Annotated in this window: 40 protein-coding genes; 16 read left to right on the top strand and 24 right to left on the bottom strand. The window is 41.7% G+C overall.

What is annotated here, in order from left to right:
- Window positions 1-332: 332 nt before the first annotated feature.
- From HMPREF9304_RS00630 to HMPREF9304_RS00620, 3 genes are all read left to right on the top strand, one after another.
- Window positions 333-1,868: a GH3 auxin-responsive promoter family protein gene (locus HMPREF9304_RS00630; RefSeq protein ID WP_036925708.1), complete on the top strand. Its 1,536-nt coding sequence runs from the start codon at window positions 333-335 to the stop codon at window positions 1,866-1,868.
- A gap of 22 nt (window positions 1,869-1,890) precedes the next feature.
- Window positions 1,891-3,936, top strand: coding sequence for an Ig-like domain-containing protein (locus HMPREF9304_RS00625; protein WP_036925726.1), 2,046 nt, complete (start codon window positions 1,891-1,893; stop codon window positions 3,934-3,936).
- An 80-nt stretch (window positions 3,937-4,016) separates the two neighbouring features.
- A complete protein-coding gene (locus tag HMPREF9304_RS00620; RefSeq protein WP_036925724.1) occupies window positions 4,017-4,808 on the top strand; it encodes a DUF3108 domain-containing protein in 792 nt (263 codons plus the stop codon).
- Window positions 4,809-4,941: 133 nt separating this feature from the next.
- Here HMPREF9304_RS00620 and HMPREF9304_RS00615 read toward each other — a convergent pair whose 3' ends face one another.
- A complete protein-coding gene (locus HMPREF9304_RS00615; protein WP_036925707.1) occupies window positions 4,942-5,406 on the bottom strand; it encodes a MaoC family dehydratase in 465 nt (154 codons plus the stop codon).
- 274 nt (window positions 5,407-5,680) lie between these two features.
- Here HMPREF9304_RS00615 and HMPREF9304_RS00610 point away from each other — a divergent pair, with 274 nt between their 5' ends.
- Together HMPREF9304_RS00610 and HMPREF9304_RS00605 are read left to right on the top strand one after the other, a co-directional pair.
- Window positions 5,681-7,513 carry an ABC transporter ATP-binding protein gene (locus tag HMPREF9304_RS00610; protein WP_036925706.1) on the top strand — a complete coding sequence of 611 codons (1,833 nt, stop codon included), beginning with the start codon at window positions 5,681-5,683 and terminating at the stop codon, window positions 7,511-7,513.
- A 30-nt stretch (window positions 7,514-7,543) separates the two neighbouring features.
- The gene (locus HMPREF9304_RS00605) at window positions 7,544-9,538 is read left to right on the top strand and encodes an LTA synthase family protein (RefSeq protein WP_036925704.1); all 1,995 of its coding nucleotides are present in this window, start codon (window positions 7,544-7,546) and stop codon (window positions 9,536-9,538) included.
- Window positions 9,539-10,062: 524 nt separating this feature from the next.
- Here HMPREF9304_RS00605 and HMPREF9304_RS00600 read toward each other — a convergent pair.
- On the bottom strand, window positions 10,063-11,211 hold the full coding sequence (locus tag HMPREF9304_RS00600; RefSeq protein WP_036925702.1) for a glycosyltransferase family 4 protein: 1,149 nt from the start codon (window positions 11,209-11,211) through the stop codon (window positions 10,063-10,065).
- A 114-nt stretch (window positions 11,212-11,325) separates the two neighbouring features.
- Between HMPREF9304_RS00600 and HMPREF9304_RS00595 the strand changes: the two genes are divergently transcribed.
- From HMPREF9304_RS00595 to HMPREF9304_RS00580, 4 genes are read left to right on the top strand one after another with little or no spacing between them, the layout of a single operon-like run.
- A complete protein-coding gene (locus HMPREF9304_RS00595; protein WP_036925721.1) occupies window positions 11,326-12,297 on the top strand; it encodes a lysophospholipid acyltransferase family protein in 972 nt (323 codons plus the stop codon).
- Window positions 12,294-13,088 carry an alpha-1,2-fucosyltransferase gene (locus HMPREF9304_RS00590; protein ID WP_036925700.1) on the top strand — a complete coding sequence of 265 codons (795 nt, stop codon included), beginning with the start codon at window positions 12,294-12,296 and terminating at the stop codon, window positions 13,086-13,088. The genes HMPREF9304_RS00595 and HMPREF9304_RS00590 overlap by 4 nt, the downstream gene beginning before the upstream one ends.
- A 45-nt stretch (window positions 13,089-13,133) precedes the next feature.
- On the top strand, window positions 13,134-13,940 hold the full coding sequence (locus tag HMPREF9304_RS00585; RefSeq protein WP_036925698.1) for a glycosyltransferase family 2 protein: 807 nt from the start codon (window positions 13,134-13,136) through the stop codon (window positions 13,938-13,940).
- Window positions 13,941-13,944: 4 nt separating this feature from the next.
- Complete coding sequence (locus HMPREF9304_RS00580; protein ID WP_036925718.1) at window positions 13,945-15,114, top strand: glycosyltransferase; 1,170 nt, start codon at window positions 13,945-13,947, stop codon at window positions 15,112-15,114.
- Window positions 15,115-15,125: 11 nt separating this feature from the next.
- Here the strand turns inward: HMPREF9304_RS00580 and HMPREF9304_RS00575 are convergent, their stop codons facing one another.
- Together HMPREF9304_RS00575 and HMPREF9304_RS00570 are read right to left on the bottom strand one after the other, a co-directional pair.
- Window positions 15,126-15,905 carry a glycosyltransferase family 2 protein gene (locus HMPREF9304_RS00575; protein WP_036925697.1) on the bottom strand — a complete coding sequence of 260 codons (780 nt, stop codon included), beginning with the start codon at window positions 15,903-15,905 and terminating at the stop codon, window positions 15,126-15,128.
- A 4-nt stretch (window positions 15,906-15,909) separates the two neighbouring features.
- Complete coding sequence (locus HMPREF9304_RS00570; RefSeq protein ID WP_036925695.1) at window positions 15,910-17,616, bottom strand: phosphoethanolamine transferase; 1,707 nt, start codon at window positions 17,614-17,616, stop codon at window positions 15,910-15,912.
- Between the two features lie 112 nt (window positions 17,617-17,728).
- On the opposite strand from HMPREF9304_RS00570, the gene HMPREF9304_RS00565 reads away from it, so the two are divergent.
- Entirely contained in the window at window positions 17,729-18,934 is a 1,206-nt protein-coding gene (locus tag HMPREF9304_RS00565; protein ID WP_036925693.1) for a glycosyltransferase family 87 protein, read from the top strand.
- Here the strand turns inward: HMPREF9304_RS00565 and HMPREF9304_RS00560 are convergent.
- The 4 genes from HMPREF9304_RS00560 to HMPREF9304_RS00545 form a co-directional block, all read right to left on the bottom strand.
- Entirely contained in the window at window positions 18,879-19,304 is a 426-nt protein-coding gene (locus HMPREF9304_RS00560) for a GtrA family protein (RefSeq protein ID WP_036925691.1), read from the bottom strand. The genes HMPREF9304_RS00565 and HMPREF9304_RS00560 overlap by 56 nt on opposite strands.
- Window positions 19,294-20,250 carry a glycosyltransferase family 2 protein gene (locus HMPREF9304_RS00555; RefSeq protein ID WP_036925689.1) on the bottom strand — a complete coding sequence of 319 codons (957 nt, stop codon included), beginning with the start codon at window positions 20,248-20,250 and terminating at the stop codon, window positions 19,294-19,296. The genes HMPREF9304_RS00560 and HMPREF9304_RS00555 overlap by 11 nt, the downstream gene beginning before the upstream one ends.
- Window positions 20,247-21,032, bottom strand: coding sequence for a polysaccharide deacetylase family protein (locus HMPREF9304_RS00550; RefSeq protein ID WP_036925687.1), 786 nt, complete (start codon window positions 21,030-21,032; stop codon window positions 20,247-20,249). Before HMPREF9304_RS00550 ends, HMPREF9304_RS00555 begins: the two co-directional genes overlap by 4 nt.
- A 78-nt stretch (window positions 21,033-21,110) precedes the next feature.
- Window positions 21,111-23,102: a helix-hairpin-helix domain-containing protein gene (locus tag HMPREF9304_RS00545; protein WP_036925684.1), complete on the bottom strand. Its 1,992-nt coding sequence runs from the start codon at window positions 23,100-23,102 to the stop codon at window positions 21,111-21,113.
- Window positions 23,103-23,250: 148 nt separating this feature from the next.
- On the opposite strand from HMPREF9304_RS00545, the gene HMPREF9304_RS00540 reads away from it, so the two are divergent.
- Window positions 23,251-23,868, top strand: a complete 618-nt coding sequence (locus tag HMPREF9304_RS00540; RefSeq protein WP_197061619.1) for a DUF4294 domain-containing protein — start codon at window positions 23,251-23,253, stop codon at window positions 23,866-23,868.
- A gap of 725 nt (window positions 23,869-24,593) precedes the next feature.
- Window positions 24,594-25,184: a hypothetical protein gene (locus HMPREF9304_RS00535; protein WP_036925679.1), complete on the top strand. Its 591-nt coding sequence runs from the start codon at window positions 24,594-24,596 to the stop codon at window positions 25,182-25,184.
- Between the two features lie 308 nt (window positions 25,185-25,492).
- Here HMPREF9304_RS00535 and HMPREF9304_RS13745 read toward each other — a convergent pair whose 3' ends face one another.
- The 11 genes from HMPREF9304_RS13745 to bamJ (HMPREF9304_RS00475) all read right to left on the bottom strand — a co-directional run bounded on the left by HMPREF9304_RS13745 (window position 25,493) and on the right by bamJ (HMPREF9304_RS00475) (window position 42,689).
- A complete protein-coding gene (locus HMPREF9304_RS13745) occupies window positions 25,493-28,822 on the bottom strand; it encodes a C10 family peptidase (protein WP_052045803.1) in 3,330 nt (1,109 codons plus the stop codon).
- 76 nt (window positions 28,823-28,898) lie between these two features.
- A complete protein-coding gene (locus HMPREF9304_RS00525; protein WP_036925677.1) occupies window positions 28,899-30,647 on the bottom strand; it encodes a thiol-activated cytolysin family protein in 1,749 nt (582 codons plus the stop codon).
- A 31-nt stretch (window positions 30,648-30,678) separates the two neighbouring features.
- A complete protein-coding gene (locus HMPREF9304_RS00520) occupies window positions 30,679-31,158 on the bottom strand; it encodes a T9SS type A sorting domain-containing protein (RefSeq protein ID WP_036925675.1) in 480 nt (159 codons plus the stop codon).
- Between the two features lie 353 nt (window positions 31,159-31,511).
- On the bottom strand, window positions 31,512-33,245 hold the full coding sequence (locus HMPREF9304_RS00510) for a RagB/SusD family nutrient uptake outer membrane protein (protein ID WP_036925669.1): 1,734 nt from the start codon (window positions 33,243-33,245) through the stop codon (window positions 31,512-31,514).
- Window positions 33,246-33,260: 15 nt separating this feature from the next.
- Window positions 33,261-36,317 (bottom strand): SusC/RagA family TonB-linked outer membrane protein, encoded by a 3,057-nt coding sequence (locus HMPREF9304_RS00505; protein WP_036925668.1) that lies wholly within the window; start codon window positions 36,315-36,317, stop codon window positions 33,261-33,263.
- A 280-nt stretch (window positions 36,318-36,597) separates the two neighbouring features.
- Complete coding sequence (locus HMPREF9304_RS00500; RefSeq protein ID WP_036925666.1) at window positions 36,598-37,626, bottom strand: M28 family peptidase; 1,029 nt, start codon at window positions 37,624-37,626, stop codon at window positions 36,598-36,600.
- A 42-nt stretch (window positions 37,627-37,668) separates the two neighbouring features.
- Window positions 37,669-39,426 (bottom strand): gamma-glutamyl-gamma-aminobutyrate hydrolase family protein, encoded by a 1,758-nt coding sequence (locus HMPREF9304_RS00495; RefSeq protein ID WP_036925664.1) that lies wholly within the window; start codon window positions 39,424-39,426, stop codon window positions 37,669-37,671.
- Window positions 39,423-39,902 (bottom strand): Lrp/AsnC family transcriptional regulator, encoded by a 480-nt coding sequence (locus HMPREF9304_RS00490; protein WP_036925662.1) that lies wholly within the window; start codon window positions 39,900-39,902, stop codon window positions 39,423-39,425. The genes HMPREF9304_RS00495 and HMPREF9304_RS00490 overlap by 4 nt, the downstream gene beginning before the upstream one ends.
- A 261-nt stretch (window positions 39,903-40,163) precedes the next feature.
- A complete protein-coding gene (bamJ, locus tag HMPREF9304_RS00485; protein WP_036925658.1) occupies window positions 40,164-41,075 on the bottom strand; it encodes a BamJ family beta-barrel-assembly machinery protein in 912 nt (303 codons plus the stop codon).
- 121 nt (window positions 41,076-41,196) lie between these two features.
- Window positions 41,197-42,069, bottom strand: coding sequence for a BamJ family beta-barrel-assembly machinery protein (gene bamJ / locus HMPREF9304_RS00480; RefSeq protein ID WP_036925655.1), 873 nt, complete (start codon window positions 42,067-42,069; stop codon window positions 41,197-41,199).
- Between the two features lie 14 nt (window positions 42,070-42,083).
- Window positions 42,084-42,689 carry a BamJ family beta-barrel-assembly machinery protein gene (bamJ, locus tag HMPREF9304_RS00475; RefSeq protein ID WP_036925652.1) on the bottom strand — a complete coding sequence of 202 codons (606 nt, stop codon included), beginning with the start codon at window positions 42,687-42,689 and terminating at the stop codon, window positions 42,084-42,086.
- Between the two features lie 231 nt (window positions 42,690-42,920).
- On the opposite strand from bamJ (HMPREF9304_RS00475), the gene HMPREF9304_RS00470 reads away from it, so the two are divergent.
- Window positions 42,921-43,616, top strand: coding sequence for an SIR2 family NAD-dependent protein deacylase (locus tag HMPREF9304_RS00470; RefSeq protein WP_036925649.1), 696 nt, complete (start codon window positions 42,921-42,923; stop codon window positions 43,614-43,616).
- A 272-nt stretch (window positions 43,617-43,888) separates the two neighbouring features.
- Window positions 43,889-44,242, top strand: coding sequence for a DUF1893 domain-containing protein (locus HMPREF9304_RS00465; protein WP_036925646.1), 354 nt, complete (start codon window positions 43,889-43,891; stop codon window positions 44,240-44,242).
- 65 nt (window positions 44,243-44,307) lie between these two features.
- Here the strand turns inward: HMPREF9304_RS00465 and HMPREF9304_RS00460 are convergent, their stop codons facing one another.
- The gene (locus HMPREF9304_RS00460) at window positions 44,308-46,023 is read right to left on the bottom strand and encodes a Na/Pi cotransporter family protein (protein WP_036925643.1); all 1,716 of its coding nucleotides are present in this window, start codon (window positions 46,021-46,023) and stop codon (window positions 44,308-44,310) included.
- Between the two features lie 95 nt (window positions 46,024-46,118).
- Here HMPREF9304_RS00460 and HMPREF9304_RS00455 point away from each other — a divergent pair, with 95 nt between their 5' ends.
- Window positions 46,119-47,780, top strand: coding sequence for a nucleoside kinase (locus HMPREF9304_RS00455; protein WP_036925711.1), 1,662 nt, complete (start codon window positions 46,119-46,121; stop codon window positions 47,778-47,780).
- 148 nt (window positions 47,781-47,928) lie between these two features.
- On the opposite strand, the gene HMPREF9304_RS00450 is transcribed toward HMPREF9304_RS00455, so the two are convergent.
- Window positions 47,929-49,413, bottom strand: a complete 1,485-nt coding sequence (locus tag HMPREF9304_RS00450; protein ID WP_036925639.1) for an alkaline phosphatase family protein — start codon at window positions 49,411-49,413, stop codon at window positions 47,929-47,931.
- Window positions 49,414-49,597: 184 nt separating this feature from the next.
- Between HMPREF9304_RS00450 and HMPREF9304_RS00445 the strand changes: the two genes are divergently transcribed.
- Window positions 49,598-50,287 carry a hypothetical protein gene (locus tag HMPREF9304_RS00445; protein WP_036925635.1) on the top strand — a complete coding sequence of 230 codons (690 nt, stop codon included), beginning with the start codon at window positions 49,598-49,600 and terminating at the stop codon, window positions 50,285-50,287.
- Window positions 50,288-50,666: 379 nt separating this feature from the next.
- Here HMPREF9304_RS00445 and HMPREF9304_RS00440 read toward each other — a convergent pair whose 3' ends face one another.
- The 3 genes from HMPREF9304_RS00440 to ahpC all read right to left on the bottom strand — a co-directional run bounded on the left by HMPREF9304_RS00440 (window position 50,667) and on the right by ahpC (window position 53,589).
- A complete protein-coding gene (locus HMPREF9304_RS00440) occupies window positions 50,667-51,140 on the bottom strand; it encodes a Dps family protein (protein ID WP_036925631.1) in 474 nt (157 codons plus the stop codon).
- Between the two features lie 165 nt (window positions 51,141-51,305).
- Window positions 51,306-52,865 (bottom strand): alkyl hydroperoxide reductase subunit F, encoded by a 1,560-nt coding sequence (gene ahpF, locus HMPREF9304_RS00435; RefSeq protein WP_036925628.1) that lies wholly within the window; start codon window positions 52,863-52,865, stop codon window positions 51,306-51,308.
- A gap of 157 nt (window positions 52,866-53,022) precedes the next feature.
- Window positions 53,023-53,589 (bottom strand): alkyl hydroperoxide reductase subunit C, encoded by a 567-nt coding sequence (ahpC, locus tag HMPREF9304_RS00430; protein WP_008125072.1) that lies wholly within the window; start codon window positions 53,587-53,589, stop codon window positions 53,023-53,025.
- Window positions 53,590-54,024 lie beyond the last annotated feature (435 nt).

The raw sequence follows: 54,024 nt of genomic DNA, 5'->3' as shown, positions 1-54,024 counted from the left end.
TTTTCTATTTTGAAGATTTTAGATGGCCGTTTTTTGGTAAAATAACAGGACAAAAACATCGCATTTCTTTATCTAAAAATGATAAAATTGAAGCGTCATGGTTGTTACAAGAAGAGAAGCAAAAGAAGCGCATGAGGTAAGCCGTGCCATGCGTTTCATTCCTAAAGGCTGTTGTTGAAACAAAACGAAAAGATGGTTTTTCGCCGTCAACCACCTATTTATAATAGGGAGAACCCCGTGTGCCATGTGTCTTAAAATACGTGAATTGTGCGTTTGTTACAAAAGATTAGGTTATTTTTGCATATTAAACTGATAAACTGCACGATAATAAAATGGGGCTAACAAGTATAGCAAGCCAATTCTTTCTGTCGCGTCAAAAAGAGATTGAACGATGCGCCAGACACACTGAATCAATGCAACAGCAGGTACTGATGAACCTGTTGGAGCAGGCTAAAGATACAGAGTATGGGCGTAGCCATCTCTTTGGAAGTATAAGGTCGTATGAGGAATATGTAAAAAATGTGCCTGTTTGTACTTATGAAGAACTGAAAAGTGACATTGACCGCATGCGACATGGGGAAGAGAATGTGTTGTGGCCCGGTCAAGTGAAGTGGTTTGCCAAATCGTCAGGTACTACTAATGATAAGAGCAAGTTCATACCCGTGTCCAACGAGGCACTTCATCACATCCATTATCAAGGAGGAAAAGACACAGTAGCGCTCTATCTTCTCAATCGTCCTGATAGTCGGCTCTTTGACGGAAAAGCCTTAATATTAGGAGGAAGCCACTCTCCAAATTATAATGTACACAACTCTTTAGTAGGAGACCTTAGTGCAATCCTAATAGAAAATATCAATCCTCTTGTCAATGTGATGCGTGTGCCGAAGAAGTCTACGGCACTTTTGCAAGATTTTGAAGTAAAACGAGACCGTATTGCAAAGGAAACATTACATAAAAATGTAACGAATATCTCAGGAGTTCCCTCTTGGATGCTGTCTGTGTTGGTGAGAGTGATGGAATTAAGTGGCAAGACGCATTTGGAAGAAGTGTGGCCTCACCTTGAAGTTTTCTTCCATGGAGGCATCCCTTTCACACCTTATCGCCCGCAGTATGAGCAGCTCATCACCTCTCCGCAGATGTGTTACATGGAAACCTATAATGCCAGCGAAGGATTCTTTGGCATACAAAGCGACTTAGATGATTCTTCCATGCTCTTAATGACGGACTATGATGTGTTCTATGAATTCATTCCGATGGATGAATTTGGGGTAAAGGAAGACCCCACAGTCGTACCATTGGAGGGCGTTGAGCTGGATAAAAACTACGCCATGCTCATCTCTACATCTTCTGGATTGTGGCGTTATATGATTGGTGATACTGTGAAGTTTACCTCAAAAAATCCCTATAAATTCATTATTACTGGTCGTACAAAGTACTTCATCAATGCCTTTGGTGAGGAATTGATTATGGACAATGCAGAAAAAGGGTTGGCTTATGCGTGCGAGCAGACGGGTGCAGAGATTTCAGAATACACCGCAGCACCCGTATATATGGACAGTAATGCCAAATGTAGACACCAATGGTTGATTGAGTTTGTCAAAGAACCAAAGAGTTTACAACAATTTGCGTCTATCTTAGACAAGCGTTTGCAGGAATTAAATAGTGACTACGAAGCCAAACGTTTTCACAATGTCACACTGCAACATTTGGATATCATCGTGGCACGCACCAATTTGTTTAATGATTGGCTGAAAATGAAAGGGAAAATGGGTGGACAGCACAAGGTTCCACGTTTGTCTAATAGTAGAAAGATTATTGAGGAATTGCTCGAACTCAATACCTCTGAACAAAATCTTGTTAAGGGATAATTCTCATTTATACTGAATGAAAATGCGTCATTTGTACTTTTTCAATTACCTAAAGTCACTTCATTGCAATGCAGGCAAGGTGCTCTCGCTTAGCGCAGCATGGTATGTTCTCCTTTTGTGGCTTTTCTCTTCCATGATGATGTCTTGTGCTCGCATGGGAAGTCCCGATGGAGGATGGTACGACGAGACTCCTCCAAAAGTGGTCAGTACGTCACCTAAGGAGGGTTCTGTACATGTCACGGATAAGAAAATATACATACAGTTTGACGAATTTATTAAGATTGACAATCCAACAGAGAAGGTTGTCATCTCTCCTCCACAGATAGAATCGCCCGAAATCAAGTCGCAAGGAAAGCGAATCGTGGTGGAACTGAAAGATTCTTTGAAGCCAGACCTCACTTATACGGTCGACTTTAGCGATGCAATTTCGGATAACAACGAGGGTAACCCATTGGGAAATTATACTTATAGTTTTTCAACAGGTTCAAAGATTGATACCATGGAGGTAAGTGGTTATGTATTGGAAGCCGAAAATTTAGAGCCTATTAAGGGAATCTTGGTAGGTCTTTATGCCGATCATAGCGACTCTATCTTCCGACATAAGCCCATGTTGCGCGTGTCTCGAACCGATAGTCGTGGCAAATTCACCATTCGTGGCATTGCTCCCGGCACTTATCGTATTTACGCTTTGCAGGATGTAGATGGAAATTACTTCTATAATCAGAAAAGTGAGAAATTGGCTTTCACGCATGACCTGATTACTCCAAGCTCTAAACCTGATATTCGACAAGATACGATTTGGGCAGATTCGCTCCATATCAAGAATATTCTGCAAGTGAATTATACACATTTCTTGCCAGATGATATTACGTTGAGGGCTTTCACCGAGATACAGACAAATCGCTATCTCATTAAGACGGAGCGTAAAGAGCCAAACTTCTTTTCGCTGTTTTTTAGTTATGGTAGTGACCAACTCCCGCAAATAAAAGGTCTTAACTTTAATGATAAGGATGCTTTCATCATGGAGTCGACCCCTCGAGGCGACACCTTGACGTATTGGTTACGTGATACAACACTCATCCATCAAGACACATTAGAGGTTCAGTTAAGCTATCAAGCCACCGATTCTCTGGGACATCTGCTTCAACAAGTGGATACTGTTTCGTTATTGTCTAAGATTCCGTATGCAAAGCGATTAAAATTGGAACAGAAAAAGATAGATGAGTGGACAAAAAAACAAGAGAAAGCTAAAAAAAGAGGCGAGCCTTACGACTCTATTATGCCAAAAGAAAACTTGGATGTACAAGTTACCGCTGGCTCGGCAATGACGGCTGATAAGAATGTAAGCTTTCATTTTGAAACTCCTTTGGCAAAGATTGACACGTCCAAGATACATCTTTATGCCAAACATGACACGCTTTGGTACGTCTCTCCGTATGAATTTGAACAACACCGAGATACTACCGTGAAGGCTCTCAATAAGGCTTATTTGGAACATACGCGCGACTATGTCTTGCGAGGTGAGTGGCGTCCAGGGATAGAGTATAGTCTTGAACTTGATAGTGCCGCTTTTATTGATATCTATGGAGTGGCATCAACGAAGAAGAAACAAGGCTTTTCTGTTCAATCGAATAATGAGTTAAGCACCATTCTATTAACCATTGCGGGCGCAAAGCAGGCGCCCATGGTGGTTCAGTTGCTTGATACATCGGATAAACCAGTGAAGCAGGCGCCTGTAGTCAATGGTGAAGCACAATTCTTTTATGTAAAACCGGGCGATTATTATGCGCGTTTGTTTGTTGATACGAATGGAAATGGTCGCTGGGACACGGGGAATTATGATGAGAATAGGCAGCCCGAAGAAGTTTATTATTATCCAAAGAAGATTACATGTCGTGCAAAATGGGACTTTAATGAAACTTGGAATCTCGCCCAGACGCCTCTGTATCAGCAAAAGCCTGCACAAATCACCAAACAAAAAGGCGAGCAGCAACGCAAAATTCAGAATAGAAATGCCAAGCGTGCCCTCGACTTAGGTAAAAAATATGTACCTGGTATGTTGAAATAACATCACGAAGTGTTATTCTGATGAAGAATCACGACGTTGCAAATCTATCGCAGAGGTACAAAAATAAGGAACAAACAAATATGAAATTATTGAAAAAAATCACATTATTATTACTATTATTGGTCTCATCAGTCGCTGTACAAGCACAGTGTGATATGAAGAACACGGCTTTTACTTCTGGTGAACTTCTTACCTACAATCTTTATTTTAATTGGAAATTCGTATGGGTGAAGGTGGGAAATGCTTCCATGTCCGTGGTACGTTCCAATTATAAAGGACAACCAAGTTATCGCGCTTCATTAATTACCAGAGGGAATCGTAAGGCGGATCATCTCTTTGTATTGCGTGATACGTTACAAGCTTATACCTCGCTTAACTTGGCACCGCAGTACTATCGCAAAGCTGCACAAGAAGGTTCACGTTATTATATAGATGAAGTTTTTTATACTTATCCCAATAAGAAAGTCTATGTCAAGCAACATCAGATAACCAGTAGTGGTGAGCATCTATGGAGACAGGGCTACAAGAACGAATGCGTGTTCGATATGTTGAATATCTTTTTACGTGCAAGGTCGTTCGATGTGTCCAAGTGGAGGAAAGGCTACGCTTATCGCTTTACGATGGTTGACGGTGAAAAGTCGATGCCTGCGATGTTAAAATATCATGGGAAAACAAACGTCAAAGCGGATGATGGGAAAAAATATCGTTGTTTACAATTGTCATATATGGAAAAAGAAGACAATTCGTATAAGAAGATTGTCGACTTTTTCGTTACCGATGACACCAATCATATCCCCGTACGGTTAGACATGTTCTTGCGCTTTGGCTCGGCAAAGGCTTTCTTGGTGGGGAAGAGAGGCGTAAAAAACTAACTGCGAAATACGAGAGATGAACATTCAGGTCAAAAGACAAGCTTCCTTCTTTGGCCTTTTTCGTCGTTCATCCTCTCTTTATTTGCAGTGATTTTATTGGTAGCTTTTGCCGAAAAGTTCCTTTTTTATTTGCTTATATAAAGTAATATAAAAAGGTGGCAATTCCTTCTATGGCAGGTTTTCGCTGTCCTTCGATTTCTATTTTGAAGTTGATTTCTGTTTTGCAAATGCCACGTAGGTTGCTAATGGCGTGCAACTTGGCGGTCATCCTTACACGACTACCAGTAAGAACAGGCTGTCCAAAGCGCATTTTATCCATACCATAGTTGACCAACATCTTGATGTTGTTCACCTCAATGATTTGTTCCCAAAGGTGTGGCAATAGAGACAAGGTAAGATAACCGTGCGCAATGGTGCTCTTATAGGGGCTTTCTACTTGTGCACGCGCTTCGTCTACGTGAATCCATTGATGGTCTAAAGTGGCGTCTGCAAATAGATTGATGCGGTCTTGCGTTACTTCTAACCATTCGGATGCACCTAAGTCTTTGCCTAAGTAATTGGCAAAATCTTCGTAAGAATTGATGATTACTTTTTCCATATACTGCTCATTTGTTGTGAATACGTCGCTATGAAACGAACCGTTATATGCGGATTGTTCCCTTTAGCATCGTATTTGATGGTTTCATGATACAAAGGTAGCAAAAGCAATTTAATTAGACAAATCACACAAACAATGGTTGTTGGCACGCATCCATAAACTGCTTGTTAACCAAAAATATAACGTTAAAGTTGTCATTTTTCAATAAATGGCTTACCTTTGCATGATACCGCAGAGATTATTTACTTCTCACAGCATTAGTTTTAGCAATTTCATGAAAGAGTTTATACAAGTTTTTAGGCGCTTCGTGCCACCCTACAAACGTTATTTATGGGCGTCCGTCTTATTCAATATCTTGTCAGCAGTATTGAATATTTTTTCTTTTGCGGCGCTCATTCCCATTCTTAACATTCTGTTTAAGGTGAATCAAGTGCAGGTAACCACACTCATGCCTTGGCCTGAAGCCATTAAAGATTTACCCCGTGTGTTAGCTAATAATGCCAATTATTACGTTCAGGTGATGATTGATACCTATGGTTCTACGACCACCTTGCTGCTGATAGGCTTGTTTTTGGCTTTCATGACCTTTCTAAAGACAGCAGCATACTTTCTGTCTTCTGCCACTATCATGCCGATTCGTACAGGTGTGGTGCGTGATATCCGCAATCAGTTGTACCGCAAGATTACCAGTTTGTCGCTGGGATTCTTCTCTGAAGAGCGCAAAGGTGACATCCTTGCTCGTATGAGTGGTGATGTACAGGAGGTGGAAAACTCTATCATGGCTTCGATAGATATGCTCTTCAAGAATCCTATCCTCATCATTGCCTATTTTGCAACCTTACTTATAATCTCTTGGGAGCTCACATTGTTTACCATTGTGTTTGTTCCTATCTTCGGATGGTTAATGGGGATTGTTGGTCGTAAACTTAAACAAAATAGCATCAAGGCACAAAGTCTCTGGAGCGACACAATGAGTCAGGTCGAGGAAACGTTGGGAGGACTGCGCATCATCAAAGCCTTTTGCGCCGAGGAAAAGATGAATAAGCGGTTTGATAAGATTAACAGTGATTATCGCAATCATATCCTTCGAGTCAATGTGCGGCAGCAAATGGCGCATCCCATGAGCGAGTTCTTAGGTACAGTGATGATTGTCATCGTGCTGTGGTTTGGTGGTACCTTAGTACTCAACCAACAAACGCTCAGTGGTCCTACGTTTATTTACTACTTGGTGATGCTGTATAGTATTATCAATCCTTTGAAAGAACTATCAAAAGCCAGTTACAGCATCATGAAAGGATTGGCTTCGATGGAGCGAGTAGACAAGATATTAAATGCGAAAGTCACCATACAAGATTCTCCACATCCTGTTCCTATCAAGGAATTCAAGCATCAAATCGAGTTCCGTGATGTATCTTTTAGGTATGGAGAGCAATGGGTGTTGCGACATATTAACTTGGTGATACCTAAAGGAAAGACGGTAGCATTGGTGGGACAGAGTGGAAGTGGAAAGTCTACTTTGGTGGATTTGATACCACGTTACTATGATGTACAAGAGGGCGAGGTATTGATTGACGGTATCAATGTTCGTGATTTGGGTATTCATGACTTGCGACAACTCATCGGGAATGTGAACCAAGAGGCGATTCTATTTAACGATTCGTTTTATAACAACATCTCTTTTGGTGTCGACCATGCCACGCAAGCAGAGGTAGAGCAAGCAGCTCGTATTGCCAATGCTTATGACTTCATTATGGAGTCAGAAGATGGATTTGATACCTGCATTGGAGATCGAGGCGGAAGATTGAGTGGTGGACAGCGTCAGCGTGTGTCTATTGCACGTGCTATCTTGAAGAATCCACCTATCTTGATACTCGACGAGGCTACCAGTGCGCTTGACACCGAGAGCGAACGCATGGTGCAAGATGCGCTGGAGAAGCTCATGAGCACACGCACAACGGTGGCAATTGCACACAGACTGTCTACTATCAAGCACGCCAATGAAATATGTGTGCTTCACGAAGGGCGCATTGTAGAGCGTGGTACGCATGAAGAACTCATGAACAAAGATGGCTATTACAAGAAACTGCACGATATGCAGGAACGATGACATACAGAAAAACGAAAGTTAAAGAGCGAAATGGAAAAGATGAAATACAGCGTTGAATCGTCTAAAAGCAAAAGAGCTAAACAGTACTTGGCACCATTTGCGTCATTAGTGGTGAATATCTTTATGGCGTTTGTGGTGTATCTCATTGCCCGGGTGGCATTCCTTTTAGAGAATTTCAGTTATTTCTCTGAAGGTTTATCCTTTTCCCAAGTGGGCGAATGGTTTTGGGGTGGCTATATTTTCGACCGTTCTGCCATCACCTACACCAACTCCTTGTACATCGTCATGATGCTCTTCCCTTTGTGGATGAAAGAACGTCGAGACTATCATCTATTGTGCAAATGGGTCTTTGTGGTCGTCAATACGCTTACTTTGGTCATCAATCTTTGCGATGCTGTGTATTTTCCATACACCTTGCGTCGTACTACTACGAGCGTATTTCGTGAGTTCAGCAACGAGAACAACTTGCTGGATGTGTTCTGGGGCGAGCTATGGGGACATTGGTACTTATTATTGCTCGCCATTGCAGTGGTATGGTTGATGTGGAAACTCTATCTCATACCACGCACCCACCACACTTATTATGCCACGCTGGGCAGTCGTATCGGCTTCGGAGTGGTGCAGTTGCTCTTATTACTCGCCATTACACCGCTTGCCATAGGTGCTTGTAGAGGTGGACTTGAGTCGGGTATTCGCCCTATAACCGTGAACAATGCCAACCAATATGTCAACAGACCCACCGAATGTGCCATTGTTCTCAACACACCCTTTGCGCTTATCCGCACCATTGGAAAAGACGTATTCGAGGTGCCACCTTACTTTGAAAACCTCGAAGCTGCCGAACGAGTGTTCTCACCCATTCATCGTCCTGTCTCTACCCATCCGTTCCAAAAGAAGAATGTAGTGGTACTCATTGTTGAGAGCTTTGGAAGAGAGTACATTGGTGCTCTGAACAAGGATTTAGAAAATGGCAATTATAAGGGATATACCCCTAATGTAGACAAACTCATTCAGCAGAGTGCCACCTACCAGTATTCTTATTGTAACGGTCGTAAGAGTATCGACGGAATGCCATCTGTGCTTTGTGGTATTCCAATGTTCAAAGAACCCTTCGTGTTGTCGCCCGCTTCGATGAACAATTACACCAGTATGGCAGGACTTTTGGGCAAGGAAGGCTATCACACTGCTTTCTTCCATGGGGCGAATCGTGGTAGCATGGGATTTATGGCATTTGCTAACAAAGTAGGATTCCAGCAATACTTCGGACGACAAGACTATGCTGCAGACAAGCGATTTGGCGGAGATGCCGACTTTGATGGACACTGGGGCATTTGGGATGAACCATTCTTACAGTATTGGGCAACGAAGATTGGCGAGCTAAAAGAGCCTTTCATGACGGCTTGCTTTACTGTGACAAGCCACACACCTTATGTGATTCCTGATCAATATAAGAAGGTATATCCAGAAGAGGGCATTGTGATACACAAATGTATTCGCTATACTGACATGGCTATCGGTAAGTTTTTCGAAACCGCAAAGAAGCAACCTTGGTACAAGAATACGATTTTTGTGCTGACCAGCGACCATACCAACCTGTGCGATCATCAGCAATATCAGACCGATATTGGCGGTTTTTGTTCGCCTATCGTCATCTTCGACCCCTCGGGCGAGGTTAAGTCAGGCATTTATCCAGGCATTGCACAGCAAATAGACATATTGCCAACAGTGCTCAGCATACTGGGCTACAACAAGCCTTTCCTCTCTTTTGGCTGCGATCTCATGACAACCCCCATGAAAGAGACATATGCTGTGAACTATCTCAACGGTATTTATCAGTATTGTAAATATGGCTACGTGCTGCAATTTGATGGACAACACACTAAAGCCATCTATCGATTAGACGACAAGCTCATGCAGCACAACCTCTTGGGAAAGGTGAAAGAGCAAGCACAGATGGAGCATGAGCTAAAAGCTATCATTTGGCAATATATGTACAGAATGGTACACGACAAGCTGATGCCATAGTTATACAGTTGTAATTCGTGATTTGATGTGTACAAACTCTTTGCATGGAGTCGTGAGGTGATGAAGGATAGCGTTTTTTTTGAAGTTTTGCATGGTGATTGAAGCCCCAAAAAACACCCTGCAAAACTGTCAAAAAACTTAACAAAAGGCTTTCTATAACTTCAATATTTTCACGCAGATGATAAGTTGCTCGCAAATATCGCAGTATTTGAAGAGTTTTGTAAGTATCAGAATAAGAGTTACTTATCTTGAAAAGTACAGATAACGTCGCCTTTCTTTCCTTTGTTTTAGTCGCTAAAGCAATGCTTTAAGGGCGTTAAGTCATGTTGATAAGCCCCTTATCCCATGTTTACAGCACTCCAAAAGTATTACTTTAAGGGCATTCACCCATTGCTTTAACAAAATCAGCGCATATTTTGAGTTGTTTTAGCAACATTTGTGAACAAAAATGGGGCGTATCTTCGTCTATTTTGAAGATTTTTTCTGACCGTTTTTTGGTATTTTTTTAGGACAAAAAGGGGCATTTATTTCATGCACTTTTTGTATAGATTGATGAGCTGGCGAGTTACGTTTTCGGTGTCAAATCGTTGCACATATGCCTTGGCTCGAGCTATACGACCACTCCTGTCCATATCGTTCAACAAAGTTAGCAATGCTTCTCGCATGGCTTGGACGTCATCGGGATGAACATATAAGCACTCTGCTCCTCCAGCTTCTTCCAGACAAGACCCTGTACAAGCCACGACAGGTAGTCCACTGTGTATAGCCTCAATGATAGGAATGCCGAAACCTTCGTAGCGAGAGGGATAGACAAAGCACCCAGCCAGCTGATAGATAGCGGGCAAATCGGCAAAGGGAACATGGTGCAACAGCGTGATGCGACTTTGCAGATGGTGTTGTGCAATATAATTTTTCACCTTCTCTGTGTAGGGTGTAGACTTGCCCACCACCACCAAATGAATGTCGGTGGGCATGTCCTTGAGTGCCTTTACTGCCAGCAGTACGTTCTTGCGCTCTTCAATGCTGCCCACGTTGAGGATGAAACGAGTGGGCAAATGGTACTTCTCCCGAACTTCTTGCAGTTGTATTTCAGTACAAGGGAGTTTGAATACCTCGTCGCAGTCTTGGTAGATGACCGTAATCTTGTCGGGCGAAACGTGTCCGTATTTCACGATGTCTCGCTTGGTACACTCGCTAATGGCAATAATATGTGTGGCTTCGCGACAGGTCATGCGAAACTTATAACGATAAATCAGCACATCCCACCAATGATAATATTTTGGAAAGCGCAGGAAAATAAGGTCGTGGATGGTCACAATACCCTTTACACCCGATGCCTTGATGCCACGTGGCAACTCGTTGGAAAGCCCATGATAGAGGTCGATGTGGTCGCGCTTCAGGTCATTAACGATGCCCGTAAATCGCCACCAAGCTTGCGATAGTGGATGTTTTTTGCCAGTGGGGTAAACATAGCGCACGCATGGTTGCGCAGGAATTTGGTTGCGCAACTCTTCGTTTCCTTCGTTGGGCGCATACAGACGAATGTCCAAGTCAAGGTCTTGGGCGTGAAGAAGGTTTTTTACCAAGGTTCTACTGTAGTTACCCAATCCTGTTTTGTTGCGTACAATTCGTTTGGCATCAAAGCCTATGTGCAGTAATTGTGAGTGGTTCATGACAAGCTGTTTGAACTTCAAAGATAGATGAAAATAGCCAATGAAACAACTAAACGAAACAAAAACTTGGAGGAAAGGGGTGAAATGCGTATATTTGTCACCAAATATCTTTGCATGAATCTACTTTACAGGTTAGGCTTTGGCATCTCCTATCTGCTGTCCATGCTACCGTTGAGGGTGCTTTATGTGGCATCTGATATTATTTATCTCATACTCTATCGCCTGATGCATTATAGGTATGAGGTGGTACATCGTAATGTCATGGCATCGTTTCCGCATTCTTCAGCGGCGGAACAAGAGGCTATGATACGAGGATTCTATCATTGGTTGTGCGATTACTTTGTGGAAACGCTCAAGATGATGTCGATGAGTAAGCGGCAAATGCAGCGAAGAATGCAATTTATCGGTACGGAGGAAGTCAACAGAGTGATAGCAAAAGGGCAGTCTGCGGCTATCTATTTGGGGCATTATGGTCAGTGGGAATGGATTACCTCGCTCCCTTTTTGGGTTTCTAATGAAGCACAATGTGCCCAGATATACCATCCCTTGGAGAATAAATGGTTTGACAAAATGGTGAAGCACATGCGTGAAAAACGAGGAGCCGTGTGCATCTCGATGTCAGAATCGTTGAGAAAAGTGGTGGAATATCGACAGAAAAATATTCCGCTCGTCTTGGGATATATCTCCGATCAGGTGCCTTTTTGGAACAACATACACCATTGGGTTGACTTCATGCATCAAGATACACCTGTGCTGACGGGTACGGAGCGCATGATAAAACGCTTGGGACAAGCCGTATTTTATGCCGATGTGCGGCGTGAACGGCGTGGATATTATACTTGTGAGTTCAAGTTAATCACCACAACACCGCAGACATGGGCTGATTTCCAGCTAACCGACCGCTATTTTGAATGTTTGCAAGCCAGTATAGAGCATGACCCAAACCTCTATCTATGGAGCCATAACCGTTGGAAGCGAACCAGAGAAGAGTTCAACTTACGGTACGATGCGCTGACAGGGAGGGTAGATTTGCGTGATTTAGAAACGATAATGTCTGAAAAAAGAGAGAAGGAGTCACAGCCATGATATTGGTAAAAGGTTACGGGCAGATGTGCAATAACATTCTGCAATATGCGCATTTGTATGCTTTCGGGCGTGAGCATGGGGTTAAAGTCATCTCCATGCGTTTCTCGTATAAATATCGTTATTTCGCTATTTGCAAGAAATGGTATCACCGTCCGATGACTTATCTGCTGGCAAAGCTGCTGATACGGCTGCGTTTAGTGGACTGTATCATGGGCGATAACACTCCCGAAATAGACCGCAAGTTTGCACAAGCCCCCCTCATTGCGTGTGGCGGTTGGGGTTGTAGGTATGACGAATTGTTTCGGAAGTATCGGTCGGAGATAGCACAACTATTCTGTATCAAGCCTGCCATTCAGCAGAAGGTGAACAACTGGATGCAAAAACATCCAAAAGCCGATATCAACTTGGGTGTCCATATACGTCGAGGTGACTATAAAACGTGGCAGGGAGGAAAGTATTTCTTTGGAGATGAGGTATATGTACGACTTATCCAAGAATTTCAAGCATTACATCCCCAACAGAAAATCAATGTGTTTATCTGTACCAACGATGCACGGTTGGATATCAACAAGTATCGTGAGGCTTGCCCGAATGTGTATCTTTCAAAAGGTTCTGGTATCGAAGATTTGCAATTGCTTAGCCAGTGCGATTATCTCATGGGCGTAAAAAGCACTTTCTCTCTATGGGCATCGTTCTATCGAGACATCCCCCTATATTGGATTATGGATGCAAATAAATCGTTAGAAAACAATGACTTCGTGCATTTTGAAGATGTGTATATGAGCGTGTGAAGCCTTCATGAAAGACGTTTTATCAATAACTTTGTGAACAACAACATGGAAACAACCAATCCCAAAGTATCTCTCCTTGTTTCTACCTATAATTGGAAGGAAGCATTGAACCTATGTGTGCGCAGCATTTTTGCCCAAACTGTGTTGCCAGATGAAATTATTATAGCCGATGATGGGTCAGGAGAAGATACGCGGGCAGTGATAGAACAGCTGAAAAAGGAAAGTAGTGTGCCTGTGATACACGTGTGGCATGAAGACAAAGGCTTTCGGCGAACAGAAATCATGAACAAAGCTATCGTGGCTGCTTCGGGCGACTATTTGTTACAAGTGGATGGTGATGTTATTCTGTCACCTTACTTTGTGAGCGACCACTTAGAGGTCTGCCAGCCCAATTGCTTCGTTTGTGGTTCTCGAGTGAAGCTCGACAAGGAGATAAGTGAGCAGATATTGTCTCAACAGAAGTTTGAGTTAAATCCCTTGAAATTGCCTTTGAGCTTTGTTCTTAATAGTTTTCGGTCAAGGTGCTTGCGCACCTTTTTAGCAGATAGGTATGCACGCAAGATAGACCACCTGCGAGGATGCAACATGGCTTTTTGGCGTTCAGACCTGTTCAAGGTAAATGGTTATAACGAAGACTTGTTGCAATGGGGACACGAGGACGGCGAGTTGGCTTTCCGATTGCATTATGCTGGTGTGCACAAGCGAGCGTTGAAAATGGGTGGTAATGTGTATCATCTCTATCATCCAGAGGCATCTAAGAGCAACGAGGGACGACATTTGGCAGAGTTGGAGCGTGTGCAAAGAGAACGACTGACATGGTGCAAGAATGGTTTGGACAAGTATGAAAGATAAAAAGATGAAGAAAAAGAAAATACTTTTTGTAATTAGTTATTTCTTAGATGGTGGAGTAGAAACCGTATTGATAGAATATCTTAGAAATTTATTAAAGACAAAAGCTTATGATTTAACGTTAGCTATCGCTTATAAGATAGATGAGGTAGAAGTATATCACGACAGAATACCCAAAGAAGTGAAAGTGGTATATTTGGTCACTAATCCCATTTTGCTAAAATACAAGTGCCGTAAACCCGCTAATAAGATAATTAAACTAACGGATGAGATTTTCATCAATCCCATTAGGCGTTATGTGCAATCGCACAATTTACATAAATTGGTAAAAAAAGCAGATGCTGTTGTTGATTTTATTAGTTCACAAGGTAGTTTTTTAAGAAAAGAAAAAACCAATAAAATTGTTTTCATACATAGTGCGATAGAAGAAAATTACAAGCGTGATCCGAAGGAAGGAGAAAAACAAAAGCGAAAAATACCCACTTACAATCATATTGTAACTATTTCTAAAGCCATGTATCAAGAGGCTTGTAGATTTTATCCTGAGGTGAAAGACCGTATTTGTATGATTTATAATTCGGTAGATACAGACGAGTTGCAACGAGCTTCAGAAGAGTTGATTGCAGATGAGCGTATGGAAAAACCTTATATTTTGAGCATTTCACGCTTAGAGGAATATCCAAAAGACTTCTCTACTTTAATTGCTGCTTATGCACTTTTGCGAAAATATTACGGACACACAGAGGAATTGTATATAATAGGAAAAGGTCCGTCTTTACAGCAACTTCAACAAAAAACAATAGAGTGTGGTGTTCAAGACCATGTGCATTTCTTAGGTTTTATGTCGAATCCCTACCCCTATATAAAACGGTGTGAGATATTTGTGCATAGCTCTCAGTACGAAGGATTACCAACAGTTATGATAGAAGCGTTGTTGTTGGATAAAATGATAGTAGCCACCGATTGTCCAACTGGTCCTCGAGAAATCTTAAATGATGGTAAAGCGGGTATTCTAACCCCTGTTGGCGATATAGAAGCATTGGCCAAAGCCATGCATGAAGCATTGACAGATAAAAAAATGCAGCAGCAGTTTGCTGAAGGAAGAGCAGCACACAAACGTTTATTTACATTCGAAGCAAACAGAGAGGCTTTTTGCAAACTCTTGGAAAGTAAGTAATAGCAGGAGCGTTATGACTTGTTTTTTCGCTCTTCTATCAATTTGGCAACGACCGCAAATTGATAGAACGCATCCCATACAGCATGGATAAAACCGGGCGCACCATCACAAAAACCACCCTTGAGAATGTAGCTTTTGAAAAATCTGAATGCAGGACGTGTTAACAAGCTGCCTGCTCCATAATTCTTATGGCGACGACGTGGCACCTCGTAGTCGGAGTAAGTATCTGTCTTCTTGAATAAGGTAGCAATGCTGTCGTTTGCCAAATGCTCTATTGCTAAAGCGTGGTTGCGCTTTGGAATATAAGAGATAGTCCCGTTTATCTGCGGTACTGCATGGATGACCGCAGGCCAATGAGACACCTCTTTGCGAAAGAAGCGGAGAATATAGTCAGGATAATGGGCATGCAAGAACTGTCCCATGAAATAATTTTTGCGTGGAATATATAAGCCGTCTGCACAATTTGGGGTAGCAATGTGGCGATAAAGGTACGCTCTTAACTGCTCGCTAATCAGTTCGTCGGCATCTACAACCAGTATCCAAGGGTGAGTTGCGTGGTCAATAGCAAACTGTCGGGCTGGTTCTACAATGTTGTAATTGCCTTTTGGAAAGGTAATAACCTTACAACCCATTGACTTTGCTATCGTTATTGTGTCGTCGGTACTCTCCATGTCGCACACAATAATCTCGTCAAAGTGCTTCACAGAGTCTATTACTTGTGCCAAATGTTTCTCGGCATTATAGGTGTTGATGACAACAGAAATTTTCTTTTCCAAATTAGTGTGGCTCATAAATCTACTTTATAGGGTAAAGTCTTTCTGCACAAATACGTTTTCTCTTATAGTTAAATTGTTTGTTAAAAATGCTAAGTGAAGGACGATATTCTTTGGTTTGTATCTCCATAAGATCAAGAATGCTATGTATCATATCATCTGTCATGAATGGATAGTGTGCCGATAGACGAATTCTATTTGTGATATATGGATAGTTTTTCTGGAAAGTTTTAGACATATACACCAACATGGGGATTTCTACTTTGTGATTATTGATATCAATGTCACCGTGTCCAGCTATTTTTTTGTTGATTTCCATCACGTCTTCACCGTGGTCAGAGGTGTAGATAATCAGTGCGTTTTTGTCTTTAAAACGGTTAATAATAGCGTTGACGATACTATCATTGTAGCGCACAGCGGTATCGTAAGCTGCTTTTGTCTCTTTTATTTTGTTATTCTCACCTTGTTCTACGTTTGTACTAAAGGTCTTAAATGTTTTTGGATAGCGGTTTTCGTATTCCACGTGTGTACCCATAAGGTGTAGTACAATAAATCTTTTGAGCTTTGTTTGCTTTAAAGTTTGGTCTAATAAGGGTAGCAAATGCTCATCGTAAGGCTCTGTAAAGTCACTTTTGGTATCTCTAATGCACACAAAAGAATTTGATTTGCATCGCTCTGCGTAGAATCTTCCATTATTACCGTATATGCCAGAAGACTCTTGATTTGACAACCAAGTGGTATAATAACCAGCTTGATTTAAGATGCTAAATAGGTCGGTATATTCATACCACTTCCTTTTTGCGCCTTGTCTGTAAAATGTGAATAATTTTTCCAACACCTCCATTGTGTGTCCATTTGGACTGATAACATCGGTAAATTTGACTAAATCGCCTGTCTTTTCAAGGCTACTTAAATAAGGTGTTGTCTGGAGATGATATCCATATATCCCCATATGATTTCTTGTAGTAGATTCACCTAATATATAGACAACATACGGTATAGTACTATTGTTCTTTAACAGCTTAGGGTGTGTATTCCCCTTCTGTCTCATTTGCTTTAACTGTTGCATGTCGTTGATAGCGTCACGTGTAAGGAAAACGGTAGAAACGACAGAACAGCATTGGTGTAATAACCTATCTCGTGTAGTTGTTTTCTGTTTTATAACATCTTTCACAAGGTTGACTACTGTAAAAAATGATGCAAAAGTAAGCCATGCTGATGCGAATAAAATAGCTGAACGCTTATATTGTAATTTTAGTATTAATAGGCTATATACCGATAAAACAAAAATGACTGCACAAATGCTTCCATACACCCGTAAGTTTAATACGTTGGCTTGCAGATATTCTATTACTTCATTATGATTAGTAGCTAAAAGGATTTCAAAAATTGCACTATCTGGCAAGCTGCGATAATAATATAGAAAATGCAAAAAGAGAAATAGTAATAAAACCGATAATAACTCAATGATGCTTTTGGTTATACGCATAACTCTTTTATATGGAATAAATGATATTATGAGAGTTAAGCAAACAATGGCAAAGCACATATATAAGAAATGATGTACGCCACGACCAAACGATGACATATTAAATAGGTATGGAATATTGACAAACAACATAAACATGATGAAGCGAAAATGTTGTTGTATGAAATTTACAATCCCATTCCATATTTTTTTACTTCTACTTATGTCTTGTGGATACATAAATTGATTTTCTGCTTGCATAATGTGAATATGATGTATCTATTTGCAAAGATATGTTTTTTTAGTAATACCATATAAAACTATAATATATTTTTTTTACTTTTGCAGCAATTATAAGTTATAATAATTAAGCATGAAGAACTCAATCCAATGCAAATGCAGGGCATTCTTAGCCAAACCTTTCTTTCACGACAAGCGAACATTGTTGTGGCTGTGGACACTTTTGCCTATTATCGCCACTGTTTTCAAGTTGCATCGCAACAACAATTATCTGATATTCCGTGGTGTTTTCTGGCATACAGTGAACCAAACATCGCTGTATGGCACGTACCCCAATGAATATTTTGATGTAAATCATTATGGACCTTTGTTCGCTTTGGTTGTTGCTCCCTTTGCTGTAATGCCCGTATGGTTAGGCATGTTGTTTTGGAATGTAGCACTCTCGCTCTGCTTGTATGTTGCCATTAGTAGGTCGCAACTGAAGTACAAACAGCAAATCTTTATTTATTGGTTTTGTGCAGAGACGTTGCTAACGTCCTTGTTCATGCAGCAATTCAACATTGCCATTGCTGCCATTATCATTGCTTCGTACTTCTTGATAGAGCGAGAGCGTGACTTTTGGGCGGCATTCCTCATCGTGTTAGGAACATTTGTCAAGCTATATGGGGTAGTAGGACTGGCTTTTTTCTTCTTCTCCAAGCACAAAGGGCGGTTCGTTTTGTCGTTGCTATTGTGGATAGTTGTGCTGTTCGTTGCGCCTATGCTGATAAGCAATGCCGACTATGTGATAGGGCAATATCACGAATGGTATGTCACCTTGTTGGAAAAGAATGGAGAAAACCTCCAATCTATTGCTCAAAATATCTCTTTGTTGGGCATGGTTCGCCGTATTACGGGCAATCTTTTGTATTCTGATTTGTGGCTCATCACTCCAGCGTTGGTATTGTTTTTCATCCCTTACCTTCGCTTTTCGCAATACAGAAATGCGATGTTTCGCCAAACCTACCTTGCATCGGTGTTGCTGTTCGTCGTGCTTTTCAGCACAGGCAGTGAGAGTAGTTCGTACATTATAGCCATTAGTGGGGCTTGTATATGGTATCTGTCTGCTCCGTGGCAACGCAATCGTTGGGATATAATCTTCATGGTGTTGGTGTTAATGATATCAGGATTTGGCTCGTCCGACCTCTATCCTCGTTGTATACGGCACGACTTGATACAAGTATATTCGTTGAAAGCCCTACCATGCACCTTGGTTTGGCTGAAACTATGCTATGAAATGATGTTCAAGAATTATGCTTCCGCTGATGTAGATACACAAAGTGAAGCATCAAGAAGTTGATAGGAACAGCCACAACCATCACCAATATGGGCGAAAGCCATTTGCTCACGTCCAACCAAAGAAAGACATTCAGCAAGCCAATCTCCATAAGATAGTTGACGATATGACTCCCCACAAAGCCCGCTGCATTGAACTTTGTGGGCTTTTTGTGGAAGGTAAAATAAGTAGTGAGTACATAGTTGCACACCAATCCTACCCCATAGCCTGCCGTGTAGGAAACATTCGCATTGGTAAACATCAAGAACAGGCAATAAATGCCATAATGAATCAGCGAACAGACCGTTCCTACCAACCCAAAACGAACGATGCGTCCTGCATCTTTTCGCAGCTTGGGGTGTCTTTCTCCGTATGCTTTGAAGCTATTCTTCATCCGCTCCAACAATTTTGGTTACATGGTATAGCGGTCTGTTTTTCACCTCGGTATAAATTTTTCCGATATAAACGCCCACAATACCTATTGACAGCAAGATAAATCCTCCTACGAGCCAAATGCTCATCATGATTGATGCCCAACCCGGATAGGCTGTTCCTACGACCAATGCATGAATGACATAGATGCCAATGCCGATGCTTAGAAAGATGAAAAGCAAACCAGCATACAGTATGAAGTATATGGGATGTACGGTAAACGAGGTGATGCCATCGAGTGCCAAGCTTAGCATTTTGCGCAGCGTGTATTTGGATTTACCTGCCTGTCGCTCGCTGATGGGGTCGTCGACACATGCCGATGGCAATCCCAGCATAGGTATCAATCCGCGCAAATACAAGTTGCGTTCCTGATAAGTGGATAGGATATCAAGTGCAAGGCGGCTCATTAAGCGGAAATCTGCATGATTGAACACGCTTTTCACGCCCAGTTTGTTCTGCAATCGGTAAAAGGCAGTGGCACTCAGTCGTTTCAATAGTGGGTCTGCCTGCCGTGAAGTCTTCACGCCATACACCACCTCACAGTTATTGTGAGTGTACTCGTGAATCATCAGCGAAATGGCATTCAGGTCGTCTTGCAAGTCGGCATCAATCGTAACGACCGCATCTGCCCATGTTCGAGCCGTCATCATGCCTGCCATCATGGCGTTTTGATGTCCCACGTTGCTTGCCAAGTTGATGCCTCTCACAAACTTGTTGGTTTGTTGCAACTTGCAAATAAGCTCCCAAGTACGGTCTTTGCTGCCGTCGTTGACAAATATCATCATGCTGTCTGCACTGATGTGTCCCTGTTGTATGAGGTCGTTAAAAAGGGTTGTCAATCGAGCTACCGAGTTTTCCAGTGCCTCTTCTTCGTTATAGCAGGGGGATATGGTGGCTAATCTCATCATGCTTTGTTCAATTTACTTTTTGCAAATTCGGTAAAGGTAACAAACGCTTCCTCTTCTTTTTTCAGCATCTTGATGAGGTTGCTCAATCGTTGAACCATTTTGTCGCCACTATTTTTGCGGATGATATACGGCATCTTGTATTCACGGTGTGCGTTGAGGTCGTAGAACTCCCATGGATGAAAGTAGGTTACAAAATAGCCATCGTGTCGCAGTACTCGCCTTGTCATCCAGTGATAGAGCCGCTGTGGCAAGAGATGTAACGACAGCCAAAACAGCGGAAAGCGCACCCAAGGCGTTACCGATGCTGGTATTTGCATCACTTCTCCGCGCATAAACCATGTACGAGGCGTTGTGAGGTGCATGTATCTGCCAGGAATAAAGGCAGGATTTAGGGAAGAGTTGTACAGATAGCCCGCCTTTTCAATGTCCTCGTCTGACACGGGAAACATCCTTGGTTGCCGATAACCATGCACCTGTGTGTCTGCCACGCTTTCTACGATGCGTTTGGATTCAAACACGTCTGTAGGTTTAGGTTGCCAATGGTCCACACCATGACAAGCCACCTCGTGCCCCTCTTGCATAATGCGCCTAATGGTTTGAGGCGACTGTTCGGCAAAGTTTGCTGTACAAAAGAAGGTAGCGTGTACTTCATTTTGTTGTAAGCAGTCTAATATCTTGTTTGTGCCTTCAACAGAAATGCGCATCCCTTCTTCTAACGAGATGTTCACGCCGTGTTCTTTGGGTACATCAAATTCTTCGGTGTCGAAACTCAATAATATCATGACATTGCCTTTTCGTATAGTATTTGCAAAAGTAACAAATTATTTATTTCTTTTGCGCAAACCGTCTGGTTATTTGTCTTAAAATCTCCAACGCAACTGCATTTCCAAGTCGGTTTGTGTGTTGCCGTTGATTTCTTGATACCCTGTGCCCATCTTCTGACGATCCAAATAATGTGTAGCTCCTATCTTGACAGCCACCATTAGCTGTTCGTTGAGGTTGAAGCGTGTGTTGAAAGCTCCACGAACGCCCTTGCCAGCAAACATAGGGAATGCAAAGGTGTAGAGCATGCCACGTTCGTAAGTGTACAAACGGCTGTTGTAATCATCGGTGTGGAAATAAGCCAGTGCGGCAAAAGCCTGTAACCGTTTGAACTTTCCACCCACATTTTCTGTCACCATGTATCCTGTGCTGTGTTTTGCACCTTGATAATACGCCCCGTCAATCTGTGTTTTTGTAAACCATGCGCTGTGGGTCAACAGGGCAGCGATGCGTACTCGGTGAGTGTAGGTATTGAGGAGAGCCGACTTGTCTGCGGTGTCTTTCTGTTTCATCTTGTATCGGTAGCGCACCTGCAAGTTCCATTGTCTATGTTGATAAGTGGCAAGTGTCATCACATCCCAAGCATGACTCGACTGTGACGCTTGATACCGAGCCCATGGGAAATAAGCAAAATCAACGTAAGTCATCATCGATAAATGGCGAAAAGGCTGCCAATTGGTGCCGAGAAAGATGCCACTTTCGTTTTGACAATGCCCGCTTTCGCTAAAACTTTGCCCCAAAAGAGCGTAATATCGGTAGGAATAAAATCGCTGAATGGCTATCACCGACCAATTGGGTAGGCATTGGTAGCTAATGCTGTTAATGGTTGCGAGTGCTTTGTGGTTACCGGTTGCGGTTTCTCCCTGTAAGGAAAGTCGCCTGCTAATATAGCCATAATCGATGCTGGCGTTCCAAAAAGATTTGCCTTGAGGAGCATATTGCCGATAAGTTTGTTTAATATTGGGCTGAAACTCCTTGTCCAAAGTCGTTGAAAATGCGGTTGCTCCCACATGAAAGCCATGACTGAAATACTGCAAATGTCCTCCTGCTACAAATTCAGAAGTGTTGTGTTTGCGGCTCATCTCTCGCATTGTGCGATGATAGCCCGATGTGACAATGGTGGCTATCGTGGTACTGTCTTTGTTCAGTGTGCCGTCTATGTATCGATAGGATGCAAAACCAGTGAGGTCAAGTCCATTCGTTACCTGCACCGTAGCAGCGACTCCTTGCAGATAATTGGCTTCCGAGCGCGACGAGTGCGCACGAATAGTATTGTACTGGTTGCCCAATGATGCTAAGGTAGTGAGCTTCCCGAGCATGAAGTCACGATTCATAGCCACGCCAAGTCCAAATTTAGCGCGGTATCTCCCTATGACTAACGACTTTATCTTGCCTAACTTATTCGCCTGCGCATAGAAAGAATAGTAGTCGTAGCCCCATTTGTTGCGCCCTGCAAACCAGGGTTCGCCAGCATCTTGCGAGGCAACGATGCCCATTTTGCCATACGATCCATACGACAGCTGGTAACGCAACCAGTGTTTGTATGGGTAACCAAGGTAGCCATTGTCATCTCCTTTGCGCCTATAAAAAGGCATCTTGCCCGTTGCAATCAATTCATTGCGCCCATATCGCAAGAGGTCTTTCATCGAAGGAAAGGCAGAAGTGGGAGAAGGGTTGATGGTGACGAAATAGGAAAGCAGCTTTCTCCGAGTGAAGTCCAATGATTCAATCATCGCCAGTTCACCAACACTCCGCAGTGGGGCGTATTGGTCTATATATTCCACGAGCTCTTCTATTTGCTGTTTGGTCAAGAATGGCAGCTGTGCCAAGTCCTCTCGAGTGGCGTGATTCAAGTCAATGGGATGTGCAGCTTGCTCGCTCAACATCTCATACATCTCTTCCAAGTCACCCGATTCAATACCTTCTACATCGCTAAGTTGCTCTAAATAAGTTTGCCAAGATGGAATATCTTGGGCGTAAACCCATGTACAGCAAAACCAAAACAAGCCAAAGAGTAATTTCTTTTTCATGGTTGAAGGCTGTTTTCCAATAGTTCAACAAAAATAATGTGAAAAACTTAATAACGCAAATAAAAATAAAATTATTTCTTGCAGTCCGAAATTATCATTACATTTGCTGTGCTTTATGAATAGAAACATCACGGTTATATTGATAGTCATGTTGTTGGCAGCTTTGCAAGCACATGCACAGAATCCACTTCCGAGTACGCCCCTTCACCCCGAAGAGCGTGAGGTAGATATGGACAGCCCAACTTTTGAGCCGATGGTCAAGGTAGGAAAAGTGCTCCGTGGGCGTGACTCTATTCAATACCTGGAGTTTAATAATATCTATGTGTATCCGCAACCAGTGTTCAAGAGTGCGCAGCAACGCATGGCATATAACAGATTGGTGCGCAATATCAAAAAGGTATTGCCCATTGCCAAAGAAGTAAATCGCATCATTATCGAAACAGGCGACTACCTTCAGACATTGCCCAACAAGAAGGCAAGAGACGAACATATGAAGCGAGTGGAACAGGGTATTAAGGAGCAGTACACGCCACGTATGAAAAAACTCAGTTACCAACAAGGCAAACTGCTCATCAAGTTGGTGTATCGTGAGTGTGACTCGTCTTCTTACCAGCTGATACAAGCGTTTATGGGACCTATTCGCGCAGGCTTTTGGCAGGCGTTTGCTTGGGCTTTCGGAGCAAGTCTTACCAAGAAATACGATGCCGAAGGGGTAGATCGTCTCACCGAACGTATTGTGTTGCAAGTGGAGGCAGGGCAACTGTAATATTCATTTTTGGCTCTAAAGATTTGATAAAAACGAGGGCGATTATCAACTTGTATCAGATTTTTGTGAAGAACGCAGTGCTTTATAGTTCATTTTTCTCACAATATTTCATCCCTCTACGCTTTCTGTTTGCACGATATTTTTGCTTTCTCTGAATGCTGAAATATCTTTACACGACCCCTCTCATATTCCTCGTATTTTTCACCAACTTATAGATTGCTTGCAAATACGCGAGTTATGACGAAGTTTCTATCTTGTTGACACACAATAAAGTATGAAAAAAGGGTGCGAATTTGCGCAGATAAAGCAATGAGATAACGCCACAAAAGTAATGGGATAAGGTGCTTATTCGCATGGGTTAGTGCCCTTAACTCTTTATGTTAGGAGCGTTATTTGCATGCTTTAAGCCCGAGGAGGCATATTTTTGCTGTTTATAAGGCTTAAAACTTGACAAAAAACCGTCTATTCTTTTCTATTTTAGCACTTTTGGAGACCCCCAAAAAGTGTCAGAAATATTGACAAAAAGCAAAAAAGTATGTTGTCAATACATAAGAAAGATGGGCTAATATTTACAAGGAAATAACCTTAATTTTGGCACTGTATTTTACTGAGTTTCAGATATTATGACATAAAGCCTGTGTAGATGTTAATATTTGTTTCTTACCTTAAAAAGAAAAAGAAAACACTTACTTTTGCAAACTGTATAAATCATAAAAAATATTACAATGAACAAAATGAAAATTTTGAAGTATTTTTCACTATCCTTGTTTTTAGTGGCAGCGATTGTCTTCACGGGATGTAGTAAGAGTGACGACGGTAATGATAAGGTAGAGCTGTCCGACTACGCAAAAAACATTGTTGGTACATGGGAAACGGAAGGCTTGACTTTCTCTCTTGCAGACAAGCAAACGTCTATGAATTTTAACGTTGAGGTAAAACTTAATGCCATAGGTGGATCTAAAATTTACGTGAACGGTCAGGAATTTGATGCAAAGATGCTAAAGGGGCTTGGCGTTAAACTTACTGCAGACGATTTTCCCGTTCAAAGGCTACAGTTTGATAAAGACCACAAAGTGACATCTTATGAATATGATGATGGTTGGAAGGCAAACGATGAAAAATCTACATACGATATCAAGAATGGTGTGCTTAGCATAACATCTTCACATACTATATCCTTGAAAATTCTCTCCATGGAGCAAAACTCTTGCATATTTGACGCATTGGTATTTGTAGAAGATATGATGAAAGAAGATAAATTGACCGAAAAGTTTGATGTAAAATCAGCACAACTCAAAATAAAGAGAATAAGCTGATAGCATCCCTTGCTGGTACAGAATAGTCTTTTTCCTGTTATGAATACTTGGAAAAAGACTTTTTTATTTTTAGTAAGATTGGATGACTTTTAGTAAGCCGTGCTTACCAGTTTTGGCTTCTCCTTGGCTTTTGTATCCCTATATCTATACTTTGCTTAAGTGGTTGGCTGCATCTATTCTTCCATCTATCTCAAACTTGGCTCTATGATTGTTGTTATGGGTAGGATTATTCAGTTTAGGAAAGCTAATGAAAAAGGCGAGACTACAAATAAATGTAATCTCGCCTTAGTGTCCTTATAATAAGAAAACTATTGTTTTATTATTTTTGCCGTTCCAAATGTAGTCTTTAACAGATATACCCCACAAGGGATATTGTTTAGCGAAATGCGATTGTTGCCAAAACGCAAGGGGGCAGACATGATTTGTTGTCCACTTATGTTAAAGAGCGACATCTCACAGTTTGTGGGTACGGTTATCTCAACGTTATCGGTTACCAATCGTTGTGCAACACAAAATTGATTTGTTGCATTCAGTTGGTCGATGGTTGTAAGATTATTGTCTTCTGTTTGGTTGTCACCTCCATTACCTATAGACTGCACCTTGACATAGGATTGTGGTTCATCTCCAAATTGGTATGTTCTTCCTTTGGTGCTTGCATCAAATGGCTTGTATATACCAAAGCCACCAAGAGCGTCTTTGTCGTTAGGATCTATGAAGTCGAAGTAACGATAATTGCGAACATAGAATGCCACTTGATCGTGAGGACGATAATAGTAATAATGATTATTATCACTTGTTTGGTATTGGATATTGGCGTAAGCCATGCCTGGTAATAAGTTACTCGTATTAAAAATAAGATCAATGTAGCTGTATCCAGGTTGTGCCTTGATGTCTTTTTCAATAACCATATTGTTCACATTGTCAGCTGCGTTGTAGTTTTGTGTTACATAGAAACGTATTCTTCCGTTATATCCATGCGCTGAATAAAGAGAATAGCGCACTTTTACAGTCGTGAATCTTGCCGATATTGTGGAATTATCAGATCCTAACCATAAGCCTCCTTGTGCAAAGTAAGCGGTGTTTAATGCAATATCACCGTGCATAATATTTGGCGTTGGCTGTGGCTTTTCTTGTTTTGTAATTGTTAGTTCGCCTACACGATAATCTTGGTTGTTGTATCCTAAATGTGCATACACATCTTTATTATTATGTGTAAACGATAACAGTAAGTCGTATTTACGTCCATCTTTGCTACCTACCAACGTTTCAAATGTGCGGTTGGTGTAGAAAGTAAAGTTGATACGTTGCGACTTCTCAATAGTTGTTTCACCAGAAGAAATCAAGACACCATCGCTTCCGTCTTTTGAACCTTGTGGAACAGCAAATAACTTAACGGTTCCGCTATATCTTTCACCGTAGTTATAAACAGAGAAAGGTATTTTGATATGTTCACCTTCATCTGCATTTGCAAATGTTTTAAAGGCAACTACCATATCGAAAGGTTTAACCTCAGGCTTTGGTTGGGGCTTTGGTTTGGGAGTGGGGGTGATGTCAGGATTAGGATTGGGTTCATTGCCAATGATTTTGAGCGAAGCTGCTTGCTCTGGGATAGCTTTGTAATTGCCGTTTTCGTCTTTATAATTTACAGCTAACTTATATTCGCCCTTTTTCAGTTTATTGGCAGCTATAGTAAATTCGACATCTTTACAAGCTCCCACATTTACTAATAAATAATTTTCATCAAGAATGGTAGCCTGCTTGTTATCATCATTTTGATAAGCTGATAATGATAAGTATCCAGCGTAGCTGTCGTTGCCCTTATTTCCTACATGTACAACGATAGTGCTACGTTGGTTATCCCTAACTGTATACTGTGGCTTCTCTCCGCAGATATACAATACACATGTTTTCTTTTCTGGCTTTGGTTCTGGTTGGGGTTTTGGCTCTGGTTTTGGCTTTGGTTCAGGCTTTGGTTGGGGAGTTTTTTCCTTTATAGTGATAGTTCCCGCTTGCTCTTGTATAGCCTTGTAAGTGTTGCCCACTTTGTAGTTGACAGCCAACCGATATTCGCCAGGCGCTAAGTTGTAGTTTTTGAAAGAAAACTCTAATGGACGATAATACCCAGCACCAATCAGTGTATATTGTTCATCAACAAGAGTAGAGTAAGCATCGTTGTCGTCTTTATAGACAGATAAAGAGAGGTAGCCCACAAAGCTATCGTTGCCATTATTGCCGACATTGATTACTACCGTTTTACTTTCACCAACTGATATGGTATAATGCGGTTTGTTGCCATAGATGTATAAATTACTCTTTTTCTCTGGTTGTGGATTGGGATTAGGATTGGGACGTGGGTTAGGATTAGGGTTGATATCCTGTCCATCTGGCTCTAAATAGCGCAACATCTGTTGGTTTGACGAGTATCCTCCGTATCCTCCGCCAATTCCCTCTTGTCCAGGCTTGAGAACATTAAGCAGATGCCAACCGTTTTGAGAACGATTCCAGCCCCAGTCAACATGGACAAAGCCATTGCTGGCAAATCCATCTAATACAAAACAGTGACCACCGCCTTGTGAGAACCCTGTATAGACAACGGGGCCATAATCTTTCAGTTCGTTGTAGACGTGGTTCAGCCATGCGTTATCGGTATAGTTGCTACGTTCCAGAAAACGTACGGAGCGTTTGTAACCAAAGTGTTCGCTAAGGGCTGTGGGAGCATTAAAAACATATGCTCCGCTACCACCCGTAAATGCAGGGTTGTAGTCCATTTGTACGGAGTAGCCTACATCGCGCAGAAGTCTGCCTATGTTGTCAGCTTGAGTTTCATTGAGGGGCAGTCCTGTCTCTCTGTTATATCCACCACTTGTTACAGCGGCTGGCATGTTGGCCCAGTCGTATGCTGCATTTTCTGGACCGTTACCATCAAAATTGAGGGACATCAGATAGCGACCCTTCCACCAATAATTAGTACTACCATGTGGATGGTTAGGCCATTTGTGCCAGCGTAGCACTGTAGAGATGCCTGTTGCCACGCAACCTGACACCGTAGGGTAAACAGTCCCTTTGTAGTTGTAATTGGGTGCATATTGGTTAAAAGGCCAAGATTGTCCCCAAGATATGGCTTGTGGAAGGCGTGTTTGTCTGTCGTTATCGTATTCCAATAACGGTTGGATGAGTATTTTGTAATCACTTGCCCTTGTAGTCAGCACAGGTTTGTCTGGCATGTGTTCTATTGCCCACTGTATTTGTCGCTGATACTCTTCGTACATATAATGTATGGAGGGATGTCGTTCAATTGCTTCTTGGGTCATCGCACCAACGGCTGAAAAGGCTAAGATGGGTGCAACACGGTCATCGCCTGCAATAACGATATAGCCTTTGTCCTGACCGTTGTTGATGACATAGTACAATTTTTGTGCTGACATCACTTGTCTGCCTGTTCTGGTGGTGGGAGATTGCACTGCTAAAGGTTTAGCTTGTGGGCTATATGCTATTGACAATTTGCTGTCTATAGCTACTCCTTTTTGGCTCATAAAGTTTTTTGCTATGCGTAATGCTTTGTCTTTTCCTATAGGAGCGGCAAAGATGCAAGCAAAAAAGAAAGTAAAAAAGGATGATAAAAGAATTTTTCTTGTCATAATAAGGAGATAAGAATGCATAACCGCCTCATGTCAAAAGGCAATGGGCGGTTATGTGTATTTTTTGTTTATATGCTTATTTTTGTTTGCCAAGTTTGTTAGTTCCTCTCAATTCTGGTTTGATATAGATATTTATCCATTTTTCATTTCCAGTACTTAATTGGAGCACTAACGGTTCATCGTTCTCAAATCTTCTTACAACTTCATCGAGAGGTACTTTTATTTGGTGTTCATAAACGCCTCTGAAAGCAATTTTTTCGTTAGTAAGATGAGGCACAAATTCAATGTAATTATCCTCTAACATATCTTGCAAGTCTTCTTCTTCAGCGTTATGTAAGAAAGTAAATTTAGCAACTTCTTGCAAGTTGAAAGAACGCTTACCTTGTCCATAGTATAAAGGAGAATCTTTTCCTGCATTCCAAAGAGTTTGCTCTTTGCCACTTTTACTATCCTTTATGCCGAGTGTTCCACGAACAATGGCATGCGAATTAATTGGAGCCCCCTTGCCACCATCAGCCTCAATATCTGTAACTTTAAGTTTTACAACCAATCGCTTAAAGTCTTTTACAAATACGGTTTCTGAACAAGTTATCTGATCAGCAGGTTGTACGCAAGCCACAGCATTGTCAGAAACAAAGCGTAGCTGCATGCTTACGGGATATAATTGATTGAAGGGAATGTCAGTAGATAAGAATGTCTTTACCGCTTCAAGGTCGGCGTTTGCAACTAAAGATTGGAATTGCTTACTACCACCAAGAATAGTAATTTTCATGTCACTGCACGACATGACATTTTTATATTTCATTTCTTCATTTACATCAACGGTGACACCACTGTTCTTAATCTTCTTGATAGCAAATTCAAGTGCTTGTTTGGCATCAGTCTCTTTTGCATCGGTGTCCAAACAGATAAAGAGCATGCGACCATAGTTGATGGATGAAACGTAAACGGGCTGATAATCGTCAAGCAGATCCTTTGGCACAGATTCCAAAAGAGTACCACTTCGTGGAAAATCAACTGTTACGCTCGGCCCTTTTTGAATAATCCTTGCAATTAGGTGATGTTTTCTTTTATTAAAATTCAGGCCAAGATTTCCAGCAACATCAACGATAGGACTCTTTACACCAAAACCGAATTTGAATGCGAATTCTTTTTCGTTGTCAACCTTATGAATATCTTCTATCAGTACGTTCGCACAATCATGAAAGGATATGTTAGCCCAATCTGCCATCGCTTTTTGGTAGTCGCTCATGCGAATGTTAGGATATGTTTGTGTACAGCGGCTTGCATCTTGCATATTTTCTGGCGCAAGACCTAAGGAAAAAGTTACAGGACCCGTCTGTGCATCGGTTATAGCTGCATACGTTCCATTGGCAATGGTGTTTCCTTTCAAGACGCATCCTGGATACAAGATATCAGCTGTGGGGTTAAATAAAGCTATTTCGTTGTAGCCTGTCGTCAGTTTGTATTTGGTAGTTTTGGTAATCCTATAGCCAGGAAATCCATTTATATCTTCACCTGGAACCTTATTAGAGGTTTCTGTGCCTAAATTAACAGGCTCTCCTCTTCCCGATATAAGTGCACTACCGTTATCTCTTGCTAAGCCATTAGCAATGGGTAATCCCTTTAAGTAGGTTGCCATTCTCTTGGCACCAATGGTTTCTACATCACCATTTGCTGGTTCAAATGTGACCTTTTCAATATCAGAAGCCTTAATAATTTGAAGGCCTTTGTCTTTTGTTTGCACCTTCATGGTGTAGTTTTGTGCTCCTGCACCTAAAACACATCCAAATAGTGCTGTTGCAAGTAAAATTTTAGATTTCATATATTATCGTTTAGAAATTATTTAAAATGTTTTAACGAGTTATCTTTATGGTATTTTTCCCTGCTTGAATAATATAAATTCCTTTTGCTAAAGATGCAAGATTGATATCTAATTTTCCATTTTGTGGAGCGTTGTAACGTGCAATCTCCTGACCATTCACAGCGATGATTCGTACTAATGTTGCTACTTTTAATCCTTCGTAGTACACATGTCCATCTACTAAGGTGGGTTGGTTGGTTGTGGTTGCTACTTGTTTGATGTCATCGGTAATATTCTCTACGGAATAATCCTTTACGTCTGTTAATGCAATTTCTTGCTTTTTACCAGTGTTGTCAGTTGCTATCAATTTGTCTCCTTCAAATGTAAATGAAGGACGGTCAGCTAACGCAAAGGTTATTTGCTGTCCATTGTTTAAAATGAATACGAGCTTATCTAAAGCGTATGTTGGGGCTTTAGAGAAGAAAGCCAAGGCGCAAGCCAAGACTATGGCTATTTTTTTTGATCTTAACATATGTTTTTTTGTTTATAATAATGAATAAATAAGTGACAACGAATCTGTATTATATTGATAGTTTATCTATCAAAATGAGTGTAATTTTGGAGTTAAACTTCTCTTTCTTAACTAACTCCGCAAAGTTAGTCTTTTTTTTTAATGCAAAGATAATTTTATGAAAAAAAATAACCAAAAAAATAACATACCTAAAAATAGGTAATTTGAATTTCAAACTGTGTCTGCCACAAATAGAATGTTCTATAATAAAGGCAAGGACTATTGAAAGCAACAACACAAAGGATAAGCCCATAATCGAATTTCTCTAATGAGCTTATCCTATTTAAGAAGGTTGTTGCATTTACATGTTTCGATTATTTAAGCACTACACCACTATTGTCCGTAGGGTTTTGAGTCAGTGTACCAGGATATGCGTTAATCGCCTTCTGTGGTATGTAATAGGTTACTCTGTAGTCGGTAGCGGGAATGTCTTCCTGCTGTCGATGTGGTCCAGGGTAATGGCGCTTCAAGGATTTTCCGTTTCTGAACACGTCATAGCTGCGTTCGGCTTGGAACGCCAGTTCTAACTGCCGCTCTTTGTCTATTCTCATGCCTGCATTCGAAGCGTCAAGCGATGGATACCCAGCATTGGGTATGGAACGTTCTCTAATGGTGTTAAGGTCAATGCGTGCCTTTTCGTATTCCCCTAACTTCGCGTAAGCCTCAGCCCGATTCAAGTATATTTCGCCCAAACGACTGATGATAGGTGAATGAAGGTGTGAATCTTCACCCTCACGCGAACATTTCACGATGTAGAATTGCGGGTAGGCACGATTTAGATGGATGTAATAATCTATCATACCAGCATATTCTTTTCCGTGATACACAATCTTATACGTTTCCTGTTGCTCGTCTATTGGCTTCAGGTCATAAGTGATTGTGCTCTCCTTTTCAGTCTTTTCAATACATTTTACATCTTTTCCATCACGCTGAATATCAAACTGAGCATAGTTGCGATCTCCTTTCTCGTTTTGGTAAATAAACCGAAAGACCTCTGTCTTCTCCTTCCCGTAGGTAGGTTCAATGAAGGCAGCTCGTGCATCTATGATGCGATAGTGGTCAGGACGCCAGTCATTTCGACCTGTTTCGTTGAGCAAGTCAATATATTTGGCACTGGCATACATTTCACCCCAACCCATTCCACCTATGTTGGCGTACATTCCACCGATGCCGTAATAGTGGGCGTAGCCAGAGAACTCAGATGCAACACGCTTAACTACAAAGATAGACTCTTTGTTACTTTCTGGTGTAAAGGTGTTATATTTCATAAAATCACTGCGTGACAGTAATTGGTACTTCTTTGAGTTGATGACCTTATCAGCGTATTCTACCGCCAATTTGGCATACTCTCTGTTTGGGTTTTCATAAGTACCGCTCATATAGAGATAAACCCTCGACAGTAACGCTTGTGCTGCTTCCTTTGACGCATAGGCAGGACCTTTGTCGATAGTCATTAGCTTTTCGGCTTGTTTCAGGTCATTGATAGCTTGTTCATAGGTAGCCTTTACAGTGGCACGGTTGTCAAGATGAAGGTTTTCTAATACGTCATCGGGTGTACCGTTGACGATGGGAACGCCTAAATTCTTGTCGGGTGCTTGATAATAAGGTCTACCATATGCGCGACAAAGATAGAAGTACATCATCCCTCGCACGAAATAACATTCTCCTAACTGGTTGTCTATTTCTTTTCCTTGTCCTTCTTTTACCATCTTGAGGATATTCGAAGCCTGTGCTATGGCTTTGTATCCCTGATCCCAGAAGCTTTGCAAGCGGTAGTTGTTGGGAGTTCTCGAGAAGGAAATAAACTCAAAGAAAGCATCCGTAGAAGAACCACGTATCATCATGTTGTCGCCTGCATATTCGCCACACCTGTGCATGGGGTCTGACCACGACTTGAGTTGTGCGTACATGCCTGTTACTAAGGCGTCAAGATTTTCACTCGGATTTTCTTCTACTTGTTTAGACTGCATCTGTGTTGCAGGCAACCTTTCGAGGTCGCAAGCTGTCAGTGAAATGGCTGCCAGCCATATAATCCATATTTTTTTCATTGTAGATAAGTGTCTTTAGAATGTTAGATTAAGTCCCAGCATAAATTTCCGTACCATGGGATATACATAAGTTCCTCCAGTATTCATCACGCTCAATACACCCTTGTCGTTAGTTCCTGCAGGTAATTCAGGATCTACTCCAGAATAATTGGTAATGGTAAATAGGTTTTCTCCCGTTAGTGATATGCGCATATTCTTAATGCCAAAGCGGTTCAGGTCTACATTATAGCCTAATGTGAGTGAGCGCAGCTTTAAGTAGTCGCTACTCTCAAGATATCGAGATGAAGCTTGGTTACCCTTGTCTTGATTGTTGTACAAGGCTCTTGGGTGCGTGGCTTCATCGTTAGGCTTTTGCCAACGTGTCCATCCGTTTTGTAATTTCATCTGATTGCGGTCGCCAGCGTATGCTCCATCCGAGTCGAATTCTTGTCGATAGTAGCTGTATATCTGTCCTCCAATGGAATAACCAAAGTTGGCATGCAAGTCAAAATTCTTATAAGAAAGGGCTGTTGAGATGCTTCCGAATAAGTCAGGTGAGGCTTTACCACATTTGAAATCGGATGCCTTGGCATAGTTCGAGGTGGTTACCTTATTGCCGTTTTTGTCTGTAGTGTACCACATAGGGCGTCCGTCTTCCTTGTTTACGCCTGCCCACTCTTTCATATAATATGTATCAACAGGCTCTCCAATTTCCAAAATACGCTGTGCTGTACCAGCAATGGTCGTTCCATCGCTAATCAAAACAGGCTTTACAATGTAGTTACCGTTATTATCCAACTGTTTGTAAAGGTCACGCAATTCATTGGCGTTGTGTGTAAGATTTAAGTCAACAGCCCATGTAAGATCTTTGGTTCTGATGATATCACCGCCTAAGGTTAGCTCTACTCCTGTATTACGCATCTTGCCTATATTTTTCCAAATGCTGGTCACGCCAGTCAATCCTGTGACGGGTACCTTGTAGAGAATGTTGCTGGTATTCTTGACATATCCGTCTAACGTCAAGCGAATGCGGTTTTTGAAAAGCGATAAGTCTACGCCAATGCCTGAAGTGAATGTCTTTTCCCATGTGAGGTTGGGGTTTCCTATTTGATTAATAAGTGCACCAGGCATACTATCGTAGTTTACACCTACTGAGTAGAGCGAATAAGAGGGATACAACTCAATAGGAACGTTACCAACAGAACCGTAAGATGCACGCAGTTTTAGCAAGTCCACACAGTCTAATGTGAACCATTTTTCGCGGTTAATACTCCATGCTCCGCTGACGGAGAAGAAGTTGCCATAGCGATTGTTGATACCGAAATTGGATCTACCGTCACGACGCAGTGAAAGTTCTGCAAACAGCTTGTCATCGTATGAATACTTCCATTGTGTGAACAAAGACTGCTTTGCCCATGCTGAAGGTGCACCCTTTAGTTTTTCTGGCTTAGAGGTTGCACTAAGAGCTTCAAATCCTTTTACAAATCCTGTACCGTATGCGTCAATATAATTATGCTCGTAGTCATTGAACTCGTATGCGAGCATACCGGAAACACGATGTGCTTCAAACATTTTTTCAAATCTTAAGATTTGGCTGGAGTATCTGCGAACCCAACTTTCTCTCCATTCAGTGATACGTCCATGTGTATCTCCTCCTGCTGCACTCGAACGTGGGTCGTAATATCCATGATTTTCAAGATTACTATAGCGATAGTTGTTAGACGACGTGAACGACAACCAATCGGTAAAGTCTACCTTGAAATCCAATCCACCTACCACTTCATATTGTTTCTCTTCGTTGTGGTTCCACTGCAAATCGTATAGATAGTTGGTTCCCTTGCTGTTTACCCAACCTGAATATTGGTTAGGCACCAAGTTTCCTTGTTCGTCATAAGGACTGTCCCAAGGCATCATGTAGTACATTGAACCTACATCGTGTTGCTTGTCGGAAACGTTGCGAAGCGAGCCACTGAACGAAGGTGTGATGCTAAGCCAACGAGCTGGCTGGTATGACAGACTCATGCGAGCCGAATATCGATCGTAGTCGTAGCCTTTTACTGCACCCTCTTCATTGTAATAGCCTAAAGAGAAAAATGATTTCAACTTATCATCTCCGCCTGAAACAGTCAGGTTGTAGTCTTGTGTGAAGCCAGTTTGTGTAGCCAACTTAAACCAATCGAAGTCTTGGTTTCTAAGGTCAGGCGTCCATCTCTTGAACTTAACTTGGTCTACATTGGCAAACGACTTGTAGAAATCGTAGAACTCGGCACCGTCCATCATTTGCATGTGACCGCGACTCAGCGTGCTGATACCTGTCTTCGCTGTGATATTGAAGGCTGTTCGACCACTTTTAGCCTTTTTTGTGGTTACAACTATTACACCATTGGCACCTTCCGAGCCATATATGGCTGTTGAGGCAGCATCTTTCAAAACAGTTAAGCTCTCGATATCTGCAGGGTTCAATTCTCCCGGACTGTTACCAACGATGATGCCATCGATGACCCATAATGGGGCTGTAGCACCATTGATAGAGGTTTGTCCACGTATCACAATTGCTCCCGAAGCCCCAGGTCGGCCGCTTCCTGGTGCAACATAGACTCCTGCAGCTTTTCCATTAAGCATGTTTTCTACAGAGGCAGATGTGATATCTTTGAGCTTTTCGCTCTTAATATTAGCCATGGCACCCGTCAAACTCTCTTTGCGTTGGGTTCCATAGCCTACCACTACTACTTCTGAAAGTTCTGTTTCTTGTGGTTGCAAGGTGACTATCATGTTGTCGGTAGCCACCACCGTCTGGTCGGTAAAACCGACATACGACAAAGTGATGCGATTGTTTTTCTTGCTGAGCGTGAGGACAAAATTACCATCTGCATCGCTTATGGTTTTGTTAGCAGTACCTACTTCGGTAATAGTTACACCGACGAGTGGCTCACCTGCCTTGTCTACTACCTTTCCTCTCACTCCATTTTGTTGGGTAGAGGTTGCGATTGTTTGTTTTGGAGGTACCATATGCCCATGATTAGCAAAGACCAAACATGGTAAAGCAATGGCACAGACGAGCAACAAGCTTCTTGCTTTAGCGTCAATAGTCATTAGGTTACACATTTTTTGATAAGGTTATTGGTTAATATTAATGAACAATCATTGTAAAAATGTAAAGTCAAAAGGTTAACAAGTAGCAAATATATAGCTTTTTATCGTAAGCAGTGCGCTTTTTGGAGTATTTAATTAATAAAAAATATTAAATATATTTTTTACAAATGACAACCCAAACGAACCACTACATACGATTAGTGGTTCTTTTGGGTTGTGAGATTTATTGGCTTGATGACAACGCCTATTCAAGCTGTTTGTCGATAGCAAACATCGATGTTCAGTTTTCTTCGCAAAACAGTACTTGGATAATGGTTTGTCCTACTGCCTTGAGCGTATTCTTGTCAATATGCTCTATCGTGTCGTAGATGGTGTGCCAAGTGGGACCAAAGCTGCTTTGCGTACAGTCGGGATAATAGGGGATGATGTCAATGGTAGGTATTTTGGCATTTTCGTTCAAAGGGATGTGGTCGTCGGTAATATAACCTCCGTCTTGTTTGATAAAATAACTTCCATAGCCAGCAGCACTTGCAGCCGACCACACCTTATTTATAATCTCAGGCGCATATCGTTTGGAAGCCAATTCTTGGTAGAACTTTGCTCCTTGACCACCCACCATATCCAACAAAATGCCATAGAGGGGTCGGTAGTTGTCGGGGAGGTTTTTCGACCAATACTGCGCCCCCAACGCCCATGCATCTTCTCCGTCCTGTTGCTCTGCCCATTGCGGAGTCCCCCAGTCTTCGGCATCAAAGCAAACGAAGTCAACCCCGTAATCCAGCGTAGAGTCTTTGCTAAGTAGTCGGGCTATCTCCAACATCACCGCTATTCCGCTGGCTCCGTCGTTAGCAGCCATTACAGGTTTGTGCCAATTGGTACTATCTGGGTCGTTATCCGCCCATGGTCTACTGTCCCAGTGAGCGCATAGCAAGATGCGCTTTTGTGCTTCTGGCTTGTATTGTGCCATGATGTTGGTAGCCTTTAGCAAGGTGCCATCGTAGCCTTTCAGTTCGACTTTTTGAGTACTTACATGACAACCGAATGCCTTGAACTTTTCAATAATCCACTTCGCACATTGTTCGTGTGCTTCGCTGTTCATGGTACGAGGACCGAAACTACATTGTGCTTCAATATAATGGTATGCAGAATCGGCTTCAAAAGCAGGACCAACAGGCTCGTTGTGCATGGCGCTTTCCATTTCATTTGTTATTTCTGTCGAAGTTGCTTGTGTGGAATGCCACCCCCAAAAAGCTATAGCAGCCAAAAGGATTCCTGTTCCTACTCCCATGATTATTTTCTTTTTCTTCATTTCTATGCTTGGTTATTTGCTGTGATGTGCCAGCTTTTGCGTCTATTTTATTTTCAGTTCTTGTGCCTGTTGCATGACTCTGAGCCAGTTGCCGCCCCATATCTTGGCAATATCTTCATCGCTGTAACGGCGGCGTAGCAATTGAATGGTAAAGTTAATCATATACGATGAATCAGCCATACCACACACCCCACCGTCTCCGTCAAAGTCAGTTCCGATGCCAACGTGGTCAATTCCCATGATTTCAATGGCATGTTCCAAGTGACGTATACCGTCAAGAATGCTGGCTTTAACGCTGTCGGAGCGCAAAAATCCATGGTAGAATGTCGTCTGTACCACACCTCCCACCTTCGCAATGGCACGCAGTTGGTCATCGGTGAGATTGCGTGGAACATCACAGAGTGCCTTGCAGTTGCTGTGGCTGCACACAATAGGCGACTTGCTGATGTCTATCGCATCGTAAAAACTCTGTTCACCGCCATGCGAGAGGTCGACCATAATGCCACAATTGTTCATTTCTCGAATCACTTTCTCACCGAAGTCGGACACGCCGTGATGCGTGTTGATGCTCTTACGAGCACTGTCACAGATGGCATTGTCACCATTGTGGCACAGTGTAATATAGGTAATACCCCGCTGCGCAAAATGTTGCACGTTGCGAATATCGTTTTCAATGGCAAGACCATTCTCAATGCCAAGCACGATACTCTTTTTCCCTTGTCGCTTGTTTTCGTAGAGTTGGTCGGGATGACGAGCGAGTGCAAGGTACTTGTTATTTGCTTTTACAATTTCTTCTATCTTGTCAAAGATAAGGTCAGCGTATGCCTTTGGTCCTTCAACCTTAAAAGGTGCGATGTCTGCAAATGTCTCTCCGGGCATGGTTTGTGGCAGGTAAGCCACCATGGTCACCGCATCTTGGTGTCCTTCAGACATTTTGTGCAGGTCTACAAGGATACGACTGTCACGCTGCTCAAAGTGGATACCTTGTGGAAAAAACATGGGCGTGTCGCAGTGTGAATCGAGGGTGAGGATGCGTTGGTGTAGGGCTTTGGCAGCTGCAAATTCTGTTGCACGCTTGACAAGCCATTCGAAAAGAGGAAGACCTGCCTTTTCCAACCATTCTGGATGCCACTGAACGCCCAAGATAGACTTATATTCAGTACTCTCCATTGCTTCAATAATGCCGTCTGGAGCAGTAGCTGTGGCAATAAATCTGTCTCCCGTATTGTTTACCGCTTGGTGGTGAAAGGAGTTAACAAACAGCTTTTCAGATGGATAGATATGATAGAGCGTGCTGTTTTTTGCAATTGAAATGCTGTGAGTCGGTTCGTTTTTATCGGCATCCTGGTCGTGTTTAATTTGCGTATGGATGTCTTGTGTCACCTCTCCTCCCAAAGCAATGGCAAGCGTTTGCATCCCTCTGCAAATGCCAAGCATAGGGATTTGTCGGTGATAAGCCAACACAGCAAGCCGCAATTCAGCTAAATCTCTGGTGGCATTGATATGCCCCAATCCCTTTTCTGGTTCCTTTCCCAACCACAAAGGGTTGTGGTCAGCCCCGCCCGAAAATATCAACGCATTGATATTTTCAAGGGTATTGATCATTACATCGATGTTCTCTATCGGTGGAATCAGCACAGGTGTGCCTCCAGCCTCGCTTACTTGCTGGTAATAACGTTCACGTATAGAAGCATCACCATCGGCATAATTGGTGGTAATGCCAATGATGGGAAGATGCTTCGCGGGTGGAAAAGATGAATGAATACGGTCTAAATCAGCACGAAGATCGAAATCTATCATAGTTCTTCCACGTTAGCAGGAACTTCACGTTTAATGCTTTGATCTAATGAAATCAAGGTTTCGGTACTCACTACACCTGCAATCGTCTGTATGTGGTTGTTGAGTAGGTCCATCAGCTGTTCGTTGTCGCGGGCATATAGCTTGAGTAGCATCGTGTAAGAGCCTGTAGTAAAGTGACATTCTACTACCTCTGGAATTTCTTGGAGTTGCTCAACCACCTTCTTGTACATGCTTCCACGTTCCAGATTGAGGCCAATATAGGTGCATGTGGAATAGCCTAAACTCTTAGGATTTACGTTGAAACTACTACCAGTAATGACTCCATTCTCTATGAGATGTTGCACACGTTGGTGAACAGCTGCACGAGAAACGCCACATTCTGCTGCGACATCTTTGAATGGCATGCGTGCGTTATTTGACAAGATGCTTAAAATCTTCTTGTCAAGATTATCAATTTTCTCTGAATCTTTTCCCATTTCTTATTGTCATGTTTAAGTTAATCTGATAGCAAAAATAAGAACTTTAATTGAAAAAATCAACAATTGGTCTATAAAAATAACACTTACCGCTCATTATAACCTGTGGATGAGAAGAATTAAGTAGGAATTATTGGTGTAAAAAGTAAAAAACCTATTGCCAAAAATACTGATAATTTTTGGGCAATAGGTTGATGCGTATGGTCTGTATTCTGCGTTGTTGCACCCTTTGGGGCGTATTGCGAATACGAATAAAGACTGTTATTTCTTACTTTCGGGCTTTGTTGTTTTTTCCACACTGATAAGTTCTACCGTGAAAATCAAAGTGGAATATGGCTGTATCTGTCCTGCTTGACGAGCGCCATATGCCAATTCTTGTGGAATATACAATTCCCATTTGCTTCCTACTGGCATCATGGAGAGGGCTTCTGTCCAGCCTTTAATCACCTGATCGCAGCGAAACGAGGTGGTTTGTGGATTGCGTTGGTAAGAACTATCAAATATCTTTCCGTCAATGGTCTTGCCTTCGTACTTCACCGTTACTTTATCTTCTTTCTGTGGCACTTCTCCTGTTCCCGCAGTGATGATTTTATATTGCAATCCACTTTGGGTTGTTTTGACGCCTGGTTGTGTCGAATTATTTTTCAACCATGCTGTGTTCGCATCCTTATAAGCTTTCTCTTTAGCCTCTTTGGCAGCGGTTGCACGCTCACGGAATAGTTCAGAGGCTTGGTTCACAGTGTATATGGTTGTATCGTTCTGTATTCCTGCCATAAATCCTTGTTCAAAGATTTTGGTATTTATCTCTTCAGGAGTTCCTTTGAAAGCTTCAGTGGTTTGTGGAAGAATGCGGCTTTTTACCATTCGTGCAATGGCCTGACCAGCATGACGAGCCTTAAATTCAGGCGTGTCTACCTGCTCTAATGCTTCTTGAAAAGCGGTTAAGAACTCGTTCATGTGTGCTTCATCAACTCCATACTCGTGTTGTAAAAAAGGAAGTAGTCCGTTGGTTGCTGCCATACCTGTAGCAAAGCTCAACGAATCTTGTGGGGTTAAGATGGCTTGTGCTGTGCTTTTAGTCTGTTTTTTTTGATGCTTCTTTTTGTCCGTTGTACCCCATGAATTGATGGAAATGGCTAAGAAGCATAGCGAAAAGAGAATTATTTTCTTCATAATTTAATAGTGGAATTAAGAAAGACTCACCTTATATGGATTGCTCTGTTTCCTATTTGTATCAGAAACCAGCACATACAGGGTGAGCCTTTGTAAATGTGATAATGTTGCGAACAGCAACTTATTTTTCAATGCTTAGTAATTCAATCTTAAAGATGAGTACAGAGAATGGCTTAATCTGTCCCTGTTCACGCTCTCCGTAAGCTAAGTCTTGAGGGATATACACTTCCCAAACAGAACCTACTGGCATGTGAACGAGTGCATCTGTCCAACCTTTGATGACCTGATTAGCACGCAAGGTCACAGGGTTTCCACTCTTGTAAGAGCTGTCAAACACCTTCCCATCCAAGGTTCTTCCTTCATAGTGAACCTTTACCATAGAGGTATCAGATGGCATTGCACCGCTACCAGCTTTGATAACCTTGTACTGTACACCGCTTGGTAAGGTCTTTACATCTTTCTTATTCTTGTTTGCAGCAAGGAATTTCTCACCAGCTGCCTTGTTGGGACCGTATTCTTTTTCCATCATCTTGCTGCGAATGGCAACCATCTTCTTTTGAGCTGTCTCGCCAGCCTGTTCAATGGTCATCAAACCTTTCTTGCCTGTTGTCCCTGTAATGAAACCAGCCATGAAGTTTTTCAAGGAGATACTCTTGGTAGAGTCGCTGCCAAATACTTCTTGATTGATACCAGTAATCATTTGGTTGCTAATCTGTTGTCCAATTTGGATACCTGCATAATAAGCAGCGCGAGCTTTATCATCGCCTGCATTAGCACCCTCGTTTAAGCCTTTGATGAACTGATCCATATAAGTGGTATCGATGTTCATACGAGCTACCAAGAAATCTTTCAGACCTTGTGTCTGTGACATACCCATGGCATAGCTCAAGGTGTCAATATCGGTCTTTAGATCTGCTTTAGGAGTTGAATTGCCGCAACCTGTAAATGTTGCAGCAGCAATAGCCAAAGCGGCTACAAAAGTCAGTTTTTTCATTGTTTATAGTTTTATTAAATTACTTCGATGAGTTCTACGTCAAATATGAGTGTTGCGAAAGGAGGTATAGAAGAACCTGCACCATGCTCGCCATAACCTAAGTGGTAGGGAATGAAGAAGCGGTATTTGGCACCTTCTTTCATCAGTTGTAAGCCTTCTGTCCAACCTGCAATGACTTGGTTTAGTCCAAATGTAGCTGGCTCTCCACGCTGAATGCTACTGTCAAAAAGAGTTCCGTCTACCAACATTCCTTCGTAATGACATTTCACTTGGTCGGTGGCTTTAGGTTTTTTACCAGTACCTTCTGAAAGCACTTGATATTGTAAGCCTGAAGGTAAAGTAATCACTCCTTCTTTTTTTGCATTTTCGTTAAGGAAGTTTTGTCCTTCTGCCATAGCTACTTTTCCTTTTTCTGCGGCAGCCGCACGCTGCTTGGTCTCTTGTTCTTGGAAGAAAGTTTGTACCAAGGATTGTGCTTCCTCATTGCTAATTTGTGGTTTCGTACCTGCGATTACATCCTTAATGGCTTGTGAAAAATCGTCTATATTAAGCCCCTTGGCACCCATATCAGATAACTGTTGACCGATACCGAGTCCCAAAGCGTAACTTACTTTGTCCATATTCAATTAATTATAGTTGGTATGTATTGTTTTAAAACAGGGACAAAGATAACAAAAAACTATCATAGACGGGATTTATTTATCAAAAAAATACTATTTTTGTAAAAATTAAACTGCACCTCAACAAACTAAGTGAACTTGTTTGTATTCGGTCGGTTTACTTTTATGATGATGAAATGGCACAATCATGTCTACTTTTAGGAAAATAAATTTATAGACAACAATATAATCATGAAAAAGATAGTGTTCTTAACAGGCGCTGGAATGTCAGTGGAAAGTGGGTTTAAGACCTTTCGAGGCAGTGATGGACTTTGGGAGAATTATCCAGTAGAGCAGGTGGCATCTCATGAAGGTTGGGAAGCCAACCCTACGCTGGTAACTAACTTTTATAACATGCTTCGTAAAAAACTGTATGATGCTCAGCCCAACGAAGGGCATCGACTGATACAGCAGTTGGAAGAGAAGTATGATGTAACTGTCATCACACAGAATGTCGACAATCTGCATGAACGAGCTGGTTCGTCACGTGTTGTTCATCTACATGGTGAGTTGACAAAGGTCTGCTCCAGTCGTGAGCCTTATAATGAGGCTTACATTCGCGAACTTACGAAAGAAAATGCGGAGGTTACTCCCGGTGCAAAAGCTGATGACGGTTCTCTTTTGCGTCCTTTCATCGTTTTCTTTGGTGAGAGTGTGCCCATGATTTCTGTAGCTGCACAGTATGTTCAACAGGCTGATATCTTTGTAATCATAGGAACCTCTCTTAATGTTTATCCTGCTGCTGGATTGGTGGGGTATACAAGACCGGGCTGCCCAATTTATTTAATTGACCCCGATCATGTCGGAACCAGTGGTATTGCACGCCTCGAACACATTCAAAAAGGGGCGAGCGAAGGGATGAAAGACTTGCTTCGAATATTGGATTAGTTGCGTCCTGTGGGCGAGTGGAAGTGAGACAAACCATGGAGTGTACAATCTGTTAGCATCCTCTCGTCTGCTTAAAGATATGGATGAGTTCGGTAAAACAGTCTATTTTGGAGCGCAAAACAGACTGTTTTCCTTACCAAAACAGTCTGTTAAATAACGGTGAAAAGTTTGATGATCTCCAAAATAATTAGTATATTTGCGATAGACATCATAATGATGCAGATAAACAAACTTCATTACACGACTCAAGAGTTCAATCAATAGAAGGAGGAATGCTTATGATGAGTGAATTAATTGATATGTTACACACCGAGGATTGCTCCATGGTGTTGCTACACGAGGGGAATATTCGCATTTTTAAGGGGCGTGGCGTTCGGACGCTCTACCACCTTTTGAACGAAGCACCCGAATCTCTCTTAAAATCTAAGATAGCTGTAAAGGCGGTAGGTAAAACAGCCGCACGTGCCATGACCGAAGGAGGCGTGGTAGAAGTCTATGCCGATGTGATGAGTCAAGAGGCTTATGCATGGCTGGAAGACGCTGGTGTGAAAGTGAATTGTGAAAAGAAAGTTGACCATCAACGCTTTTTGAAAATATGGGCGGAGATGGGAGAAATCAAGGATTAAAGTTTCACTTTCAACTCGTAGTTTTTGGTTTTACGAGTGTTCGACAGCTAAGGTGCCTTGAACCACTACACATTGTGCTGGCGAATACCCATGCGCGCTTCAACCACGTTCACTACATAGTCACCGAGTTTTTCGCACTCTTGGATAATATCCATGTAGATAGTACCAATAGCATAAGTGTATAGGTGGTTGTTGATATCTGTGATATTTTTAGTTTTGAGTTGATTGCGATAGTTGTTAATCTCGGTTTCGATATTGAAAGAGCGATTGACGTCAAGGTTAGATTTGCGCCCAGATAGCATCACATTCATTTGAGTAAGTGCGTCATCTGTCAACTCAAACATCTGATGCATCTGCTCATATTGTTTCTCCGTGAACTCTTCTTTACCTGCACGTTTACGTTTCAATGAACGAGCAATATTGTAACAACTGTCCCCAATGCTTTCTATCTCGGTAATTTGTCGCAGCATGGAGCGGATTTTCAACTTGGTGTCATCGCTGAGATGTGCCGTTCCAATCTGATCTAAATAGTTGGCAATCTCTATTTCCATGTTGTCACTAATGCCTTCGTACTTCTCTATTCTGTCAAAAAGTTTTGCAAACTTGTTTTCATCCTCTATTCCTAACAACTCTCTGACCATGTTGAACATGCGCTGGATACGTTCGGCAAAGGACTGAATCTCTTTGTGTGCTTCCAAAACAGAAAGCTCTGGAGTCTTCATAATGCCCATCTGAATAAAGCGTAGGCGGAAGTCTTCTTCATCATCTTTTTTGTTTGGTTTAATCATCGCACATACTAATTTCTCAATTTGTGGAATGAACCAGATGAGAACAGCGGTGTTCAATACATTAAAAGAGGTGTGAAAAGCAGCCAATACAATAGGAAGTTTCACAGCTAATTGCTCTTGTGTCAGAACATGATTGGCAGGATCGTAATGGACAAGATCGCAAACACCATTTACAAAAGGATAGAAAATACAAAGTACCCAAATCACTCCGATGACATTAAACACCAAATGTGCCAAGGCAGTACGCCGAGCTTGTGTGTTTGCCCCTAAGGCTGCAAGGTTGGCAGTGGCTGTAGTACCAATGTTTTCGCCCATTACCAAGGCTATTCCGAGATAAATCGGTAGCACACCAGTAGAGCATAATAAGATGGTAATCGCCATGACTGCTGCCGAAGATTGGACGATACAAGTAATAACAGTACCAATCAATAAAAAGGAAAGAATGGTAAGATATGAATCTACATCAAATGACTTGAAGAAATCAATGATTGCAGGATTGTTCTCTAATTGTAGTTCTTTTCCAGCAACACTAAGTAGTACAAGACTGAAAAACATGAAGGAAAGTCCAAAGAGGAAATCTCCTATATAGCGCATCTTGCGGCTGTAGATGAGGATAATGCCGACCAAAAAAGCAGGAAATACAAAACTTGTCAAGTCTACGGAGTAGCCCAACGACATAATCCATGCGGTGAGCGTGGTACCAATATTCGCACCCATGATGACCGATATAGCTTGTGCCAAGGTGAGCAAGCCTGCATTTACAAACGAAACCGTCATGACCGTGGTAGCCGAAGACGACTGCACGGCACAGGTAATGAATGTTCCAGTGAGCATTCCTGTGAATCGATTGGTGGTCATGGCTCCTAAGATGTGACGTAACTGTGCGCCCGCCATTTTTTGTAATGCTTCACTCATGACTTTCATGCCATAAATCAGCAAGGATAGAGAACCAATAATCTTAAAAAAAATAGCTAAGTACTCACTTGTTGTCATCATAATTGTATTGTAATGCGATATATTTTTGTACTTCGAGAAAAATGATTAACTTTACATCGTATAACTTTCACGAACTTAAATCAGTAGACCAAATGAAACAGATGCTGCATATACGTTGCAAAAATAATAAAAAAATTAAAGACGTAGCTATTGGAAGCACACTTTCTGAAGTTTTTGATGAATTTAAATTAGAAATGCCTTTCGGACCCATCTGTGCAAGGGTGAATAATAAAGTTTGCGGGATGAACTTGTGTCTATATCATAACAAGGACGTTGAGTTTTTGGATATGTACAATAGTTCTGCACAGCGTAACTATACGCGAACTTTGTTTTTTATACTTTGTAAGGCTGTACACGACTTGTATGCAGGGTCGGAAGTAGTGATTGATATCCCTGTATCGAATGGTTATTACATTAACCTAAAGATAGGACATGAGGTGAGTGAGGAGGATGCTGTACGTATACGTGAGCGTATGCAACAGATTATTGATGCTAAAATCCCTATAGTGCGCTATCAAGGTCCTACGGAAGAGGCAATAAAGATGTTTGAAAGCAAGGGGGATGAAGCTAAGGTGAAACTGTTGCGAAGCATCGGTTCGTTGTACACAGTATATCATCAGATTGATGATTATGTGGACTATTATTATGGTTCTTTATTGCCTAACACGGGAGATATTTATCTCTTTGGATTGGAAAAATATTACGAAGGACTGTTGCTGCGTATTCCTTCTAAAGAAAATCCAGCGAAGTTAGGCGAATTGATACGACAAGACAAAATGTTTGAAGTATTCTTGGAGCAGCATCGCAGACAGCACATATTAGGGGTAAGTACCGTAGGCGATTTTAACGAAGCAGTGCAGCAGGGGCATGCTACCGATATGATAAACATCAGTGAGGCACTTCAGGAAAAGAAAATCTCACAGATAGCCGATAGCATTGCCATGCATCCAGATGTTCGAATGGTTCTCATCGCTGGTCCTTCTTCTTCGGGGAAGACAACATTCTGCAAGCGATTGAGCATCCAATTGTTAGCCAATGGCATTCGTCCTGTGCAGATTTCACTTGACGACTACTTTGTAGATCGTCATCGAACACCGTTAGACAGCAATGGAGACTTTGATTATGAAAGCCTCTATGCTTTGGATCTTCAACTCATCAACGAGCAGTTTAGTGCGCTTTTCCGTGGAGACGAAGTGGAATTACCCAAATATAATTTCCTGACAGGAAAAAGCGAAAGGAGTGGAAAGAAGATGCGTTTGGAAGAGCGGCAAGTATTGGTGGTTGAGGGAATTCATGCTTTGAATCCTGAATTGACCGCTCAAATACCCGACAAGCAGAAGTTTAAAGTATATATATCTGCATTGACAACGATTCTTTTGGATGACCATAATTATATTCCAACCACAGATAATCGGTTGTTGAGGCGTATCATTCGGGATAATAAATATCGTGGCGTGAGTGCGCAAGAGACCATTAAACGATGGCCAAGTGTAAGAGCTGGAGAGACAAAGTGGATATTCCCTTATCAGGAAAATGCGGACATCATGTTTAATACTGCCATGCTTTACGAGCTTGCCGTCATCAAATCGCAAGCTGTCCCATTGTTAGAACAAGTGCCAGAGAATTGCGAAGAATATGCGGAGGCTTACAGATTGCGGAAATTCTTAGCGTACATTAAGCCGATTTCTCACAGAGATTTGCCACCTACAAGTCTTATTCGGGAGTTTTTAGGTGGTAGTTCTTTCAGGTACTAACCCTACCTTTGTTCTCAATCCCTTTTCCCTTCGTGGAGAGATAAAAACTTATAGCAAAAGGCTTGACAAGGAATTCCTTATCAAGCCTTTTGCTATAATGGTGCTAATGTGGCGTTCTATGTAACGCAAAGTTTTCCTTTCCAAAGCTTTAATCATTGTCAGCAACTTCCTCAATCGTCTCTCCAATGCAAGCATTCGGCTCTTGTATGTGGAGCATGGAGCAGACTGTTGGTGCTATATCTACAATGTGTGTAGTCTTTGCTGTTTGTCCATGCTCAATTTTCCAGCCCATAAAGATGAGAGGAATGTGTGCATCGTATGGATTCCAAGCGCTGTGCGTGGTGCCAATGTACTTCTCATTTACCTTAGCATCCACTACGTTTGGATTGCAAACAACTTGAATGTCTCCGCTACGATGAAGGTTATAACCGTTTGCTAATTGTTCTTTTAGTTTGGAAGGCAAAGTGGTCGCATTCAAATTTTGCATATCTACCACAAATGCGAATTGTGGATCTTTGCTTAAAAAGTTGACAGCTTCCTGCTTAACTTTGTCAATTTGAAGATTTGCTTTTGCTATAGCTCCTTGGTTAATGTGCAGGGAATAAGCGTAAAACCAATTAAATAAACTGTCTACACCAAACTTTTGTTGCAAATGAGTGTTTAGCTTATTCATGGTAGCTTTTGCATCGTATCCACCTGCTGGTATGCGTTGAGCCTTCATCTCATTAGGGTTGTGAGCACCACCATGGTCAGCAGATAAGAAAAGAAGATAGTTGCCACGACCAACTTGTGCATCTAATGTCTTTAGAAATTGTGCCAATTCTTTGTCTAATTGCAAATAAGCAGCCTTTACTTCAGGTCGTCGAGTGCCATAAATATGACTGATAATATCCGTTGGTGACACACTAACGCATAACATATCCGTCGTATTTCCCTTGCCAAGCTGTTCGTTCTGGAGTGCAGCTTCTGCCATCTTAAAGGTCATGGTAATGCCTTTTGTGTTGGCAAGCATATCGAATCCTGGTTCTGTCTGATTGTCTTTGTTGAATTTGGTCACCCATTGAGGCAACTTGTCCATATAAAACGAGCTTGTAACAAAGTGTCCCGCTTTCTTGTCCCACCAATAGGCAGCATTCGCAGCGTGCCCTGCTGGAAGTATTGCAGCGCGATCTTTTAATGCTACGCCAATCACTTTTGATTGATAGTTGGTGGCAATCCTTAGCTGGTCGCCTATCGTTGTGGCAAGTAGATTATGAGGTGACATCTGTCCTGCACTATTATTGCTTCCCACACTCTTTACATTTTTATCAAAACAACAATATACGGGTTGTCCATTCAGTCTGAAATTGTTGCCTGCAATACCGTGAAGTGCGGGAACACTTCCTGTATAAATGCTTGTATGTCCAATAGCTGTGACCGTTGGTGTGTAGTTGATAAGCGTTTTCTCACAGCTGAAACCTTCGTTGAGAAGTCTTTTGAAGCCGCCTTCTCCAAATTCATTGTAATAATAATAGAGGTAGTCCCATCGCATTTGGTCTACTGCTAACCCGATAACTAATTTGGGTCTTTCTACTTGTGCCTGACTAATCAAGGCACATACACATAAAACACAACTGATTAATATTTTCTTCATAACTTTGATAATATGAGTTATTGTTCAATGAACATATACCATTTTTCAGAATGGGGCTTGTTAAATGTTCACTTTTATAGATTGCAAAGTTAATGATAATCTGAACAAAAAAGCCAAAATAATATGACATTCGTGGTACAATTTATTTTTTTTGAGTATCTTTGAACCGAAAGGAGAGTAAACTATGGAAAAGATAACGCAAGATAATTTATCAGATAAATACGTAGACAGCATTGAGTTGCGACAAATAGATAAGTTCGTTTGTGATGAGATGTCACGTCAGATACACCGCTACATCAAGGCAATGTCTGGCTCAAAGACCATGATGGAAAAGTTTGAAGCAAATTTGTCTACGCTGACTATTCCGCAAAAAGAAGAAGCCATTGCTCGTTATATCGACTTAAATCGAAAGGTGTTGAGCGGGTTAGACTGGCAAATAGTGGTGGCACGTGCCATGGCTAATTACTGTGATACATTCAGTTATCTGCTCACGTTGATGCATGATGAACGTAAAATGGCGTTTTATTTGGAGCGTGTGAAGAATAAATACATTCGGTATCATGAGGTAATTGAGGAGCAAGGCAAGTTTGGTCTCAAGAATTATCAGGGAGAAATCATGGTTCACCCCATATACGACTTTGTCCGTACTTGTTATGTTTATGTCGATGACCTCATGACTATGCCTGTAATTGTGCAAAAAGAGGGCAAGATGGGACTGATACTTCCCGATGGAAAGGATACCATTGTCGCTCCTTTTGAGTATGATGATATTTCCTTGCGAGATGAATATCCTTATTTTGAGGCTATTCGTGGCAATGAAAAAGGGTATATTTATTGTGATGGGAAGTTTGTTGCGATATCTCTAAATAAATAAAGGCGAAAAAATAAATAATAAAAAGGAGTTCTGTGATAAGGTTCTTAACTCCTTTTAGAAGCATGTTAATGGAAGTCGTTTTGCATGCTGTACCCTTTATGGAATAAACCGTTAGCGTATTGCGGAAATGCTTGATTTGTGAAGTGTTATTAAATAAAAGCAATAGAAGAGCGGTAACAACCTTTTTATGGTTTTACTGCTCTTCTTTAAATTGTTCGCTATAAGTAGATGAGTTCTATCTATTCACCTTGTCTATTTTGGCTTATTTTATATAAAAAAAAGAAGTCAAAAGATGACAAACATAAATTATATTTGTTGCTATGTATTTATGGTGATAATTTATAGTCTTCTCTTTTAGTGTTTTTGTTTGTCAATGCGGTTATGCTAAGTAAGCATTTACCATCCAAACTGCTTTTTCCTGACCTACCAAGAAATCGTCCATTAAGGCAATAGTTACTTCATCGTTTGCTTCTTCGGCTGCTGCAATAACAGCACGTTCTTGAGCAATTAGCACTTTTAATGTGTCTAAAATTAGTTGCATACCATCAGTATCGGTAACCTTGTCGTTCTCCTCTTGCAAAGAAGCCGCTTTTAGCAGTTCGCTGAAGCGATTTTCTGGTTTACTGTCTAATTGCAGCAAACGTTCTGCAACGCTGTCAATCTTTTCAGCCGTATCGTTGTATTGCTTCTCATATTCTGCATGAAGCTGAAAGAAGCCCTTGCCTTGCACATTCCAATGTAAGCCTCGTAAGTTCATATAGTAAACATGCAAATCGGCAAGCAATTGATTTAATCCCTTAACCACTCCGTTAACTTTGTTCTCGTTTAATCCTGTAATCATTAAATTTTTCATGTTTCTTTTGTTTTTTTATAGTGATACAATTTAGTTAATAGTGTTTACTACTGAAGCCTTTGTGTAATAAACACATAAAAATAAATAGATTTCTTTTTTAGTTTTTCCATAATCATGCAACAGAGCATGATATTGAAGTTCTATCACGAAATATTGAATAAGCCGTCATATTACGCCCCTAATCCTGTCGTCAAAGGCTGAAAGGGCTGCCTTGGCGCCTTCACCCATGGCAATCATGATTTGTTTGTAAGGCACGTTGGTCACGTCACCAGCGGCATAAACACCAGGCACGGTAGTCCTACAATAGTTGTCCACCTCTATCTCGTGACGCTGATTCAACGGAAGTGCCTCACGGAAAGGGTCGGCATTGGCAGCCAATCCTATCTGTACAAAGATACCGTCTACCGCAATATCACGCTCTTCATCATCGTTGCGGTTCTTCACGCGAATGGCTGTTACTTTCTGTCCGTCGCCCACAATAGCCGTAGTTTGTGCCATGGTGAATATTTCCACGTTATCTAAACTCTTCGCTTTTTCTTGTAAAACGGTGTCAGCTCGTAGGGTCTCACCAAATTCAAGCAAGGTTACCTGTTTGCAGATGCCTGCCAAATCGATAGCCGCTTCTACGCCAGAGTTACCTCCTCCGACCACTGCCACATGCTTGTCCTTATAAAAAGGACCGTCGCAGTGGGGACAGAAGTGTACGCCATGCCCCATATATTTAGCTTCGTCTTGTACATTGAGCTTTCTCCAACTTGCGCCAGTGGCAATGATAACCGCAGGTGAGATAAATATTTCACCGCCTTTTACGTGTACCTTCTTTAGTTCTTCGTCGAAAAATGCCTTGTCAACCCTTCTGTTGTCAAACACATCAATAGAATATTCCTTGAGGTGGGTAAGGAGGTTGTCAGCCATCTTCGCTCCCGTTGTCTTGGGAACAGAGATAAAGTTTTCTATGCCAACCGTATCTTTCATCTGCCCACCGATGTTATTTGCAATGATAGCTACACGCAAACCCTTACGTGCAGAATAAATAGCTGCCGACGCTCCAGCAGGGCCACCTCCCACAACTACAACATCGTAATGGCGTTCCACAGGTTCTTCGTTCTCATCCTCTTCGCTACCAATCATGTCTTCTAATTTGGTGAGCAGCTCTCCTAAGCTGCCTCGTCCAATGTGCAACAATTCTCCGTTGGCATATACCGTTGGCACAGCTTGAATATTCAAGCGCTCTACCTCGTCTTGAAACAAGGCGCCATCTATCATTTCGTGCGTAATTTTTGGGCTGATTAGCGCCATGACGTTCAACGCCTGTACGATGTCGGGGCAGTTGGTGCAGGTTAACGAGACGTATGTTTGCAGTTTGATGTTTCCTTTGAGACGCTGGATGCGCTTGCTAATCGCATCATCGGGCAGGTTTTTGCCCTTGCCATCGGCATTTAAGACAGCCAATAGAAGTGACGTAAATTCGTGACCGTTGGGTATGCCACGAAATATAACGCCTGTTTCTTCATTGTCTTTCAGCAGAGAGAACTGTATTGTCATGTCATCGGTCTCCACAAATTGTGCCTTAAAAAGCTGGGATGTCGAGACAAAGTCGTTAATAAATTCTTTTAGTTCTGTGGCTTTTTCATGTTGCGGATGCGCAGTTACTTTGAAGGTATATTGATGGGTTAAGTCTTTGAAGACATCTTTAACCTGTTGTAGGATGGTTGTATCTAACATTGTGATATAACTTATTATGTGAGGGTAGTTCGTTTTTCTTTGCGTTTCTTGCAGAAATGCAAAAGGAATAAAAAAGGTAGCTGGAGAAAACAATAACGATACTTGGTTCGTAGGTATTTTCTTTCAGCTACCAGTCAAGTTTGGTTCTTGTTTCTTTTTATAGTTTTCCTACCAAGTCGATACTTGGCTTCAATGTCTCTTCGCCCTGCTTCCACTTTGCTGGACAAACTTCACCGGGATGAGATTCTACGAACTGTGCTGCTGATACCTTACGTACCAACTCGTCTGCATTGCGACCAATGCTGTTGTCTTGAATCTCTGCAATCTTAATCTTGCCCTCTGGATCTACCAAGAAAGTACCGCGATAAGCTACACCTTCGTCTTCTTTGTAAACGCCAAAGCCCTTTGCCAATACTGCCAATGGGTCGGCAAGCATGGTGTAGTTAATCTTCTTAATGCTGTCAGATGTGTCGTACCATGCTTTGTGTACAAAGTGGGTATCGCAGCTAACAGAGAATACCTCTACGCCCATCTTCTTTAATTCTTCGTATTTGCCTGCTAAGTCAACCAACTCTGTAGGACATACAAAGGTAAAATCGGCTGGGTAGAAGAAGAAGATTGCCCATTTGCCCTTGATATCTTCGTTTGAAACTGTCTTAAACTCTCCTTTTTGGAATGCCTGAACCTTAAACTCAGGTACTTGTGCGTTGATAATTGTTTCCATTTTTATTGTTTTTATTTTAATATTATGTAATGTAATGAACAAACGACTTATCTCGTTTGTAATCATTACAAAGTTACTGATAAATCTGTAAATGCAATCAATTCTTAGCCATAATAATGCAAATAATAACCATAATTATAGCTTTTTCTTCGATTTTAACATATTTGTAAATGTATTTCTCCTTGTAGCTACTCCTTTCGTATCGAATCTTTATCATGCTACATTTGTTCATCTTCCGTAAGATAGAGATAAAGGTAACGTTTATCTTATGATAAGAATCAGCCACAGCTCTATCATTGTAGACTGAGATTTTTCCAACGAAAAGCAGCCATAAAACAGCATTTAGTAAGATTGACAACACGCAGGATTGAATGATAATTAATGCTGAATTTTCTTTACAAAGTGCCTCTCATAACTCGCGTGAAAACAACCAAC

This window comes from Hoylesella timonensis S9-PR14 (assembly GCF_000762405.1).
In the GTDB taxonomy this organism is placed as follows: domain Bacteria; phylum Bacteroidota; class Bacteroidia; order Bacteroidales; family Bacteroidaceae; genus Prevotella; species Prevotella timonensis_A.
The sequence above is the reverse complement of the archived record's forward strand: the minus strand, read 5'-3'. Positions and strand labels throughout refer to the sequence as shown.

Coding starts and splice junctions, on each gene's coding strand:
- HMPREF9304_RS00630 (WP_036925708.1), top strand. CDS start 333: ATGGGGCTAACAAGTATAGCAAGCCAATTCTTTCTGTCGCGTCAAAAA.
- HMPREF9304_RS00625 (WP_036925726.1), top strand. CDS start 1,891: ATGCGTCATTTGTACTTTTTCAATTACCTAAAGTCACTTCATTGCAAT.
- HMPREF9304_RS00620 (WP_036925724.1), top strand. CDS start 4,017: ATGAAATTATTGAAAAAAATCACATTATTATTACTATTATTGGTCTCA.
- HMPREF9304_RS00615 (WP_036925707.1), bottom strand. CDS start 5,406: ATGGAAAAAGTAATCATCAATTCTTACGAAGATTTTGCCAATTACTTA.
- HMPREF9304_RS00610 (WP_036925706.1), top strand. CDS start 5,681: ATGAAAGAGTTTATACAAGTTTTTAGGCGCTTCGTGCCACCCTACAAA.
- HMPREF9304_RS00605 (WP_036925704.1), top strand. CDS start 7,544: ATGGAAAAGATGAAATACAGCGTTGAATCGTCTAAAAGCAAAAGAGCT.
- HMPREF9304_RS00600 (WP_036925702.1), bottom strand. CDS start 11,211: ATGAACCACTCACAATTACTGCACATAGGCTTTGATGCCAAACGAATT.
- HMPREF9304_RS00595 (WP_036925721.1), top strand. CDS start 11,326: ATGAATCTACTTTACAGGTTAGGCTTTGGCATCTCCTATCTGCTGTCC.
- HMPREF9304_RS00590 (WP_036925700.1), top strand. CDS start 12,294: ATGATATTGGTAAAAGGTTACGGGCAGATGTGCAATAACATTCTGCAA.
- HMPREF9304_RS00585 (WP_036925698.1), top strand. CDS start 13,134: ATGGAAACAACCAATCCCAAAGTATCTCTCCTTGTTTCTACCTATAAT.
- HMPREF9304_RS00580 (WP_036925718.1), top strand. CDS start 13,945: ATGAAGAAAAAGAAAATACTTTTTGTAATTAGTTATTTCTTAGATGGT.
- HMPREF9304_RS00575 (WP_036925697.1), bottom strand. CDS start 15,905: ATGAGCCACACTAATTTGGAAAAGAAAATTTCTGTTGTCATCAACACC.
- HMPREF9304_RS00570 (WP_036925695.1), bottom strand. CDS start 17,616: ATGCAAGCAGAAAATCAATTTATGTATCCACAAGACATAAGTAGAAGT.
- HMPREF9304_RS00565 (WP_036925693.1), top strand. CDS start 17,729: ATGAAGAACTCAATCCAATGCAAATGCAGGGCATTCTTAGCCAAACCT.
- HMPREF9304_RS00560 (WP_036925691.1), bottom strand. CDS start 19,304: ATGAAGAATAGCTTCAAAGCATACGGAGAAAGACACCCCAAGCTGCGA.
- HMPREF9304_RS00555 (WP_036925689.1), bottom strand. CDS start 20,250: ATGATGAGATTAGCCACCATATCCCCCTGCTATAACGAAGAAGAGGCA.
- HMPREF9304_RS00550 (WP_036925687.1), bottom strand. CDS start 21,032: ATGATATTATTGAGTTTCGACACCGAAGAATTTGATGTACCCAAAGAA.
- HMPREF9304_RS00545 (WP_036925684.1), bottom strand. CDS start 23,102: ATGAAAAAGAAATTACTCTTTGGCTTGTTTTGGTTTTGCTGTACATGG.
- HMPREF9304_RS00540 (WP_197061619.1), top strand. CDS start 23,251: ATGTTGTTGGCAGCTTTGCAAGCACATGCACAGAATCCACTTCCGAGT.
- HMPREF9304_RS00535 (WP_036925679.1), top strand. CDS start 24,594: ATGAACAAAATGAAAATTTTGAAGTATTTTTCACTATCCTTGTTTTTA.
- HMPREF9304_RS13745 (WP_052045803.1), bottom strand. CDS start 28,822: ATGACAAGAAAAATTCTTTTATCATCCTTTTTTACTTTCTTTTTTGCT.
- HMPREF9304_RS00525 (WP_036925677.1), bottom strand. CDS start 30,647: ATGAAATCTAAAATTTTACTTGCAACAGCACTATTTGGATGTGTTTTA.
- HMPREF9304_RS00520 (WP_036925675.1), bottom strand. CDS start 31,158: ATGTTAAGATCAAAAAAAATAGCCATAGTCTTGGCTTGCGCCTTGGCT.
- HMPREF9304_RS00510 (WP_036925669.1), bottom strand. CDS start 33,245: ATGAAAAAAATATGGATTATATGGCTGGCAGCCATTTCACTGACAGCT.
- HMPREF9304_RS00505 (WP_036925668.1), bottom strand. CDS start 36,317: ATGACTATTGACGCTAAAGCAAGAAGCTTGTTGCTCGTCTGTGCCATT.
- HMPREF9304_RS00500 (WP_036925666.1), bottom strand. CDS start 37,626: ATGAAGAAAAAGAAAATAATCATGGGAGTAGGAACAGGAATCCTTTTG.
- HMPREF9304_RS00495 (WP_036925664.1), bottom strand. CDS start 39,426: ATGATAGATTTCGATCTTCGTGCTGATTTAGACCGTATTCATTCATCT.
- HMPREF9304_RS00490 (WP_036925662.1), bottom strand. CDS start 39,902: ATGGGAAAAGATTCAGAGAAAATTGATAATCTTGACAAGAAGATTTTA.
- bamJ (WP_036925658.1), bottom strand. CDS start 41,075: ATGAAGAAAATAATTCTCTTTTCGCTATGCTTCTTAGCCATTTCCATC.
- bamJ (WP_036925655.1), bottom strand. CDS start 42,069: ATGAAAAAACTGACTTTTGTAGCCGCTTTGGCTATTGCTGCTGCAACA.
- bamJ (WP_036925652.1), bottom strand. CDS start 42,689: ATGGACAAAGTAAGTTACGCTTTGGGACTCGGTATCGGTCAACAGTTA.
- HMPREF9304_RS00470 (WP_036925649.1), top strand. CDS start 42,921: ATGAAAAAGATAGTGTTCTTAACAGGCGCTGGAATGTCAGTGGAAAGT.
- HMPREF9304_RS00465 (WP_036925646.1), top strand. CDS start 43,889: ATGCTTATGATGAGTGAATTAATTGATATGTTACACACCGAGGATTGC.
- HMPREF9304_RS00460 (WP_036925643.1), bottom strand. CDS start 46,023: ATGACAACAAGTGAGTACTTAGCTATTTTTTTTAAGATTATTGGTTCT.
- HMPREF9304_RS00455 (WP_036925711.1), top strand. CDS start 46,119: ATGAAACAGATGCTGCATATACGTTGCAAAAATAATAAAAAAATTAAA.
- HMPREF9304_RS00450 (WP_036925639.1), bottom strand. CDS start 49,413: ATGAAGAAAATATTAATCAGTTGTGTTTTATGTGTATGTGCCTTGATT.
- HMPREF9304_RS00445 (WP_036925635.1), top strand. CDS start 49,598: ATGGAAAAGATAACGCAAGATAATTTATCAGATAAATACGTAGACAGC.
- HMPREF9304_RS00440 (WP_036925631.1), bottom strand. CDS start 51,140: ATGAAAAATTTAATGATTACAGGATTAAACGAGAACAAAGTTAACGGA.
- ahpF (WP_036925628.1), bottom strand. CDS start 52,865: ATGTTAGATACAACCATCCTACAACAGGTTAAAGATGTCTTCAAAGAC.
- ahpC (WP_008125072.1), bottom strand. CDS start 53,589: ATGGAAACAATTATCAACGCACAAGTACCTGAGTTTAAGGTTCAGGCA.